Raw genomic sequence first — 57,671 nt, 5'->3', positions numbered from 1 at the left:
CCGCCCAGGCACCCTGGGTCCAGCACAGCAGTACCAGAACCCCACTTTTCAGCCAATTTCGCATCGGAACCTCCATGAGCGCCAGCATTCTCTCTGCCCGGAACCTTAGCAAAGCGGTACCCAGCGCGGAAGGCGAGCTGGCGATACTCGACGATGTGTCCCTGAGCCTGAGCAAGGGAGAAAGCCTGGCGATCATCGGGACTTCCGGATCCGGCAAGTCGACCCTGCTCGGTCTGCTGGCCGGACTGGATCTGCCCAGCTCGGGCGAAGTGCACTTGGCTGGCCATCCGCTCGGAGAACTGGACGAAGATCAGCGCGCCCGGGTGCGCGCCGAGCATGTCGGCTTCGTTTTTCAATCGTTCCAGCTGCTCGACAGCCTAAACGCCTTGGAGAACGTCATGCTGCCTCTCGAACTGCACGGCCGCCGCGATGCTCAAGCGAAAGCCACCGAGCTGCTCGGGCGCGTCGGCCTGGGTGCTCGTTTGCATCACTATCCCAGGCAGCTATCCGGCGGCGAACAACAGCGCGTAGCGGTGGCCCGCGCATTCGCCGCCGAGCCCGAGGTGCTGTTCGCCGACGAGCCAACCGGAAACCTCGATAGCCACACGGGTGCGAATATCACCGAATTGCTCTTCGAGCTGAACCGTGAACGCGGCACCACCCTGGTGCTGGTTACTCATGACGAACGCCTGGCGAAGCGCTGCCAGCATCTGCTACGGCTGGAAGGTGGGCGCCAGCTTCGCGACGAGCAGATTCGATGAAGCGCGTGCCTACCAGCCGACTGGCTGTGCTCGCACTGCGTCAGCTAATGCGGGATGCACGCGCCGGCGAGCTGCGTGTGCTTTTCCTCGCGCTGTTGATCGCCGTCGCGGCAAGCACCGCCATCGGCTACTTCGGTGCCCGTCTGAACGATGCCATGTTGCTGCGCGCCACCGAATTCCTCGGCGCCGACCTCGTGTTGCGCGGCAGCGCACCCGCCGAGCCCGAACAGGTCGAAGCGGGCAGTCGGCTTCAGCTCGACCATGCCCGGGTGGTGGAATTCTCCAGCGTCGTCGCCACCGATGACAATCTGCAGCTAACCAGCGTCAAGGCAGCCGACGACGCCTATCCGTTGCGCGGAGAATTGCGCAGCGCAGCCGCGCCCTATCAACCGGAACAACCCGGATCCGGCCCACAGCCCGGCGAAGCCTGGGCCGAAGCACGCCTGTTCGCCGCCCTCGACCTGCAGATCGGCGACCATATCGAAGTCGGCAACAAGCAGCTCAAACTGACGCGTGTGCTGACGTACGAACCCGATCGGGTCGGCGATTTCTACAGCCTGACGCCACATGTCCTGATGCATCTCGACGACCTCGCAGCCACCGGCGTCGTGCAGCCTGGCAGCCGCGTGCGCTATCGCGAGCTCTGGCGTGGCCCGGCGGAGCAGTTGCGCGCATACGAAGAAGCGGTCAAACCGGAATTGCAGGCGCATCAGCGTATCGAGACGGCCAAGGATGGCAATCGTCAGATTGGCGGCGCATTGGGGCGCGCCGAACGCTACCTGAACCTGGCGAGCCTGGCGGCCGTGTTACTGGCAGGTGTCGCCGTGGCGCTCTCGGCAGCGCGTTTCGCCGCACGCCGCTTCGATGCCAGCGCCCTGCTGCGCTGCCTGGGGCTGTCAAGACGCGAAGCGCTGGTGCTCTATACCTTGCAGCTCGGCTATCTAGGCGTGGCCGCCAGCGCGGTAGGCGCCTTGCTGGGCTGGGCCGCGCAGCATGGATTGTTTTTCCTGCTGCGCGAGCTGGTGGTCAGCGAAGTACCGCCCGCCACTCTTTGGCCCGCGTTGACAGGCATTGCGACAGGACTGGTCGCTCTGGCCGGGTTCGCCTTGCCGCCACTGGCGGCGTTGGGGCGCGTGCCGCCGTTACGGGTGCTGCGCCGCGACATCCTTCCCGTCCCGCCGAGCTCTTGGCTGGTGTACGGCGCAGCGGTGATCGCCCTTGGCCTGATCATGTGGCGCCTGAGCCTGGACTTGAAGATCACCCTTGCGCTACTGGGCGGCGGCCTGCTCGCCACCGTCCTGCTTGGCGGACTGCTGTTACTGGCATTGCAGGGATTACGTCGCGCATTGTCGGGCGCCTCGCTGACATGGCGTCTTGGCCTCGGACAGCTGCTCCGTCACCCGTTGGCGGCAGCCGGTCAAGCGTTGGCCTTTGGCCTGATACTGCTTGCCATGGCGTTGATCGCCCTGTTGCGCGGCGAACTGCTCGACACCTGGCAAAACCAGCTCCCGGACGACGCCCCCAACCATTTCGTGCTGAATATTCTGCCGACGGATCGGGATGCGTTCGCCGACCGTATCGAAGCGCTGTCGGATCACGCTGCGCCGCTGTATCCCGTGGTTCCGGGCCGGCTGGTGGCTATCAACGGGGAGCCGGTGCGCCAGTTGGTCAGCAAGGACAGCCAGGGTGAACGGGCGATTCGCCGGGACTTGAGCCTGACCTGGGCACGCAATCTGCCTTCCGACAACCAGCTGACCGCTGGCCACTGGTGGGATGGCGAGCGCGGCGATCTACCCGGCGTATCGGTGGAAGCCGAGTTGGCCGAAAGTCTTCAGGTCGGGCTGGGTGATCGGCTCAGCTTTACTGTCGGAGGGCTGACTCGCGACGTCATTGTGACAAGCCTGCGTGAGGTGAACTGGGACAGCTTCCAACCGAATTTCTACATGATCTTCGAACCCGACACGCTGCAGGACGTGCCGACCACCTACATGACCAGCTTCCACTTGCCCAGCGGAAAGGACCGCGAGCTGGTGCAACTGGCCCGGGACTTTCCCTCCGCCACGATACTGCAGGTCGAGGCCTTGCTCAGCCAGCTGCGCAGCATCCTTGCGCAGGTCTCGCTGGCGGTGGAATACGTGTTGATGTTCGTCCTGGCAGCAGGTTTGGCCGTTCTGCTCGCGGGGCTTCAGGCAACGCTCGACGAGCGCATCCGTCAGGGAGCCCTGCTGCGGGCATTGGGCGCCGAGCGCAGCCTGTTGCTCAAGGCCAGACGTGCCGAGTTCGGCGTGCTCGGCGCTGCCAGCGGGTTGCTCGCGGCCCTTGGCTGCGAGCTGGTCAGCGCACTGCTCTATCACTTCGTGTTCGATCTACGCTGGCATCCGCATCCCTGGCTGCTGTGGCTGCCACTGATTGGCGCTCTGCTGGTCGGGGCGGCCGGCGTGGTCGGCACCCGCCGCGCGCTCAATGCCAGTCCGCTCGATGTGCTCCGGGAAAACTGAGCCAGCGGAGAGCGATGAGTGCTTCTAGAATGTGCGACTTTCCTGCCTGACTCGGAGCCATCATGAGCCGCTATCGTCCTCCCCGCCCTGCCGGTACGCCTCTGATCACCCCCGAGGGCGAAGCGCGGCTGCGCGCCGAACTCCATGAGCTTTGGCACGTAAGGCGCCCGCAGGTCACCCAGTCGGTCAGCGAAGCGGCCGCGCAAGGTGATCGTTCGGAAAACGCCGAATACACCTATGGCAAGAAGATGTTGCGGGAGATAGACAGCCGGGTGCGTTTTCTCACCAAGCGTCTGGAGAAGCTCAAGGTCGTCAGCGAAAAACCGAGCGATCCGGGCAAGGTGTACTTCGGCGCCTGGGTAACGGTTGAAGACGAGGACGGCGAACAGGCCCGCTATCGCATCGTCGGCCCGGATGAGCTGGACCTCCGGCAGGGCTTGATCAGCATTGATTCGCCGCTGGCCAGAGCCCTGGTAGGCAAGCCGCTCGACGCCGAGGTGCAAGTTCAGACGCCCACCGGCGCCAAGCTTTGGTACATCGTCGCAATCAACTACCCATGACCAGCAAGTTCTAATATGACTAATTAGTCGGTATCTTACGTAAATTTCGCCGATTAAGCGGATATCGCTCGTTAATATAACTTTCTTACCCATCAAAGCGTTCCGCCTGGTAACAAGCAAGACGATACGGCGCTAGCAGCCAGTTGCTATCAACCGGTCTAGACAGTCGATACCAGAGCGGACGCCCGCCATCTGAGGCGGGATTGGCACGATTGCTGCGCTTGTTCGGCAGCAGTACGCGCAACGCGCGGTGAACGGCGAGGGATTGCCCAATGCCCAATTCACCCATTGATGAGTGCTTTCATGAATAACAAGAAGACCTTGATCGCTCTATGCCTCGGAACCGCCTTGGCCGCCACCAGCCAGGTACATGCCGGCCTGTTCGGCTCGAGCGGCTACACCCAAACGCGTTACCCGATTGTCCTTACCCACGGCATGCTCGGCTTCGACAGCTTGCTCGGCCTCGACTACTGGTACGGCATCCCACGCGCGCTGCAGCGTGACGGTGCGCAGGTCTACGTGACCGAAGTTAGCCAGCTCAACACTTCGGAGCTGCGAGGGGAAGAACTGCTGGACCAGGTCGAGGAAATCGTCGCTATCAGCGGAAAATCTAAGGTGAATCTGATCGGCCACAGCCACGGCGGCCCGACCGTGCGCTACGTCGCCGCCGTGCGTCCCGACCTGGTTGCCTCGGTCACCAGCGTTGGCGCCCCGCACAAAGGCTCGGACGTCGCGGATCTGCTTCGCAAGGTTCCCGAGGGATCCGGCGGCGAGGCCATCATTGCCGGTCTGGTCAATGGCATGGGCGCGTTGATTCATTTTCTTTCCGGCAGCCCGAGTACCGCACCTCAGAACTCGCTCGGGTCACTCGAGTCGCTCAACAGTGAAGGCGCCGCACGATTCAACGCCAGGTACCCACAGGGGCTTCCGACCTCTGCATGCGGCGAAGGCGCGCACAAGGTGGGCGGCGTCAGCTACTACTCCTGGAGCGGCACCAGCCCGCTCACCAACCCGCTGGACGTCAGTGACGCCATGCTGGGCGCTGGCTCGCTCGCCTTCGACGAAGCGAATGATGGGTTGGTCGGACGCTGCAGCTCGCACTTGGGCATGGTTATCCGCGACAACTACCGCATGAATCACCTGGACGAGGTCAATCAGGTTCTCGGGCTGACCAGCCTGTTCGAAACCGATCCGTTGACTGTCTACCGCCAGCATGCCAACCGCCTGAAGAACGCAGGCCTTTGAGACTCGCCGGGGCCGATTGGCCCCGGCCCCGAAGACGAGGCGTCTCGATGAAAGTAATCGCCCTCCTGCTCCTGCTGGCCATAACCGTGACCCTCGGCGTCGCGATCGATTGGCACGACCCGGTCGAGACACAGCCGGACCAGGCGCAGCGCGTTGCGCCCGTACGCGCCCCATCGCCGGTTCCAACCCAGACATCGGTCCGCTCACCGGTTCCGCGTCCTTCGCCGGTCGTAACGATCCGGCGCTTACCGCCTTCGTTCGCAGGCACCCAGGTCGATGGCCAACTGCGGACGGACGCCTCCGGCAGGTTGATCATCGAGAACGACGTCCGTCGCGTCTTCGACTATTTCCTGGCCTCGATTGGCGAAGAACCCCTAGAGGCCAGCGTCACTCGTCTGCGCCACTACATCGAAGCGCAGCTTCCCCAGCCGGGAGAAAGTCAAGCGCTGCAGCTATTGGCCCAATATTTGGATTACAAACGTCAGCTGCTGCTACTGGAACAGGATCATGCGCAGCAAGCCGATATGAACGCCATGCGCGAGCGGCTGCAAGCGGTTCGCCAGCTGCGCTCCCGAATATTCGACGATGAGGTCCATCAGGCGTTTTTTGCACTCGACGAAGCGGCCGACAGCTTCACGCTGGAAAGACTGGCGATTCGTCGCGACTCAACCCTTGATGCCGCCGCCAAGGGAGCCGCAATCGACAGGCTGCAAGGCAGCCTGCCGCCCGAACTGCAGGACGCGATGGTCATACAATTGCAGTCCGAACTACGCGAGCAGACACGCGTACTGCAAGCCAGCGGAGCCACGTCCGGGGAGCTGCATCGGCTGCGTCAGCAACTGGTTGGCAACGCCGCCACCGCACGCCTGGAACGGCTCGATCTCAAAAGGCAGGAATGGCAAAGGCGACTCTCCTCCTATCAACAAGAAAAGAGCCGCATCGAAAGCAGCCGAGGACTTGGCGAAGCGGATAAGCGCGCCGCGGTCGCCCGATTGGCCGCTGAACGATTCGACGAAAACGAGCGTCAACGCCTGGAGGCGGCCGAACAGCTACTCGTCATCAAGCAAAGCTAGATGCTCATTTGGCAGCGCTTTGCGGACCGCCTTCGAGCAGGTAACGCTCCCGCGTGTAGGTCAGGTAGTACTTGTTCACTGCATTGACATAGCTGACTACGCCCATGCCCATGGTTTCCATGGCAACGCGCTCGACCTGAAAAAACCACTGGTCAGGATTGAGCCCTCGGCGCCGCGCCTCGGCACGCATGCTCTGGACCCGCTGCGGCCCCATGTTGTACGCCGCCAGGACGAACGCCATGCGTTCGCGCTCGTTCAGCCTGGAGCTGGCGAAAAACTTTTGCCGGATGTTCGCCAGATATTTCGCACTGGCCTGCACATTGTTATCGAGCGTGCCGACATCTTTGACGCCCATGCTGCGGGCAGTAGCCGGCGTCACTTGCATGAGCCCGGTGGCACCGGAAGCGCCACGGGCCGCCGGGTTGAGCGTCGACTCCTTGAACGCCAGCGCGGCTAGGTTGAGCCAATCGATGTCCTGCTGCTGAGCATGCCGCTGCAGCGTCGGCCGTACCTTCTCCAAGCGCTGCCGGCCGACCCGATCAAGCGGATACTGCACCCGGTAAAGGCGCCGATAGACCCGAACGAACGCGGCGTCCTGGTTATCCGGCGCACTGTAGCCTCGGAGGAAGCGATCGACGCTGGCGCGCAACATGCTTGCGTCCGTTCGCAGAAACCAATGCATGTCGGCGCGCTTGCCCAGCGCGAGATCCCGTTCGATGCGTAATTTGGGCAGCACCTTCGCCCATCGTTCCGCAATGGGTAGCTCGACGACGGTGGCGGAATAGATACCGGCCTGCACCATTTCCAGCACGTCCTCGACCGCGAGCGTTGGATCGACCCACTCGACTGCAATCGGCGCACGCCCGGCTTGCATCAACCGTTGATTGAGCGCTTCCAGCTCCGGCCCGGCGGCGCTGCCAGCAGCCAACGCCAGACTGCGTCCCGATAGCTGTTCGAAGTTTTTGTAGCGAAGGCCGCCCTGGCGGCTGACCAAAACCATGGGGACGTTATCAACAACGGCCCGGCTTTGGCTCACCCGACGCGTTGATCCTGACTCCAAACGCTCTCCGGGCGCGACCAGATCACCCTCGCCTCTCTGCAGTGCGCCGAGCAGCTGGTCCTTGGCCTTAGGTATAACTTCCAGGGTGATCGCGGGCCCCTTCGAACCGCGATTAAGAAACTGCTCGAACGCACGCAGACGCACATACTCCACGCCGATGGCTTCACCCTTGACTTCGCCCGAGCTGTTGCGGCTCTGATTGACCAGCACGCGCAACACGCCACTGCGGCGAATCTCAGCCAGATCGCGTACCGTATCCACCGACTGCCACGCCTGAGGCCCCATCACGCGGGCAGCGGCCGGCCAAGGTGCAAACACCAGCAGGCACAACAGCAAGCGCATTAGTCGGTTCATTTACAGCGTATCGACTCGAACGGGACAGTCTGTAGAGCGGCCATCCTGCCGCAGGGCGGCGAAGATTCTCATAGCCGCGGTTCTGCTGCCAGCGGAGCTTGCCAATCAACATGAGATAGCAATGCTAAGTACTTGATATAAATATTTATATTATTTTTCTTATACACGAGGTAATTCGTGCAGCTAATTGACATCGGCGTCAACCTGACACACCCGACCTTCGCCCGAGACCCGCGCGCCGTTTTGGCTCGCGCCCATGCGGCGGGCGTCACGCAGTTGGTACTGACCGGCACCAGCCTGACCGAAAGCGAAGCAGCATTAACGCTTTGCCGTGAATTGGATGAAAGCCGACAACGGTTGTTCTGCACAGCGGGCGTCCATCCGCATGATGCCAGCCAGTGGACATCAGAAACTGCCATTCAATTGAAGGATTTGCTCGCCGAACCCGAGGTGCGGGCAGTAGGCGAATGTGGCCTGGATTTCAATCGGGACCTCTCCCCACGTGCGCAACAGGAGCGGGTGCTTGAAGAACACCTGCAACTGGCAGTGGAAACCGGCCTTCCGGTATTTCTGCACGAGCGCGACGCCGATCAGCGTCTGGCGGACATCCTCCGCCCTTTCCGCGATCGGCTCAGCGCCGCGGTCGTCCACTGCTTTACCGGAGAGAAGCGCGCCCTCTACGCCTATCTCGATCTCGACCTGCACATCGGCATCACCGGCTGGATCTGCGACGAGCGCCGCGGCACGCACCTGCATCCATTGGTTCGCGAGATTCCCGCCTCGCGACTGATGCTCGAAAGCGATGCACCCTACCTGTTACCGCGAACACTGCGCCCCAAACCCAAAGGCGGCCAGAACGAGCCCGCTTTTCTCCCGGAAGTCTTGCGCGAGGTGGCTCGCCATCGCGGCGTGGGCGATGACGAACTGGCTGCGACCTCCACCGCCTGCGCTCAACAGTTCTTCGGCATCGATCCGCTGATTCAACGGGAACAGTGCTAAAGCCTACCGTCGTTCTGCCGCTAAGAGGACGGGTCGCTTAAAGCGCACCGATGCCTCTCAGCCATTCATAAAGAAGCGCACTCATGGTTCTCTGGATTCGTGATCTTTCTCTGAAGTACAAGTTCTGGGCGCTGAACATGGTGACCTTCGTTACCACATTGCTGCTGGTGTTGTTCGCCCTACAACTGGAACAGCGGTTTCGCAGCCAGGATGCGCAAGCCACCGCCCAGGAGCTGGCCAGCGTGATGCAGCATTGGCCGGAAGGAAGTGCATTTCCCCGACATCCCTATCTGCTGACGGCTCCTGCCGGTCAGCGGCTGGTCATCGAAGGTCAAAACATCGCGCCGGGCCAGGGTTGGATCGCAATCGATCATGACCGTTTTTTCGCTACCACACCGGTTGTCGGCGCGCAGCGAATCACCCGTTCGAGCGGCGACAACATTGCCGTTCTGGCTCGTACGCCTAGCGTCTGGCAACTGCTGATGCAGCATTTTTTCAGCTACGCACTGGCCGTCGCGGTCCTGATGCTGGCGCTACTTGCGGCTTCGCAGGTGATGATCCGATTCCTGCTCAGCCATCTCAACACCCTGAAAGACGTCATGCTGCATGTGGAGCGCAGCGGTGATCTCACCGTACGCGTGCCGCTGGACAGCCGTGACGAAGTCGGACAAATGGCCGGAGCTTTCAATGCCATGCAGGCCGGCTACCAGCGCATCGTCGGCACCGTAACGCAAGCGGCGGCACGTCTGGACGAAGGCGCTGGCCGCCTGGCCTCCAGCATGAGCGAGGTACGCAGGGGCATGCTCGGGCAAAAGAGTGAAACCGATCAGGCCGCCACGGCGATCAACGAAATGAGCACGACCGTCTATCACATCGCCGATCATGCGCGGGAAACCCGCGATCAGTCACAGCATGCCGACCGCCTCGCCGGTGATGGCCACAGCGTTGTGGCTCGCGTTGAACGGTCCATTTCCAGCCTGTCGCAAGGGGTGCAGCAGACAGCCGAAACGATCGGCCAGCTTGCCGCAGACAGCCAGAAGATCAGCGGTGTCGTCAGCGTCATTCACAGCATTGCCGAGCAGACCAACCTGCTTGCGCTGAATGCCGCCATCGAGGCGGCCCGCGCTGGCGAGATGGGCCGCGGCTTCGCCGTGGTAGCGGACGAGGTACGCAATCTGGCCAAACGCGTTCAGCTGTCGACTGACGAGATCACCCAGATGATTTCCGGACTACAAGCCATGACGCGCGACGCGGTGGAGTTCATGCAGGAGAGCTCGCTGAAGGCCGACGACTGCGTGAGCGAAGCCCGCGAGGCGGGATTGGCATTGGAGGCGATCACCGCAGCGGTTGCGCAGATGCGCGAGAGCAACACCCAGATCGCGGACGCCGCCGAGCAGCAGAGCGGCGTAGCCGAAGAGCTGAATCGCTCGGTGACCGGCATCCGCGACGTTACCGAACAAACCGTTGAGCAGACCGCTGTGTCCGCCGCCACCAGCGCCGAGTTGGCGGCACTCTCCAAAGAGCTGAGCAAAGCGATTCAGCAATTCAAACTATGAGCCGCCACTGCCGGCGCGAGACCAGGTCTCGCGTCGGCAGACCAGCAGCTGAAGCTCTGAACCGCTTAGAGCCGAGGCCGATTCCGGTCAGATCTTAGGTCAGCCAAATACCGTTACCGTCTGGCGACTCAAAGCCACCAGCTCGCCCACAGGGCTCCAGAGCGCTGCTGCGCAATGGCCATAACCATCTTGAGCATGTTCGATCACCGCGCGGTACTGGCACCAGTCGTGAGTATCGAGCGACGGTGTGGGCTGGATGAATTCGATGGTCCAGGTCAACGAACTGCCAGGCGCGAATCCCTTCAGATGCGACAGTACGGCTGGCGGCCAGGCATCCACCAGTGCCAGCAGATGCGACACCGTCACTGGTTCGCGTTCGACCTCGCCGCGTAAGCGCACCCATCCGCCCATTTCGCGCGAAGTATTGCCCGAGAACGGCAACCCACCGACTCCCCAGCGCATCGCTAGATAGCGAGTGAACTCCGGCGCGACACCGGGGATATAAGGCAATTCCTGACATTCGTCCACGGGCGGCATCGGCGGAGCCGGCTCCGCAGGCACCCGGATCGCCGAAGCGCGGGCCGCACCGAAACTGCCCTGGACAATGGTTACTACCTGGCCATTCTGCACCGCACGCCCGAGCACCTGACTGACCGCCTTGCCCTCGCGCAATACCTCAGCCTCGAAGCTGACCGGAGTATCAACCATCAACGGGCCGACAAAGGTGATGGCCAGCGAGCGCACTGGACGGCCATCCGGCACCTGCGCCTGCATGGCTTCGTAGACCAGTGCTGCAACCACACCGCCGAACCCCGCACGCCCCTGGCCCCAGGTGGCAGGCACGACGATGTTCGAGGGATTGTCGCGCACGGCTCGCAATAGTTCGAAAAGGGTCATGCCCACCTCGGATTGTTTTTATCGGTCACTATCTTATCGCCGACGTGCGGCCAACGGCGTGCAACTGGGGTTTGGTGATAGGCCACCATCGCACCCAGCTATCGCTCGTCGGGTTCAGTTTTCCGCTTTCTGCCAGTACCGGAGCGCCAAGGCAGCTGGCGACGCAGTCTGGCTAGCGAAGCTTGCATTTCGCTTCTGCTCGCGGGCTGGCCAGCATAACGCGTCATCTCGTAGAGCCGTGCGAAATCCTGAATCAGTTCGGCGACAGTGGGTACCAATGCTGACGCGCGCTCGGCAAAATCGCGGGCGCCCTCGCCCACCTCCCGCTCGATACCGTGCCGAGCGAGGAGACGTTCGAACTTTTGGAACAGGCGCAGCTGTGGATCATGCTCGCGGCGCCAGGGCTTAAGCAGCAGCGACGCCAGGATCGCCATCAACAGCACAGCCGCAGCAACGGTCAGCAACCCGAGCTTACCGGCGTCAAGCTTGCCGAACAGTCCTTTCAGCATGTCCAGCTGACGCTCGCCACCGTAGCCCAGCACCCATCGTTGCCAACCGTAGTTGAGATTGTCCCAGCCGAAGCGCAGCTGATTCAGCCAGCCAATGTCACGGTAGCGCCGCAGCGCCAGCGGAGAATCATCCAACAACGTCTCCTCGTCGGACAGCGCGTCCTCAAGGCCCAGCTCGATGCGTTCCGGCGCGACCTGAAAGGTGGGATCGATCGAGATCCAGCCGCGCCCCGCACTCCAGTACTCGACCCAGGCGTGGGCGTCCAGCTGACGAACCGACAGGTAATTGCCCGTCGGATTGATCTCACCGCCCTGATAGCCCGCCACGACCCGGGCCGGAATGCTGGCGGCTCGCAAGACAAACGTCATCGCGCCGGCGTAGTGAATGCAGAAGCCGTTCAGCGTATCGAACAGAAAGCCATCGACAATATCGGCCCCCACCGCTGAAGGCTTCAGCGTGTATCGATACGGCTGTCGATTGAAATGCTGAAGGAGTGCCTGCACCAGCGCCGCCGGGTCCGAATGATCGCGGCGCAACTGTTCAGCCCAGGCGCGGCTGCGCGGATTGCCTTGTGCTGGCAACTGCAGTGCGCGCTCCAGCGTGGCATCGCTAGCCGCCGGTTCGCGCCGCGAGTCGGGCCACGAGGTAACCTGATAGAGCAACGCCTGGTCGATCGGACGCGAGCGCTGCAAATGGAAATCGGGCATCAGCCGCACGTCCCCCGCATCCACCTGTGCCACATCCAGCGCATACAGCCATGGACGGCCACTGGGCTGCATGACCACCGAGTAGCTCACCACGCTGGTTCCGGGGATCCAGTCCGGCGCCCCTGGAATCTGTGCAGCAAGCGATTGCGACCAGCGCCGACCATCGAAACGTTCGAACGTGACAGCCCGCCAGTAGAGCTGATCCCGCTCGGGGATAAGACCTTCGAAGCTCGCCCTGAAGGCCAGCCCGGCGGACCGGCTCAACTGCGCGATATCGCCCGGTGACATGCTGTCGGAAAGACCCGTCACTCCGCGATCCCGGGGCTGCGGCAATGACCAAAGCGGCCCCATCCTTGGAAATAGTACGAAGAGCACGAGCATCAGCGGCACGGCCTGCAACAGCAGTGAGCCCGCCAAACGCAACGTAGGCCAGGGGTGTGTATCGGTGCTGCTTTGCTGCAGGCCAATCATCGCGGCCAGCAAAACGGTGACCGGCAGTAAGCTGTAGAGACCGGCCGGCAGGCTGTCATTGAACAGATAGCTGGTGGTTACGGCAAAGAAACCGAGAAGGATCAGCACCCAAGCGTCGCGTCGGCTGCGCATCTCCACCAGTTTCAGAATGAACGCGGCGATCAGCAGCACGACGCCGGCATCGAGTCCGATCAGGCTGCCGCGCGAAAGGAACACGCCACCGCCGGCGCCAATCATCATCAACACCTTCACCCAACTTCGCGGATAGCGGGCGCGCATGCGGAAAATCTGCACGCGCCAAGTGGCGCAAGCCAGCCAGAGGCCGATGATCCATAGCGGTAGGTGATTCAGATGCGGCAGGATCACCAGTACCTGCGCGACCAGCAACCAGATCAGGCCGTTGCGCGGAATCGTCTGCTGGGTGCTCATCGGCCGCTCTCCCGCTCCCGGCCGAACACCGCCAACTCGCGCAGGCAGCGGTTGCGGTGATCGACCCCGGAATCCGGACCGATAGGTGTCGCGCCGACCTGCAGGGCGAAGGGCTGCTGACGCGCAGACAGTTCGACGACCCAATGGCATAGCACGGACAGTCGCGACTCGATGTCACCTTCGAGCGCATCCAGGTCGAGCAGCGGCTCCTGCCCAAGCAGCGCGGAAAAATCCTTGACCAGCAGCCCCTGCCCACGGGAATAGGCTTTCCAGTTGAGACGGCGCCGTGAATCACCCGGCTGCCAAGGTTTCAAACCCTGATAGTCGTCGATACCGGGCCCTGATGCGCAGGCGCCCTCGCGCTCCTCGTCAGTTGGCCCGCTGGCCGTCGGCAACTCGCCCTCCACAGGCCTTGGATACACCAGGGCGGCCAGTTCCAGATCCACCCAGCTCCAGGCCACCAGAATGCCCAGCGGAAAGCGGCTCTCGACACGTAAACGCCCCGGCCGTAACCAACCCCGATTTTCGGTCGGCAGACTCAGATCCACCTCGCAGGTTCCGCCTGCCGGCACGTCGACTACCTGAAAGCCGCTTTTTGGCCAGCCCAAGGCGACCGCCTGATAAAGGCGTCCACGACTTTCCAGTCGTACCTGTAGACGCGCCTGCTCTCCGAGGAAAACCGCATGCGAGCTGCCCGCCTGTAGCGTCAGGCCGGCGAGATTGCGCCAGGTATGAAGAATCGCGATCAGATATATCGAGCCGAGCAGGAACGTCAGCGCGTAGGCGAGGCTGTTCTGGTAGTTGATCGCCGCAACCAGCATCAATAACAAGGCCAGCAGAAAGGTCATGCCCACCGGCGTTGGCATAATGAATATCCGTCGCTGGTCGAGCCGCATGCTCGGGCCCGGCGGAATACGCTTCAACAGCCAGCGTTCACGTAATCGCGGCAGCAGTCGCACGCTGATCCCCTCGGCAGGTCTTGAATCAGAGCGCTGGCACTTCGCGTAACAGCCATTGCACCAGCGCGCCACCCCCATGACCGGTGGCATCGGCACGCTCGCGCAGACGATGGCCGACCACCGAAGGCAGCACCGCCTGTACGTCTTCGGGTATGGCGTAATCGCGGCCATCGAGAAACGCCCAGGCGCGCGCCGCGGCCAGCAGCGCGAGACTGCCTCGCGGCGACAGTCCCCAGGCGAACTGAGGCTGCGTGCGGGTCGCCTCGACCAATCGCAGCACATAGTCGACCAATGCGTCGCTTACCCGAACCTGCGCCACCGCATCCTGAATTTCCGCCAGCGTGGCGCGGTCGAGCAAAGGTTCCAGTCGCACAAGCAGATCGCGGCGAGGACCACCCATCAGCAGAGCCTTTTCGGCGGCTTTCGCCGGATAACCCAGCGACAACCGCATGAGGAAGCGATCGAGCTGCGATTCGGGTAGCGAAAACGTACCGCCAGAGCTGACCGGATTCTGCGTGGCGACAACGAAAAAGGGATCGGGCAGCGGCCGCGTAGCGCCCTCGATCGTCACCTGCCCTTCTTCCATGGCTTCGAGCAGGGCGCTCTGGCTTTTTGGAGTAGCGCGGTTGATTTCGTCCGCCAGAATCAGCTCGGCGAAGATGGGCCCTGGATGGAAAGCGAACTGACCGCTGTCCTTATCGAACACCGACGTGCCGAGGATATCGCCCGGTAGAAGATCCGATGTGAACTGGATCCGCTGGAACTCCAGCCCCATCACCTTGGCGAGGGCATGACTGAGAGTGGTCTTGCCCATGCCGGGCAGATCCTCGATCAGCAGGTGCCCTCTCGCCAGCAGACAGGCCATGGCTAATCGCACCTGTGATTGCTTGCCGAGCAGTACATCGTTTACCGCCCGCAGACAGACATCCAATCTAGCGCGCATACCACTCTCCTTCGGTTCGTCCCACGATGCTACTGACCCGGAGCGCGCAGGCAAAGCCGGCGGAAATCTTTGTTGACGAAGTTGTGACTCGGCGCGTGCTCGGTTTTACCCTCGGTGGCCTGGACGGTCGCGCATTTGCACCATTCAGCCAGCGTCCCCCACCGTACGCCTCGGTCAGCGACTGGCGGTGCGGCAGTACCAAAAGGATTGACGCAGTTTGGTCTATGAATTCATCGCCGGCCATCAAATGCCCGGACAACACGCACTCGCTACGGCCGGAGCATCTCGAAGCGCTCGCGCGTGTAGGTATAGCTGACACCTCCGAGCCGACCGACCAGATCGAGCTTAGCCGGGTCGATGCGACCACGCTCATCGAGCACGCCGTCATCGATATGCGCCAGCAGAACCTCAGCGAATATCAAATGACAGTTGGGTGACTCCGCCGGATACGGCAGGATCCGCGCGACCCGACACTCGAAGGCAATCGGTGCCTCGCGCACCCGGGATACGTTGACTAGCTTGGCTGATTCGCTGGCAATGCCACAATGCTCGAATTCGCTGATTCCATGGGGTAATGCGGCAGCGGATGCATTCATCGCTTCGGCCTGCTCGGCACCCACCAGTTGGACCACCAGCTCGCCGGTATCCTGCGCATTTCGCGCAGTATCCTTCGGCATACCCTCCTTCAGGCCAACGTTGATCAGCAGTGTTGGCGGCTCGCTGCTGATGACCTGAAAGAAACTGAAGGGGGCGAGGTTGCTGACGCCTTCCCTGGAGCGGGTCGACACCCAAGCAATCGGGCGTGGCGTAACAGTCGACGTGAGCCAGCGATAGCGCTCGGCCGGCGTCAGTGCGCAGAAGTCGAGTTGCATGAAGATTTCCTATTGAACCGATCGGCACGCTCGGCTCGAGCGAACAAGGCGGTGGCACCCGTCAAAGGCGCCACCTGGAGATGTGTCAGCGACCTGCGCGCGATTCGCGTAGGTAGAAGCGGGCCTTCTTGGCCTTTTCGACACAGCCCTGATAAGCCTCGAATTGCTGCTGGGTTTTAGCGCCCGTCAGCAAAGCCATTGCCTTGGAGTAACTCACGGTACCGGCGAAACCCTCCGCTTCGGCAAGGCTCTGCTCTTCCCACGCCGCATTGAGTTGAGACGCGCAGCTGTCGCGATAGGCGGTTTTTGCGGCGCAGCCGGTCAGGGCTAATGCCAGCACGGATAAACAGATCAGACTTTTCATCGATACATCCCTCATTTTCGAGTCCTGCTCATTTTTGCTTGCCTGCCGCACGTTCGCGCAGGAATTCGACTACGGCGTCCTGCTCTCCAGCGAACTCGATACGGGACGCTTTGCTCTCTCGCTGATAGGCGTACATCGGATCGTAATACTGCTTCAACAACGTCTCGATCCATCCGCGGTGCAGCTCGACTGCGCCAGTACTGGCCTGCTCGGCAAGCGCTTGATCCATGATCGCGGCCAGACGTGCAAAGCATTCGCCACCGAGCCGCTTGCTGATATTGACCAGACTTTGCTGCAAACGCTCGGCGAATGCTATGAATCCGTCCTCGCCCTGCTCGGCAATGAACTCGGCACAGAGATCGATCACATAGTCCTTGAGGATTCGATCGACCCGGCCTTCGAAGCTGTCCTCCAGCCATACCAACGGATAGCGCTGCATACCTTGGAACAGCGGCAGCGGGATCGAGCAACGCCCGACCAACCGCGCTTCGTCCTCAAGCACGAACTGCCGCGCGCCGGCGTGCTGCATCTTCAGCAAACGAATCGCCAGTGCATTCTCGAAATCGATCTGCACCGGTTGCGGTGTGGCACGTTTACCGAAACTTGAGCCCCGATGATTGGCGATGCCTTCAAGGTCAACACCGTCATCCAGACGCGCCAGCACTTCGGTTTTGCCGGTGCCGGTCATGCCGCCGACAAGCACGAAATCATCATGGGCAGCCGCATGTTCGATGGCTTCCAGCAGGAAATGACGCATTGCTTTGTACCCGCCGGTCACGCGCGGATAGTTGATCCCCGCCTCAGTCTTCAGCCATTGCTGGACCAACTGCGAACGCAGCCCACCGCGAAAGCAATAAATATAACCCTGCGGGTTGTGCCGGGCGAAGTCAGTCCAGGCCTGGATTCGCTCAGCCTTGATCTGCCCACTAACCAATCGATGGCCAAGCTCGATTGCCGCCTGCTGACCGTGCTGCTTGTAACAGGTGCCGACCTTCTGCCGCTCCAGATCGTTCATAAGCGGCAGATTGACCACGCCAGGGAACGCACCCTTGGCGAACTCCACCGGCGCACGGGCATCCATCATCGGCACATCGTTGAGGAACAGCTCGCGGTAATTGTCGGTATCGCCGCGCATCAACGAACCTCGACAGCAAAGGCACCGGCTTCGACCAGCTCGCCGATCGGCTCAAGCGCCAGACCGAGCTCAGTCGCCACCGCGAGAAATTCCGCCTCACCTTCGGGTGCCACCGCCACCAGCAACCCGCCACTGGTTTGCGGGTCGCACAGCAATTGTTTGTGCACCTCATCCAGCGCGGCGATACGTTCGCCATAGCTGTCGAAGTTGCGCCCGGTGCCGCCGGGCACGCAGCCCTGATCCAGGTAATACTCGACGCCCTCGAGGCGCGGGACCCGGGCGTAGTCGATGCGCGCTGTCACACCGCTACCATCCGCCATTTCCACCAGATGCCCGAGCAGGCCGAAGCCGGTGACATCGGTCATGGCGCGGACGCCAGCAAGCTTGCCGAAACGGCTGCCGGGCGTGTTCAGCGTGCACATCCAGTCACGCGCTCGGCCGACATCTTCGGGCCGCAGCTTGGCCTTTTTCTCTGCAGTGGTGAGAATCCCGATGCCCAGCGGCTTGGTCAGGTAGAGCTTGCAGCCCACCGAGGCCGTGTCGTTTCGTTTCATCTGCGTTTTATTTACCAGGCCGGTCACAGCCAGGCCGAAGATAGGTTCAGGGGCATCGATCGAGTGCCCCCCAGCCAGCGGAATGCCCGCCGCATCACAGACAGCGCGCCCGCCGGCAATCACTTCACGAGCCACTTCCGGCGGCAGCAGATTGACCGGCCAGCCGAGAATCGCAATAGCCATCAGCGGATCGCCGCCCATGGCGTAGATATCGCTGATGGCATTGGTGGCGGCGATGCGTCCGAAGTCGAAAGGATCATCGACGATGGGCATGAAGAAATCGGTGGTCGAGACCACGCCGCGCTCTTCGTCGATACCGTAGACGGCGGCATCATCACGCGAGGCGTTGCCGACCCACAGCCGCGGATCGAGATTCTGCGCGCCACTGCCGGCGAGGATCACGTCCAGCACCTTGGGCGAAATCTTGCAACCGCAGCCGGCACCGTGGCTGTATTGAGTGAGGCGGATGGGTTCGCTCATCGGGATAGGGCTCGTGACACTGACAAATCGGGCGCCGATTGTAGCAAGAAGGCCGGTGCCTGGCGGCCCCTGCATTGCGCTGGCCATTCACAAGTCAACACCGTCGCAAGAGAACCCCATGGAGCCTGGTTGGGCTCGAACATATACATCAGCAGGGCTTGAAGCCGCGCCCTCTAGGCTTGAAGCTATCGCCCCTGCCAAAGGGAGAATCGCATGGGCAACAAGGTTGCACTGGTTTTGGGCTCGGGTGGTGCACGCGGTTATGCGCACATCGGGGTTATCGAAGAACTCACGGCCCGCGGCTACGAGATCAATTGCATCGCGGGCTGTTCGATGGGCGCAGTGGTCGGCGGAATTTACGCTGCGGGCAAGCTGGGCGAGTACCGGGACTGGATCGAGAGCCTGGATTACTTCGACATGCTGCGCCTGGTCGACCCGAGCTTCAGTCTCGGGGCGATACGCGGCGAGAAGATCTTCGGCCGTATCCGTGACATGCTCGGGTCGATCAACATCGAGGACTTGCCGATCCCCTTTACCGCCGTCGCGGCCGACCTCACCAATCAGCAGGAAATATGGTTTCAGGAAGGTAATCTGGAACTGGCGATGCGTGCGTCCGCGGCCATTCCGAGCCTATTCACGCCGGTCATGCAGGGCAACCGGATGCTGGTTGACGGCGGGATTCTCAACCCCCTGCCGATCGTCCCGGTGGTCTCCAGCCACAGCGACATCATTATCGCGGTAAACCTCAACGCTAATAACCATCGGCAATACCCCTTGCCGGAAGTGATTCGCCCTGGCCGCTTCGATGCCATGGTCAGCTCGATCAGCTCGCACATTCCGTTCTGGCGCAGTAAAGGACTGGAAGAACACATCGCTGAACTTCAAGGTCCTGACGAGGTTGGAGCGGGTCAGCCACCGGCGGCCCCTGCAGGGCAAAGTGCACCGAAATCGGCAGAGGGGTCGATGGTGGTGGATGTCGGCGGTCCAGCCTCCCTACTGGAGCTGATCAACCAGAGCTTCGAGGTAATGCAATCCTCACTGACGCAATACAAGATCGCCGGTTACCCACCGAACGTGCTGGTCAACATTCCCAAACGCGCCTGCCGGTTCTACGAGTTCTACAAGGCGCCCGAATTGATCAAGCTGGGCCAGATCATCGCCCGCGATACGCTCGACAAGTACGAGGAAGAACAGCTCTAGTCGTAGCCACCCCATATCACCGAGAAGCTGTTCGATCGAGGCCGACCGGCAGTTCTTTCGGCGCGGCGACTTCAGGCACTTCCTTGATCAGCCAGTCACCCAGCAGGCTGTAGGCGACTGCCAGGAGCGTCGGTCCGAGAAACAGCCCCATAAAGCCGAACGCCAACACGCCGCCGAACACGCCTAGCAATACGACCACCAATGGCAGGTTGCCACCGCGGCTGATCAGATAGGGTTTCAAAACGTTGTCCACGCCGCTGATGATGAACATGCCCCAGACGCCAAGAAACACTGCCATTCCATACTGACCCTGCCAGGCAAGCCAGGCCACCGCTGGCCCCCAGACCAGCGGCGGGACCATCAGAAAGCTGAACGCGAACGTCAGCACGCCGAGGATGAGCGCACCCGGTATTCCGGCGATGCTGAACCCCACATACGCCAGAATCCCTTGCGCAGCGGCCGTACCGATTACACCGTTCACGACACGCTGTACGGTACCGGCTACCAGCTCCAGGTAGTGATCCGCGCGCTCGCCAATCAGTCGATGCAGCAAACTGTGAACGAAGGCCGCCAGCTTCGGGCCGTCACGATAGAAGAAGAACACCAGCACCAGACTGAGGGCCAATTCCAACATCCCTCCCCCGAATCGCGCGCTGCGCACCAGCAACCAGTTACCGACTTGGCCGACATAAGGGCGAATGGTTGCGAAGAAGGCCGTGCCCTGCTCGTCAATGGTCCCCCAGAGCGTCAACAGCCGGTCACCTACCAACGGCACCTCGCCCAGCCATGCCGGTGGTTCCGGCAGCCCCTGCATCTGCAAGCTGTGCACCAGTAAGTTGACCTCGCGGATCTGATCGGCAATGTTGAACCCCAGCCACACCAGCGGCACCGCTACCGATACCATCCAGCCGAACGTCAGCAGGGTAGCGGCAAGCGTGGAATTACCCTTCAACCAGCGTGTCAGCACGCGCATGACCGGCCAACTGGCAAACGCCAGTACCGCCGCCCAGAACAACGCGGAGGCAAACGGCGCCAGTACCCACAAACAGGCACCGAGCAGCACCAGGAGCAGAATCTGCACCAGTAAACGATCGTTGTTAAGCATCAGGGTACCTATGGGAAACGCGGTGCGCTTCAGGGGAGCGTATCAGGGGAGCGCAATTGCATTCTGAAACCTGTTCTCAACGCAACAGTTTGATACGCAGACCGTCCTCGTCAGTTCTCTCGACATCCAGGCGTCGCGCCTTGATCCGCTCCTGCGTCAGCGCTTCTTGCCAGCCCTCGGCACCCTTACCAGCCAGCGCCACCCGCATGGTGCTGTCGAGCCGCAGAACATTCGCCAGCAGCGCGCCCCATTCGGCGGTGGGCTCTTGCGGCAACCTAGGCAACCAGAGTTCGCCAGTGCTCTTCAACTGACGTAACAGCGTGGCCGGATTCGGCAAAATGACACCCAGCGCCTCGTCGGGCGTGAACTGCTCCACCTGCAGATAAGGGCGGCCATTGCCTCGCGTGACGCCGTAGAGCGCCATAAGACGATCGGAATCACCTGGCAGACGCGCCAGCAGGTAGGCCTGCCTGGCATCAGGACCGTAGAGCGTCGAGCGTTGGAATATATCGTTGGCCCAGAGGCTGCTCGATCCGCACTCGCGGCCCTCGCACCAGAACAGCAGTTCAGCACCGTCCTCTAGCAGCCGATTGCGCGCCCGCTCGAATGCTTCGATACCGGTATGGACCTCGGGTAATTGATAGGTGACGGTTGTCAGCTGGCCGCTTGCACTGATCTGGTCGCTCATTCGCAGTCGACCGCTGATGCGTCGAATCGAGTCCAGTGGATAGGTTCGCTCCAGTACTTGCTGCTCCTTGAACGCCACTATTTGTGCCTGCGGGTATCGCCCAATCGAATCGAAGTCCCGGCTACCCGGCAGATCGGCAGCGCTCGCCGCGTGAGCGAGCACGGCCAGCATGGCTATCCATACACCTTGCACACTCAACGGATCGCCCTCGGCCGAACAGTCTTACCGTTAGGCGTGGCGGCGGTATGGCGGTGGATCATTGAGGTATTTCCTGTTGAGGCGGTAGCCCAGCCTCACCAGTTGGCAAAAGCAAGTCAAGCGAGGCTTTGCGACAGATTCTTGCGCAACCGCGCTGCCGGCCGGGTTCAAGCCGCGAAGAACGGGTTGAAAACAGCCGCCACCGCTTCCGCCCCCGCTTGGTCATCCAGGTGCAAATGATGCCCTCCGGGCAACCGATGCCGCATGAACGGCAAAGTCTCGGTCAGTTCGAGCATGGCCGGCTGGGTCATCAAACCCTGCTCCGCCAGTATCAAACTCGCAGGGCAAGCCACCCGATCCACAAATGCAAGCGCATGCGCACGAGTCAGGCGCATCGCGGACGGCAGCATCAAGCGGGCATCGGTGCGCCAGGTGTAACCACCAGGCACCGGCATCAATCCTCGTTGAGCTAGCCGTTCGGCCGCTTCGTGACTGACCGCGCCTACGCCTTTCATGCGCGCCACGACGGCCTGTTGAAACTCGGCATAGACCGGCTTGCGCTTGTCGTCGACAGCGAGCAGCGCCTGCAACGACTCGCCAAGCTTTTGCGGCGCGGTGTCGGCTTCACCGGTATAGGGAATCACCCCATCGATCAACGCCAGACGCTCAATGCGATCGGGCATGGCGCCGGCGAGCAGAACCGACACGATGGCGCCCATCGAATGGCCCAGCAGAGAAAAACGCTTCCAGCCGAACTGCTCCGCCACTTGCAGCACATCGTGGGCGTAATCCCAGATGTTGTAGGCCGCGCCAATCGGACGGTGATCGGAATGACCGTGCCCAGGTAGGTCGAGCGCGACGATACGCACGCCCTCCAGCAGCGGTGCCAGCCGGGAGAAGCTGGCGGCGTTGTCCAGCCAGCCGTGCAACGCGATGACCGGCCAACCATCCTCTGGGCCGTAAAGGTGCGCCGCAACTTCGATATGCGGCAGGCTCAAGCGGATCTCTTCGAATACAACACTCATGCGGCACCTCGTCGGTCCAGCTCGCTCCAGCGACTGAATAATTGTCTGAGCAGCATCGCCGTGTCACCTGGACGCTCGAGCGGAAACATATGCCCACCCGGCAAGGTATGCGCTTCACCGTGCGCAACCAGTCGAAACAGATACAGGTGATGAGGCAGCGCGACCCTGCTCTGACGGCCACGTACCACGGCGAGCGGAATCTTCAGGGCATGGGGCCAGCCAGGCGTGACATGCGGCACGCTGCGGTAGATCCGGATTTCGGTTTCCGGATCGAAGCGCAAGCGCAGCCCTTGGGCGGTTGGCTCCAGCCCATGCTCAAGGTAGGCATTCAGGCAATCGGGATCGAATGCGCGGAACAGCGCCTTGCTGGCAAAGTACTGCCGCGCTTCATCCGTGCAACTGAACGCCTCGCGACGGCCAAGGGTACGACCAGCGGGCGTAAGCCGATCGATGAAGCCGAAACGCTTTGCCGCCCAAATCAGTGTCTGGTCGAACCAAGTGGTCATAGGCGAATCGAGCATTACCACGCCGCGATAAAGCTCCGGCCGTTGCAAGGCTGCGTGATAGTGCAGCATTCCGCCCAGCGAGTGCCCGACGCCCCAGACAGGCTCCTCAATGGCCGCGAGCTGCTCAAGGAGCTCGCGCACCAGATTCTGCCAGTTGTCGTCCACGGGGAAACGCGGATCGTGGCCGTGCTGGTCGAGGTGGGTGACGACGTAGTCTGGCGTCAGCGCGTCGAATAGCTTGCGATAGGTCGCCGAAGGAAAGCCGTTGGCGTGGGCGAAAAAGATGCGTTGCGTCATGGGTTCGATGCGGGAGAGAAAGGCAACCATTGTCTGGCCCTCTCCACCCCGCGACAATCGGCCTGAGCGCCGGAACCCAAGGCAGTCCTGCCAAACAAGGCGCCTACGACGCCTCTGTACGCCGCGGACTGTTTTCTCCCAGGGGCATCACGGCGACGGTCAAGCGGGAAATGCAGCTGGGCTTGCCGTCATCGCCACTCAGCCGGATGTCCCAGACGTGGCTGGAGCGCCCCAGGTGTACCGGACGACAGACCGCAGTAACGCGACCGCTGCGCAACGCTCGAATGTGGTTGGCGTTCACTTCGAGGCCAACGCAATAGAATCGGCTCGGGTCGATGCACTGGTAACTGGCCACCGATCCTACGGTTTCGGCGAGCACCACCGAAGCGCCACCATGCAACAAGCCATAAGGCTGGTGAGTGCGAGAATCGACCACCATGCTTGCAGTAAGGGAATCGTCACCGACGGCTTCGAAGCGAATATCGAGTAGTTCGGCGATGGTGTTCTGGTTGTTTGCGTTGAGTTGTTCGAGTTCGGGAAACCGGTGCCAGATGCTCAAGTGTCGCTCTCCATGTAGGTGACTTTCTAGTAAACAGCACGCTGCGCTGCACTCTGGTTTTTTTGAACGATGTGCCGGTCAGCCCGGATGCCGCAACCCGACGAGGCGCATCAGCCCCGCCGCCAGATGCTCCCCGTCCAGCTCGGCCAGGCTTGCAGTCGCCATCGGCAGCGGCGTGTCGCGATGACCACTAATCAGCCAGCCGCCCAATACGCCGACGAAGGGCTGGTGGGTCACAAGCAGCAGATGCTGCTCGGCGCGACGGTCGAGATACAGCATCGCATCGTTTGGATCCGACTCGGGAGTCAGCCAGGGTACCGTCTCGACCGGACCGGTGAAATCAAGCGTTTGCCGGACGATCTCTGCGGTCTGCTGGGCCCGTTGATAGGGGCTGACGAGAATGACCTGCAGCGGCTGATCCAGCAGGTAGACGGCAGCACTCTTCACTTCGAGCCGGCCGGCCGCTGTCAGGTTGCGCTCCGCATCGGTCCGAGCTCTCGGCTCSGCCTCCCCGTGACGCAGCAGCCATACTTTCATGCCTCCGGCTCCTGCGCTGACGGTGTCGGCGTCACCGGTGGTGTCACTTCAATATCGGCCGGACGCGGCTGAGGCCAGTCGGACATCGGCCACGGCTTGCGATCCGTGTTGAAGGTGCCGAAACGGCCTATCTGCGCCACGTACTGACTGAGGCTGTCGCCCAGCCCTAGCAGGCTCTCGTTCGCATTGCCATTCACCGCACGCAGGACCAGCTGCGCGGCCACGACAACCAGCAGCACCAGTTCAGCCACCTGCCAGACAAAAAAGAAAACCAGCATCCAGATGGCGCGCAGAATCAGCGATTCGCGATCCGTACTGCGTTGTGATGTGCTCATCGTTATCTCCGCTATCGTTTCAGAAGCCGTCGGTGGAAATGAAATCCACATCGGTCTTCGGCTCGCCGCGCATCAACAGCGCGATGACCTGTTCGAGCGTACGCCCCTCGAACAGAATGGCATGTAACCCAGCGACCAGTGGCATGTAGACCTGAAGGTCTTCGGCCTTGGTCTTCAGCACCCTGATGGTATTGACGCCCTCAGCCACCTCTCCCAAACGGGATACGGCTTGATCGAGGCTCAGTCCCTCGCCAAGCGCATAGCCCACCTGAAAGTTGCGGCTCTTCGAAGAGGTACAAGTGACGATTAGATCCCCGACGCCCGCCAGTCCCAGGAAAGTCATGGGGTTGGCTCCCAATCTGACGGCGAATCGGGTCATCTCGGCAAGCGCGCGCGTAATCAGCATGCTGCGGGTGTTCTCACCCATGCCCATGGCAGCGGCCATCCCAGCCATGATCGCGTAGACGTTCTTCAGCGCACCGCCAAGCTCCACCCCGAAACGATCGGAACTGGCGTAGACGCGGAAGGTTCGCCCATGTAGCGCTTGCTGCACGCAGCGGCAGAGCGTCTCGTCGTCACTGGCGACCACGGTTGCGGTCAAAGCATGCTCGGCCACTTCACGTGCCAGATTCGGGCCTGAAATCACGCCGATTCGTGCCTGCGGTGCTATCTCCTGCAGGATTTGACTCATCAGCATGAAGCCCTGCGCCTCAATGCCTTTGGTCGTACTGACCAACATCTTGCCCGACAGTTGTCCTGCGAACGGCGATAGCGCCTGGCGCAGCGCACTGGAGGGCAGCGCCACGAAGACCAGCTCGCAGTCGGCCAGCGTCTGCCCCAGGTCGGTAACCGGACTGACCTCTGGAAGCACCTTCACGCCTTTCAGATAGCGCGGATTCTGACGCTGGGTGCGGATGCTCTCGGCCTGCTCGGCATCACGCATCCACAGCCGGACGCCGTGGCCATTTTCGGCAAGCAGATTCGCGATGGCGGTACCGAAGCTACCGCCGCCAAGCACCGCTATGGGTTGCTGTTCAGTCATGAGGTATCCGTTTTGAGCCACCTGGGTGGCAATGATCGGCATTATACGTAGCGCTCCGCGCGCAGCCAGTACAAAGCCAGTCGCCAATGGAATCATCAGGTTACAGTTTCAAACGAGGCCTGCAGCCAAAAAAGACCCCTCGGCTAGCTCTGCCTTGCGGTCATCGTCGCGATACATTCCCCTATGGTCTATAAGGGACAGGTTGTCGTATGGTCGTTGTCACAGCCCAGGAGTGTTAAAGTATCGGCCCGTTTCTACCATGGTCTTCTCGTAGTCGGTCGAAACGAGCGGTATCCATGTCCTTGCGCTGTGACTTTCGGCGCAAGGTGGCAGTCTATGACTAGTCTTTATGATCGGACTCTTGATTTTTGGGTCGGATAAAAGCAGCAAGCCCTCCATAAAGGGACCATTGAGGAATACGCATGACCAAACAACAGGCCTTTACTCGGGAAGATCTGCTTCGCTGCAGCCGCGGCGAACTTTTCGGGCCCGGTAATGCGCAACTGCCCGCGCCGAACATGCTGATGGTCGATCGCATCGTTCACATCAGCGAAGTGGGCGGTAAGTACGGCAAAGGCGAGCTAGTCGCCGAGCTGGATATCAATCCTGATCTCTGGTTTTTTGCCTGCCATTTCGAAGGTGACCCGGTCATGCCCGGCTGCCTGGGCCTTGACGCCATGTGGCAGCTGGTCGGTTTCTATCTTGGTTGGCAAGGCAACCCTGGCCGTGGTCGCGCGCTGGGTTCTGGCGAAGTAAAGTTCTTCGGCCAAGTCCTGCCGACCGCCAAGAAGGTCACCTATAACATTCATATCAAACGCACCATCAATCGCTCCCTGATCCTCGGCATCGCCGATGGTACCGTCAGCGTAGATGGTCGCGAGATCTACAGTGCCGAAGGTTTGCGTGTCGGCCTGTTTACATCTACCGATAGCTTTTGAAGGACTTCCGCATGCGTCGCGTCGTGATCACCGGCCTGGGTATCGTTTCCTGCCTCGGCAATGACAAAGACACCGTTTCCGCCAACCTGCGCACCAGCCGCCCTGGTATTCGTTTCAACCAGGACTATGCGGACATGGGTCTGCGCAGCCAGGTTTCGGGTTCGGTCAATTTGAACCTCGAAGAGCTGATCGATCGCAAAGTCCTTCGATTCATGGGCGATGCGGCGGCTTATGCCTATCTGGCCATGCAGCAGGCGTTGGAAGATTCCGGTCTCAGCGCCGATGAGATTTCCAATCCGCGTATCGGTCTGATCGCCGGCTCCGGTGGCGCTTCGACCATCAATCAGATGGAAGCCATCGACATCCTGCGTGATAAAGGTGTCAAGCGCATCGGCCCATATCGAGTGCCGCGCACCATGAGTAGCACGGTTTCCGCCTGTCTGGCCACACCGTTCCGCATCAAGGGCATCAACTATTCCATCGCCTCGGCCTGCGCCACCAGTGCGCATTGCATCGGCCATGCGATGGAGCAGATTCAAATGGGTAAGCAGGACGTCGTCTTTGCCGGTGGCGGTGAAGAAGAACATTGGAGCCAGAGCTGCCTGTTCGATGCCATGGGCGCGCTCTCCAGCCAATACAACGCAACGCCGGAGAAGGCTTCGCGCGCCTACGACTCCAAGCGTGACGGTTTCGTCATCGCGGGCGGTGGCGGCATGGTCGTGGTTGAAGAGCTGGAGCATGCGCTCAAGCGCGGCGCCAAAATCTATGCGGAAATCGTCGGCTACGGCGCTACTTCCGACGGCTACGACATGGTCGCACCGAGTGGTGAGGGCGCGCTGCGCTGCATGCAGCAGGCGATGGCGACGGTCGATGGCGACATTGACTACCTCAACACCCACGGCACCTCCACACCGGTGGGCGACGTCGCCGAGAGCAAGGCCGTGCGCAACATGTTCGGCGACAAGATACCGGCCATCAGTTCGACCAAGAGCCTGTCCGGCCACTCGCTGGGCGCCGCGGGCGTTCACGAGGCGATCTACTGCATGCTGATGATGCAGGACAACTTCATTGCAGGCTCAGCCAACATTGAAGAGCTGGACCCGGAAGTCGCTGACCTGCCGATCGTTCGCGAAACCCGCGAAGATGCCAAGATCGACACCGTAATGAGTAACAGCTTCGGTTTCGGTGGCACCAACGCCACGCTGGTCCTCAAGCGCTGGAAAGGCTGATCGACAAGCGGGTAGAACAACGGCGCCTCAGGGCGCCGTTGTTGTTTTTGCTAACTTGATGAAGTCAAACTTCGATTCGATCGCCTTATCAGTCGCGCCGCCCCTGCCAAGCGAGGCACGACACAATCAGGCGTTCACGGCCTCGCTCGACACATCGCCACGTGCGATGCACGACGCGGCAGTGAACAGCGCATCGGTAGACGAGTTCAGTGCGGTTTCAGCCGAGTCCTGAACCACTCCGATAATGAATCCCACCGCCACTACTTGCATCGCCAGATCGTTAGAAATACCGAACAGACTACACGCCAAGGGGATCAGCAACAGCGAGCCACCCGCTACGCCAGATGCACCGCACGCGCAGATGGCGGCCAGCAGACTGAGCAAAAAGGCCGTGGGTATATCCACGGCGATACCCAACGTATGGGCTGCTGCCAATGTCAGCACCGTGATGGTAATCGCTGCCCCACCCATATTGATGGTTGCGCCCAGCGGGATGGATACCGAGTAGGTGTCCTTGTGCAATCCCAGCCGTTCGCACAGTTGCATGTTGACCGGAATATTTGCTGCCGAGCTGCGCGTGAAGAAGGCTGTAATTCCGCTTTCCCGAAGGCATTTCAAAACGAGTGGGTAGGGATTTCTGCGAATCTGCCAGAACGTAATCAACGGATTAACGACCAATGCCATGAACAGCATGCTGCCCACCAGCACCATCAACAGCTGAAAATAACCCGCCAGTGCCGAAAAACCGGACTTTGCAAGCGTGCCGGCCACCAAGCCAAAAATTCCCAGCGGCGCGAAGCGAATTACCACCCTGACGATCAGCGTCACGCCTTCCGACACATCGGCTATCAGGTTGCGCGTGCTCTCTCGAGCATGGCGGAACGCAATGCCCAGACCTATGGCCCACGCCAGAATACCGATGAAGTTACCTTCGGCAAGCGCATGCACCGGATTATCGACCACGTTGAATAGCAAGGTTCGCAGTACGCTGCCAACACCTGACGGGGGCACCACGTCATTGACCTGATTGATCAACGTAAGGCTTGTGGGGAAAAGCGTACTGGCGATGACCGCCACCGCGGCTGAGCTCAGGGTGCCCAACGCGTAGAGAAACAGTATCGGCCGGATATGTGTCTGCTGCCCTCGTTTATGGTTGGCTAGCGACGCCGTTACAAGCACCAGTACGAGCACCGGCGCGACTGCTTTCAATCCGGACACAAACAGATCGCCCAGCAAGCTGACCGATTCAGCACCCTCAGGCCATAGCCAGGCCAGCAAACAACCAGCGAACAGCCCGACCACGATCTGAGGCACAAGACCGACTCGGTTATATACCGTGAGCAAGTGAGTTGAAAGGTTGGGCATGGTGGAGTCTCGACGTAGACGGATGAATCAGGCAAGGCCGATCCCCCATGAGAGCGACACGATGCCTTGTTAAAAAACGCCGAATGTTACGCATCTCCGCCAGCCGTGCACAGCATAGGAGTAAAGCAGAAGTTATGAGACGAATGAAAAGCGAAACTAGCGATGCCCTCGCAATGGGCATCGCTAAACTGGCAGATCAGAGGCGGAACCGCGCTACCAGCTCATTGAGGTTGATGGCCAACGACGCCAGTTCCTGGCTCGCCGCGCTGGTCTGATTGGCACCCGCAGAAGACTGAAGCGACAGATCACGGATATTTATTAGATTGCGATCCACCTCCCGCGCAACTTGCGCCTGCTCTTCCGATGCGCTGGCGATCACCAGGTTACGCTCGCTGATCTGACTGATCGCACGGGCAATCCCATCCAGCGCCTCGCCGGCAGTGCGTGCCACCTCGAGCGTAGCGCGAGCACGCTCATTGCTGGTCTGCATGGCGAGAACGGCCTTATCGGTACCCTGATGTACGTCGCCTATCATCTGCTCGATTTCCTGAGTGGATTGCTGGGTTCGATGCGCCAGCGCTCTGACCTCATCAGCGACGACCGCGAAGCCACGCCCCGCTTCCCCTGCCCGTGCAGCCTCGATTGCGGCGTTGAGCGCAAGCAAGTTGGTCTGATCGGCGATCGAGCGAATCACGTCCAGCACCTTGCTGATGTCACGTACTTGACCCGCCAGCTGTTCCACTTGTGATGCGGTGGAGGTCACATCTCCCGTCAGGAGACCAATCGACTCGACTGTTTTTATGACCTGCTGCCGGCCATGCTGCGCTGTCGCATCGGACTCTCGCGACGCTTCAGATGTCGCTACCGCATTGCGTGCGACTTCATCTACCGCCGCCGTCAGCTCGTTCACGGCGGTCGCGGCTTGTTCGATTTCATGATTTTGTTGATGCAAACCACGCGACGAATCATCCGTCACCGCATTCAGCTCTTCAGCCGCCGAGGCCAATTGGCTGGACGAGTCGGCTATGCCCTGGATGGTGCTACGCAAGCTCTGCTGCATTGCTCTCAGGGCAGTCAGCAGCCGCGCGGGCTCATCGTTCCCTTCGATCGTGAACTCGCGAGTCAGATCGCCAGCGGCTACACCCTCGGCAATGTCAACCGCCTGGTTCAATGGCCGAACGATACTGCGCGTGAATATCAGCGCCAAGACTATGGTGGCGATGGCCGCTAATACGATAGTGACGATGACCCACATGAACGCAGACTGGTATACCTCCAGCGAACGACTGGCAGCCTTGCCTGCTTCATCGCTGTTGATGCGCTGCAGATCAAGCAGGGCCTTTGTCATTTCGTCCGCATGGGTGCTGATAGGGCCGTTCATCACCTGAATTGCCCGCTCACGCGCGCCTTGAGTAACAAACTCGACGATCTTGCGCTGCTCGGTAAAATACTGGCCCTGCGAGCCCGCAAACCGTGCGTAAGCGGCCTTTTCATCGTCGGTGACAATACGATCCGCGTAGGCCGAGTTTAGTGAGTCGATATTCTCAATCAGCTTGGCTAGCGATTGCTTGGTTGAAACAAGCGCCTCACCTTCCACGAGCATTGCCCGCATGGTCAGGGCGCGGATGCGCAGCATCGCTGCGTTAAGGTCACCCAGGCTGACGATGCTGGGTAGCCAGTTCTGATCTACCTCGTTCGATTCCTCACGCATATCCGCCATCTGGCTTAACGAGAACAGACCGAGCACCAGCACAATGACGCCGATCAGGCCAAAGCCTACGGCGGAACGAATCGACACACTCACATCACGAATCGACATGGGAATTCTTGCTCCATGGTTGCGCTGCAAAATCACAGCAAGCGTTCTGGTATCGGAGCAAGACCGGTATTCTTGAATTTTGGCGCCAGATAAAAGTCGCTTATTGCAGCTTGAACGACGAATGGCTCTGCTTTATCAGCCAGACGGTAGTCAATCTTCAGTTGTCTACCGTGGCGGATGCTTACGGGGAAGAATATCGAGAAAATTATCCCGAGCGACTTTGCGCGCCACGGGTTCGGTCAAGGCATTCAGAAATGGGTCAAATGCCTGCATGCCTTCGCCTAGACCATCGAATCGACCTACAACATCAGACCCAATCATAAAACGCGTTGGGTTTGTTTCGATAAGCGCTACCCATTCAGGATCAGGCGTCCCCGAAGCATCCAAGAGGTAAGGGCGAAGCATGGTCCAAGATAGATCGATATAGAGGTTGGGATAGTCCTCAAGCAAACGCGTTACAGTCGGTAGCAGGAAGTCGAGCTTTTTCTGATGGCGATGCAGTTCCATACTCGTGCCCGCGTGCGCCCAGATAAAACGCGTATGCGGGTGATTACGGAGCGGCTCTTCAAGTTCCGCCAGATAAAGTGGGTTGCGCTCGCGCTTGGAGGTAACGTTCGAGTGCAGCATGACAGGAAGATCGAACTCAGCTGCAAGATGATAAACCCGCGTCAGTGCTTCATTATTGGCGCGCGGTGTATCACCCTGAGTCAAAGCGGTCACGTCATCATGGCGGGTGAAAATCTCACCAAGCCCTTGCCACAATCCAGGATCAAGATCGAGCATTCGCCGAATGTGCGCATCTGCATTCTTGTCGTTTGGGTTGAATCCCGACAGAAACGGATGGAAGCGTTTGCGCTGATCCTTGTCCAGCTTTTTTAGCGCGGCGGCTACCACCACGTCGGTCGCGCTATACCAATAAACAGGTGCGTCGTCGCCTGCATAATAACGAGGGCGTTTGGGCTCGTTCTCATGCCATTTTTTTGCAACTGGTATACCGCTGATCATTACATGGTCGATATCGCCGTTGTCCATTGCCTCGAGCAAAGGTTTCATGCCGTCGCTTTCCTGAAAGAAGTCAACGAAATGCAGGTGTGCGTCACTGTAGTGGTACGTGCGCGCTTGAACCGGTGCAATCGATGCGACCAGACACAGGGCGGTGAAACAGCATCGTAAATTGAACAACCGAGACCTCCTGACAGCCAAGCGGATAGACCGCCTCGCTGCACGACGGTTCATTAGTCAAAGCCACTTCGCTCAATGCTGGCGCACCGATGTGGTTGTTGCGTACACACTGCCTAGTCAGCCAGACACAAGCCGCCTACAAGTGAGCCTGGGAAATTCACTGCGGACATTACGATGTCTGGAGTGGGCAATAAAAAAGGCCCGTCTATGACGGGCCTCTAACTTCCAAGTTCTACTTAGGCTGAAAGCTCAACCAGCAGCTTGTTCAGACGTTGCACATAGGCGGCTGGATCCTTGAGGCTATCCCCGGCGGCCAGCGCCGCTTGATCGAAGAGGATGTGCGACAGGTCGGTGAAGCGGTCCTCATCCGGCTCGGCGTCCAGCTTCTCGATCAATGGATGTTGCGGGTTGATCTCGAAGATCGGTTTGGATTCCGGCACCTTCTGACCGCTCGCCTCGAGAATCTGGCGCATCTGCAAGCCCAGATCCTGCTCACCGATGGCGAGAATCGCCGGCGAGTCGGTCAACCGGTGCGATACCCGTACTTCAGCCACGGCGTCTCCCAGCGAAGCTTTGAGGCGCTCGACCAGGCCTTCCTTGGTCTTGGCGATCTCTTCCTGGGCCTTCTTGTCTTCTTCCGTATCCAGCTTGCCGAGATCCAGATCCCCCCGCGCGACGTCCACGAACTGCTTGCCGTCGAACTCGGTGAGGTAGCTCATCAGCCACTCGTCGATGCGATCGGTCAGCAGCAGGACTTCGATACCCTTCTTGCGGAAGACTTCCAGGTGCGGGCTGCTCTTGACCTGCGCATAGGACTCACCGGTGAGGTAGTAGATCTTGTCCTGTCCTTCCTTGACGCGGCCCAGGTAGTCGGCCAGCGATACACTCTGCTCGCCCGAGGTGTCGCTGGTCGAGGCGAAGCGCAGGAGGCCGGCGATCTTCTCCTTGTTGGCGAAGTCTTCCGCCGGGCCTTCCTTGAGCACCTGGCCGAACTGCTTCCAGAAATTCTCGTATTCCTCCGGCTTGTCTTTGGCCAGCTTGTCCAGCATGTCCAGAACACGCTTGGTCAGTGCCGATTTCATCGAATCGATCACCGGATCCTTCTGCAGGATTTCACGCGAGACGTTGAGCGACAGATCGTTGGAATCGATCACGCCCTTGATGAAGCGCAGGTACAACGGCAGGAACTCGTCAGCCTGGTCCATGATGAACACGCGCTGGACATAGAGCTTAAGGCCCTTGGGCGCTTCACGCTGGTAGAGATCGAACGGCGCGCGGCCCGGCACGAATAGCAACGAGGTGTATTCGAGCTTGCCTTCGACCTTGTTGTGGCTCCAGGCCAACGGATTCTCGAAATCGTGGCCGACGTGCTTGTAAAACTCTTGGTACTCCTCATCCTTGATCTCGGTACGCGGACGGGTCCAGAGCGCGCTGGCGCGGTTGACGGTTTCCCACTCGGGTTCAGCCGGTTTGTCTTTCTCCTCGCCATGAAACTCTTTCGGCAGCTCGATCGGCAGCGCGATGTGATCCGAGTATTTCTTGATGATGTTGCGCAGGCGCCAGCCATCGGCGAATTCTTCTTCGCCGGATTTCAGGTGCAGGACGATACGGGTGCCGCGCTCCGCCTTCTCGACGTTTGCGACTTCGAACTCACCCTCGCCTTTCGACGACCAATACACGCCCTCTTCGGCCGGGGTGCCGGCGCGGCGGCTAAACACTTCGACCTGGTCGGCAACGATGAATGCGGAGTAGAAACCCACGCCGAACTGCCCGATCAGGTGCGAGTCCTTCTTTTGGTCGCCAGACAAATGCTTCATGAAGTCAGCGGTACCCGACTTGGCGATGGTGCCCAGATGGGTGATCACGTCCTCACGGCTCATGCCGATGCCACTATCCTCGAGGGTCACGGTCTTCGCATCCTTGTCGAAGCTGACGCGGATCTTCAGGTCGGCACCGCCTTCTAGCAGCTCAGGCTTGGCCAGCGCTTCGAAGCGCAACTTGTCAGCCGCGTCGGATGCGTTGGAAATCAGTTCACGAAGAAAGATTTCCTTGTTCGAATACAGGGAATGGATCATCAGGTGAAGCAGTTGCTTCACTTCGGTCTGGAAGCCCAGGGTTTCTTTGTTTTGAGTCTCCACACTCATCGTCTTGCAAACTCCACATCGTCAATGGCACGGACCGCGACTGCGGTGATGTCAAGCAGATGGGGGCTTGATACAGGATTTCAAGTGTGCCGACCCACCAGCGTTGCAAGCCGCCGGACAAGCCGCTCGGCTTCTCGACGCTATGGTTCGAGCAGTTCGAGCAAAACGATATCGCTCGGGGCGAGATTGTAAGTGGCCTCTCCCGGGCCTTTCAGCATGCGTCGAATCCCCACGTTACCGTCGCGATCAATGCCAACGAAGCGCCCCTCCGCTAGCCCGCCACGCTCCGTATGCGCTCGCACCAACAGATGCTCGTAGCGCGCTGGATTGCGCAGCAACAGTGCCAGGGAAAACCGTTGTCGACGGTCGATACGAGGTGATGGCGTACTGTCCGGGAGGGAGCCTGACTGGACGGCCACCAGCTTGGGCTGCGTTTCGATCTCTTCAGGTAATGGCGGGTAGCTGTCGTCGTCTACCGCCCAGCCTTTGTTGTCCTTGTGGATAGCCATCTCGAACCGGCCTGATGTTCCCTTCACAGCCGCTTGCACCGAAAGCACCATCGCCGAAGCGGGGAAATTGACGGGAGCCAGCGATTCGATGTTTACCGCTCGCGTCTTGAAGCGTCGCTGCAGATGATCCCTGGCCAGATGAACGAGCGTGTCCGCCGAGTCATGAGTCATATCCACCTGACCTGCGCGATAACGCAGGTCATCGGTGAATAGTTCGACATGGCCGCTGAGGCTTGTGTGATATTGCGCTGGCAAAACCAGATGGAAGTCGCCGGCCAACTTGTTAGGCGGCACCGGATGCAGATCCAGATGCAAGGTGTAGCCGCTACTGACTCTGCGCGCTTCGGGCAGCTCCTGCTCGGGGCGCATCCAGTTTATCTCGACCGCCGGTACCGGACTGACATCCTGCGGCAGCACGTCGACCTGTAATGTGCCGGGAGGGGTCGCGCCGAGGCGAATTCGTACCTCTTGCCTGGCGAACAGATCATCGCCCTCACGTAGCGTCAACACGCCGTTCATGTAACTGCCGACCCGTGGGCTGAACGGGCGACCGTCGAGCTGCCCGCGAAGCCGGATAGCCAGATGGTGACTCTGCATCTGCTCATCCGGCTCGAGCCACTGCAAGCTGGTAATCGCCGCCAGCCGTTCCGGCTCGTGATTGGCAAGCATCGTGAATCCGACGATCAAGGGAATGAACCCCAACCCCGACAGGCCAATGGCCTTACGGGCGGCATTCCAGTGCCGAAGGACAAAGAGCAAGGTAACCGGAGGAAGCAGGCTTCCGACGCCCCACAACAAGCCCGTACCGAAGGCCAGAACGATCAACCAGACGAGACCCGCCACTATCAGCAGCAGCCCGCCCAGTATCAGCAACGCATCCATTCGACATCCTTGAAGCAACTACATTGAGGAGTGGTAGCCGCCGGACGTATCAGGGCTCGTTGACCTTGAAGTGGCAACGGGCAGTGGCGATGGGTTCGGCCTGATTCGTTTGCCAAGCCGTAACAGCAACGTTTGCTACACGGCGCCCCTGGCGCCAAACCTGGCAGGCGGCAAAGGTGTCACGATAGTGACCCGCCCGAAGATAATCTATCGAGAAGTCGATGATTTTAGGTAAATGTGGCGCGCCCATGAACATCAAAAGATGGAGCATCGCCGCGTGTTCCATGAAGCCGGCAATCACCCCGCCATGGATAGCCGGAAGTGTGGGGTTTCCGATGTTGTCCTGGTTCTTCGGCAGCCGGAACACCATCTCGTCACCGAGTCGTAAACACTCGATGCCGATGAGTCTGGCATACGGCACCATCTGCAGAAGCGCATCGTAGTTGTTGCTGGCATGGGCCTCGCAGACCAGTGCATCAAGGTCCAGGCCGCTCATCGGCGCGCCTCCGGTGCAGACGTCAGCGCGTTTTTGCCCATGCGCATGAACGCGCCCACCACATGCGCGATCGGCTCTTTGATATCACGCTGATAAGCCACGCCACGGGTGAAAATCACCGTCGGTGTAACGCGATAGCATTCGGCAAAACCGAATACGTCAAGATTCGGCTCCGCCGGATGCATGTAATCGATGCGTAGATCGAGCGTCGGGCAAATTTCCATTTCGGGCAATGCGCAGGCCGTCGAGATACCGCAGGTCGTGTCCATGAGTGTGGTGATCGCGCCACCGTGGACAAGCCCGCTTTCGGGATTGCTGACAATCTTCTCGCTATAGGGGAGCCGCAGTGTAAGCCCCTTGGCATCGGCGTGTTCGACGCTCATGCCGAGGACCTGACAGTGACGCAACAAGGAAAGGAAGCGCTGGGTGCGCTCCAGTATCAGACTATCGCTCATGCGAATTCTCGAATGCGGATCAAGCCGAGCACTTTAACTTGCTCGCTGACGGTGCCCTATTCCTTGGGGGGTTCGATAGGCAAGGTTGGCGTAAACACCATCACTTCGAGCACATCGGAGTGAAATTCACGGCGATACAGAATTACCACCACGCCCGCCGTCACACCCATGAAGAACCAGGGATGAATAAACCAGGCCAGTGTAGCCATGCCGAAATAGTAGGCGCGCAGCCCGAAGTTGAACTGGTTGGCAGCCATCGAAACAACCCGCGCGGCGCGTTCGGCGAATGACTTTCGCTCCTGGTCGCTGACGTTGCGCTCACCCGCCATGGGTGCCGAGGCGACCAGTACAGCCGCAAAATTGTACTGCCGCATGCACCAGCTGAAGGTGAAGAACGCGTAAACGAAGACGACGCCCAGGGCGAGCAGCTTGATTTCTGAAAGGCCGCGACTCACCGGCTGCGCGAACGGCAGATCGGCCAACAGCGAGACCGCTCGCTCAGAGGCGCCGAGCGCCGTGAGAATGCCGGCCAGGATAATCAAGGTGCTGGAAGCGAAAAAGCCGGCATTGCGCTCTAGATTGCCGATCACGTTGGCGTCGGCGATCCGGTTGTCACGCAATAGCATGCGCCGCATCCAGTCTTGCCGGTACAGGTGCAGTACGCTGGCCAGGCAAGCGGTATCCCTGGCGCGCCAACTGGCGTACCGAGTGTATCCGGCCCAGCACACGACAAACCAGATGACAGCTATCAGGTGCGGTAGAAGATGATTCGGAATCGACATAACAGCTCCCTGAAAACTCGCACCTGATTATAGCCAGCCAACGCTGAGCTTGGCCTTTCGAGTAGTTTGCGGCTTCAAGGCGGCTCGAATCATTGGCCCGCTCGAGCGGGACCGAGCAGTCGGTCGATGATCACTGCAATTACCAAAGTGACCAATACGGGCACCAACCAGCCCATGCTTTGCGCAGCCAGCGGAAAGGTCGTGAAGACCTCCGGAACCAGATCTATGAAACCCGCAGCCAAAAGACCATCCGCTACGCCGAATACAAGCGTCACAGCCATCACCGGTGCAAACACCCGACTCGGCGAGACCCAGCAGTGGTCGAGCAAACTCAGTGCAACCAACATGATCGCCAGCGGATATAGCCCGACCAGCACTGGCACCGAAACACTGATCAGTTGGGTAAGCCCCTGATTGGCCACCATTACGCTGAACAGGGTGAACACGATCACCACCGTGCGATAACTGACCGGCAGAAGGCCGCTGAAGAACTCGCCGCAGGCCGCGGTCAGCCCGACCGCGGTCGTCAGACAGGCCAGGGCTATCACCACGGCCAGCAACAGACTGCCCGTGGTACCGAACGTATGCTGCACATAGGTCGTCAAGATCTGCACACCGTTCTGGGCATCGCCAGCAATGCCCTGGCTGGTCGCCCCGAGATAGAACAGGGCCAGGTAAACGAGTGAAAGCCCCACGGCCGCAATGGTCCCGGCAATCATCGAATAACGCGTTACTAGCGCCGGTTCCGACACCCCGCGGTCACGAATGGCCGTGGCAATGACGATACCGAACACCAAAGCGCCCAGCGTATCCATCGTCAGATAGCCTTCGAGAAACCCTTTGAGTAAAGGGCCGTTACGGTAGCTTTCGGCAGTCGCACCAATCTCTCCAGCCGGCGCGAACATCGCTGCCCCACCTAGCACCAACAAGGCCGCAAGAAGCACCGGTGTAATGAATTTGCCCACCCGGTCAACCAACTGACCAGGATTCAGCACGAGAAATAGCGTCGCAGTGAAGAACAACAACGTATACGCAAACAGCGGCGTAGCCGAGTTTCCAGTGAAGGGTGCCACGCCCATCTCGAACGAGACCACCGCAGTACGCGGTGTCGCAAACAGCGGCCCGATGGCGAGGTAAACCGCCACAGCCAGCAGCGTTCCAGCGCCTCGACCGAGGGGTGCAGTTAGCCTGTCCATCCCTCCACCCACCCGGGCCAAGGCCACCACCGTGAGCAGCGGCAAGCCAACACCGGTCAGCAGAAAGCCTGCCGCTGCGGGCCAGATAGCGTGACCTGCGGCAAGCCCAGCGCTGGGTGGAAAAATAATGTTGCCCGCGCCCAGAAATAGCGCGAATGTCATGAATCCGAGAGCCAGCAGATCCAGGCCTTTCAAACGAGTCATCGGTTAGTCACCACTGCAGGAGGTCTGGTACGGCTAACGCGCCCAGGTGTGTATGCTCCGACATCGGACACTATCCGTGTCGAGCCGTCCGAGAAAAAAAGCACGCACCTTAATGGAAATCCCCTTCCAGAGCGAGGATTCCAGCCGGTTTGGCAAGTCGGTTTAAAGGTTCATCTTTCGGCGCGACAACAATAAACGTTAGACGAGCTCTGGCTTTTCCAGAAACAAAAATGCCAGTCAGATAGGCTGACTGGCATTCTGGTGTCGCGGGTTGGAATCAGCCTTGCTTGGCTTCCCAGCCGGTCAGCTCCGCAAGCGCCTTGCCGATATCGGCAAGCGAGCGCACGGTCTTCACACCGGCATCCTGCAGCGCGGCGAACTTCTCGTCTGCGGTGCCCTTGCCGCCGGAGATGATCGCACCGGCATGCCCCATGCGCTTGCCAGCAGGCGCAGTCACACCCGCGATGTAGGAAACCACCGGCTTGGTCACGTTGGCCTTGATATAGGCCGCGGCTTCTTCCTCGGCGGAGCCACCGATCTCACCGATCATGACGATCGCTTCGGTCTGTGGATCTTCCTGGAACAGCTTGAGGATGTCGATGAAGGTCGAGCCGGGAATCGGGTCGCCGCCGATGCCGACGCAGGTGGACTGACCGAAACCGGCGTCAGTAGTCTGCTTGACCGCTTCATAAGTCAGCGTACCGGAACGCGATACGATACCGACCTTGCCTGGCAAATGAATATGGCCAGGCTGGATGCCGATCTTGCACTCGCCGGGAGTGATCACGCCGGGGCAGTTCGGGCCGATCAGCCGTACACCCAGCTCGTCGCACTTGATCTTTACTTCGAGCATATCGAGTGTCGGGATACCCTCGGTAATGCAGACGATCAGTTTGATACCACCGAAGGCGGCCTCAAGGATCGAATCCTTGCAGAACGGCGCCGGGACGTAGATGACCGATGCATCAGCGCCGGTCGCTTCTACGGCTTCCTTGACGGTGTTGAACACCGGCAGGCCGAGGTGAGTAGTGCCGCCCTTGCCCGGCGTCACGCCGCCGACCATCTTGGTGCCGTACTCGATCGCCTGTTCGGAGTGGAAGGTACCCTGCGAGCCGGTAAAGCCCTGGCAGATGACCTTGGTGTCTTTATTGATCAGGACGCTCATTACTTGCCCTCCGCGGCTTTGACGACTTGAATGGCCGCATCGGTCAGGCTGGTCGCACCGATGATGTTCAGACCACTTTCACTCAGCTTCTTGGCGCCGAGTTCGGCATTGTTGCCTTCCAGGCGAACCACGACCGGGACCTTCACGCCGACTTCCTTGACCGCACCAATGATGCCTTCGGCAATCATGTCGCAACGCACGATGCCACCGAAGATGTTGACCAGAACGGCGGCAACGTTTTCATCGGAAAGGATGATCTTGAAGGCTTCGGTCACACGCTCCTCGGTCGCACCACCGCCGACGTCGAGGAAGTTGGCGGGTTTGCCGCCATGCAGGTTGACGATATCCATGGTGCCCATGGCCAGGCCGGCACCATTGACCATGCAGCCGATGTTGCCATCGAGCGCCACGTAGTTCAGTTCCCACTTGGCCGCGTGCGCTTCGCGCGGGTCGTCCTGGGAAGGATCCTGCATGCCGCGCAGCTTCGGCTGACGATAGATGGCGTTGCTATCGATGTTCAGCTTCGCATCGAGGCAGTGCAGGTTGCCGTCTTTCTTGATTACCAGCGGATTGACTTCCAGCAGTGCCAGATCGTAATCGACAAACAGCTTGCCCAAATTTACGAAAATATGGGTGAACTGCTTAACCTGGTCGCCTTTCAGCCCCAGCTGGAAAGCCAGCTCACGGCCTTGGAACGGCTGAGCACCAACCAGCGGATCGATCGTGGCCTTGAGAATTTTTTCAGGCGTGTCGTGAGCGACCTTCTCGATGTCCACGCCACCTTCGGTGGACGCCATGAATACGACCCGGCGAGTGGCGCGATCGACTACGGCGCCCAGATAGAGCTCCTTGTCGATGTCGGTGCAAGCTTCGACCAGAATCTTGCTGACCGGCTGACCGTTGGCGTCGGTCTGGTAGGTCACCAGACGCTTGTCCAGCCACTGCTCGGCGAATGCACGGGCTTCATCCTTGCTACGAACCAGCTTGACACCACCCGCTTTGCCGCGCCCGCCAGCGTGCACTTGAGCTTTGACCACCCACTCGGTGCCACCAATGTGGTCGCAAGCCTCAGCTGCTTCCTTGGGGCTATCGACTGCGTAGCCTTTGGAAACTGGCAATCCGTATTCGGCAAACAGTTGCTTACCTTGATATTCGTGAAGATTCATCTTAGCTACCGTTCGGTTTGATGTGCATCAGACGTTGCATGTATGCCGCGTCGCCTCAAGTCGCTGAAAACTATCGCGAAACACCTTTCAGAGACCTGTCATACCTTGCGTTGAAGGTATCGACGGCTCACGAGAGATCCAAAAGAACCGACGCGAGCCGCCTTCTACCGCAGCGCTATCAGCGCTTCTTGCGGTTGGCAATGTGAATGGCATGGCCATTCACCGCCAATGCTGCTTCATGCAGCGCTTCGGACATGGTCGGATGCGAGAAGACCATCATGCCGAGGTCTTCGGCACTGGTACCGAACTCCATGCCGATCGCGCCTTGCTGAACCAGTTCAGCTGCAGCCGGCCCCATCACGTGAACGCCCAACACACGGTCGGTCTTGGCATCGGCAATCACCTTGACCAGGCCGGCGGTGTCGTTAGCAGCCATCGCACGGCCACTGGCGGCGAACGGGAAAGTACCGACGTTAATTTCAACGCCTTCGCCTTTCAGTGCCTGCTCGGTCTTGCCGACCCACGCGATTTCCGGATGGGTATAGATGACCGACGGAACCAGGTCGTAGTTCATTTGCGATTTATGGCCAGCGATACGCTCGGCGACCATCACGCCCTCTTCAGAAGCCTTGTGGGCCAGCATGGCGCCGCGCACCACGTCACCGATGGCGTAAACGCCCGGAACGCTGGTGGCGCAGTAGTCGTCGACGAAGATGAAACCACGCTCATCCATGTCGACGCCGGCGTCGGCAGCCAGCAGGTCGGTGGTTACCGGACGACGGCCAACCGCAACGATCAACTTGTCGAAGGTCTGCTGCTGCTCGCCTTCGGCGTTGGTGAAGTTGACGGTAACCTGGTCGCCCTTGACTTCGGAACCGGTCACGCGCGCGCCCAGCAGGATCTTCAGACCCTGCTTGCTGAGCACTTTGAACGCTTCCTTGGAGATCTGCTCGTCAGCGGCCGGAAGGAACTTGTCCATCGCTTCCAGCACGGTGACTTCGGCACCCAGGCGCGCCCACACCGAACCCAGCTCCAGACCGATCACACCGGCACCGATAACGCCCAGCTTGCCCGGAACGGTCTGGAAATCCAGCGCACCGGTGGAGTCGACAATGATGTTCTGGTCGACTGGGGCAGGCGGAATGTCTACCGGCTTGGAACCGGACGCTAGGATCACGTTCTCTGCGCCCAGCACCTGAGTGTTGCCGTCAAGACCAGTGACTTCGACCTGCTTGCCGCTGAGCAGCTTACCGTGGCCTTCGAACACGGTCACACCGTTGGCCTTCATCAGGCCAGCAACGCCACCGGTGAGGTTCTTAACGATCTGGTCCTTGCGGGCTACCATCGTCGGAATGTCCATGGCCACTTCGCCAGTGCTGATGCCATGAACCTTGAAGCTCTCGTGGGCCTCATGGAACTTATAGGAGCTGTCCAGCAGCGCCTTGGACGGAATGCAACCGACGTTCAGACAAGTGCCACCCAAGGCGGTCTTGCCTTCCTTGCCCTGATATTTTTCGATGCAGGCAGTCTTCAAGCCCAGTTGCGCTGCGCGAATGGCTGCTACATAGCCGCCGGGGCCGGCACCGATGACGACGACGTCAAATTTCTGGCTCATTGCAAATCCTCTTGAGTACATGCAGCAAAAGTCAAAGGGCTGCAATCGACAAGCCCGGCATGCGCCTAGCCTGTCTACTGCAGCCCGTGACGCTTGTTAGATATCCAGCAGCAGACGGGCCGGATCTTCCAGCAGGTTCTTGATGGTCACCAGGAAGCTGACCGCCTCCTTGCCGTCGATCAGACGGTGATCATAGGACAGAGCCAGGTACATCATCGGCCGGATGACCACCTGGCCGTTGACAGCCATCGGGCGTTGCAAAATGTTGTGCATGCCCAGAATAGCGGCTTGCGGCGGGTTGACGATCGGGGTCGACATCATCGAACCGAACGTACCGCCATTGGTGATGGTGAAAGTGCCACCGGTCATTTCGTCAATCGACAGTTTGCCGTCGCGAGCCTTCTTGCCGAAGGTGGCGATGCCGCTTTCGACTTCTGCCAGATTCATCAGCTCGGCATTGCGCAGGACCGGCACGACCAGACCGCGGTCGCTGGACACGGCGACGCCGATGTCCTGGTAGCCGTGGTAGACGATATCGGTGCCGTCGATCGAGGCATTGACCGCCGGGAAGCGCTTCAGCGCTTCGACGGAGGCCTTGACGAAGAAGGACATGAAGCCCAGGCGCACGCCATTGTGGGTCTTTTCGAACAGGTCCTTGTACTTCGAACGCAGGGCCATGACTTCAGTCATGTCGACTTCGTTGAAGGTGGTCAGCATCGCCATGTTCGACTGTGCTTCGACCAGACGCTCGGCAACCTTGGCGCGCAGGCGTGTCATCGGCACACGTTTCTCAGTGCGATCGCCGGCAGCAGCAACAGGTGCAGCGGCTGCGCTAGCAGCTGGCTTGGCCGCAGCGGGCGCGGATTTCTTGGCTTCGATGGCGGCAACCAGGTCTTCCTTAGTTACGCGACCGTCTTTGCCAGTACCCTTGACGCTGTTGGGGTCGATACCATTCTCTTCGGCGAGCTTGCGCGCAGCCGGAGCGAGGATGGCATCTTCGCCACCAGCAGCGGGCGCAGGCGCGGCAGTCGATGCAGGCGCTGCGGTTTCAGTCGGGGCTGCAGCAGGCGCAGTGGCACTGGCGGTACCGCCGGCTTCTAGCTTGCCAAGCAGCTCGCCGCTGAGCACGGTATCGCCTTCGTTCTTGACGATTTCGGTCAATACGCCATCCGCTTCGGCCAGTACTTCCATCACGACCTTGTCGGTCTCGATGTCGACGATCAACTCGTCACGCTTGACCGCTTCGCCCGGCTGCTTGTGCCAGGTGGCAACGGTGCCGTCAGCAACCGATTCCGGAAATTGGGGGGCTTTGATCTCGATAGCCATTAGCTGGGTCCTATTTGATTCGATTTCTACATCGAGGCCGCGTTATCGCGGCCTCTTGCAAGAATGATTTAAACGGTGAACGCGTCCTGCAGCAGCTTTTCCTGCTGCTCGGCGTGCATGGAGGCATAGCCAACCGCAGGCGCAGCAGAAGCGTCACGACCCGCGTACTGCAAGAACAACTCTTTCTTGTGCGCGACAGCAACACGACGCATATGGTGCTGGCTACAGTACCAAGCGCCTTGGTTCATCGGCTCTTCCTGACACCAGACGATGCTCTTGAGGTTCTGATACGGCGCGAGCACCTCGGCCAGATCATCTTCCGGAAACGGATAGAGCTGTTCGAGACGGATGATCGCGATATCTTCGCGGCCCTCGTTGCGGCGTTTATCCAGCAGATCGTAGTAGACCTTGCCGCTACACATGATCACGCGTTCGACCTTGCTCGGCTCGATCTGATCGATTTCCGGAATCACTGTCAGGAACGAGCCCTGAGTCAGCTCCTCCAGCGTCGACGTGGCCAGCTTGTGACGCAGCAACGACTTCGGCGTCAGGGCCACCAGCGGCTTGCGCAGCGGGCGGATCGCCTGGCGACGCAGCATGTGGTAGACCTGAGCTGGTGTAGTCGGCACGCACACCTGAATGTTGTGCTCGGCGCACAGCTGCAAATAGCGCTCCAGGCGCGCGGATGAATGCTCCGGTCCCTGCCCTTCATAGCCGTGCGGCAGCAGCATGGTCAGACCACAAAGGCGGCCCCACTTATGTTCGCCGCTGGTGATGAACTGGTCGATTACGACCTGCGCACCGTTGGCGAAGTCACCGAACTGAGCCTCCCAGACCACCAACGCATTGGGCATGGTGGTGGCATAGCCGTACTCGAATGCAAGTACGGCCTCTTCCGAAAGGAAGGAATCGTACAGATCGAAGCGCGGCTGCCCTTCGTATAGGTGCTGCAACGGGATGTAGGTGCTGCCGTCCTTCTGGTTGTGCAGCGCGGCATGGCGGTGCGAGAAAGTGCCGCGACCCACATCCTGACCACTGATACGCACCGGATGACCTTCAAACAACAGGGTCGCGTAAGCCAATGTCTCGGCATAGCCCCAGTTGATTGCCAGCGCACCAGCACCCATTTTCTGCCGGTCTTCAAGGATCTTCGACACCTGGCGTTGAACCACGAAGCCTTCCGGGATGGCCAGCATCTTGCTGGAGAGTTCCTGCAAGGCTTTCAGCTCGAAACGCGTATCGTGGCGGGCTGTCCAGGTGTGCCCCAAATATGGCCGCCAATCGACGAACAGTTCTTTATTGGGCTCTTTGACCAGACTCTTGACGACGTGGAGGCCGTTATCCAGTGCGGTGCGATACTCGTCGACCTTCTCCTGAACCTGCGCTTCCTCCAGCACTTTCGACTGGGTCAGCGAGTCGGCGTACAGCTCACGAGTGGTACGCTGTTTAGCGATCTTCTGGTACATGAGCGGCTGAGTACCGCTCGGCTCATCGGCCTCGTTGTGGCCGCGACGCCGATAGCAGATCAGATCGATAACGATGTCGCGCTTGAACTGCATGCGGTAATCGACAGCCAACTGCGTGACGAACAGAACCGCCTCGGGATCGTCCGCGTTAACGTGGAAGATCGGCGCCTGGATCATCTTCGCAACGTCGGTCGCGTACTCGGTGGAGCGCGCATCTTCCTGCTTGTTAGTCGTGAAGCCGACCTGATTGTTGATCACGATGCGGATGGTGCCGCCAGTCCGATAGGCTCGGGTCTGGGACATCTGGAAGGTTTCCATGACCACGCCCTGCCCCGCGACGGCGGCGTCGCCGTGGATGGTAACCGGAAGAACCTTGTCACCAGCCGAATCGGAGCGACGGTCCTGGCGCGCACGAACGGAGCCTTCGACTACCGGTGAAACGATTTCCAGGTGGGACGGGTTGAACGCCATTGCCAGATGGATCTCACCACCAGACGTCATGACATTCGAGGAGAAGCCTTGGTGATACTTGACGTCACCGGAGCTGAGCCCCTCGACCTTTTTGCCTTCGAACTCGTCGAAAAGGTCGCGCGGGTTCTTACCGAAGGTGTTGACCAGCACATTGAGGCGGCCGCGGTGGGCCATGCCGATCACAATTTCCTTGGTGCCGTACGAGCCGGACCGTTGGATGATTTCATCCAGCAGCGGAATCAGACTCTCGCCACCCTCCAGGCCGAAGCGTTTGGTACCCGGATACTTAGTGCCCAGATACTTTTCGAGCCCCTCGGCAGCGGTCAGACGCTCAAGCAGATGACTCTTGATTTCCGGCGAGAACGCTGGCCTTCCACGGACGCTTTCCAGGCGCTGGATGAACCAGTTGCGCTGATCCGAATCGACGATATGGGTGAATTCTGCGCCAATAGTGCGGCAATAAGTCTCTTGCAGCGCCTGGTGAATTTCGCGCAAGGTTGCCTGATCCTTGCCCATGGCAAGGTCGCCGGTACGGAAAACCGTATCCAGATCTGCATTGGTCAAACCATAGTTATTAACGGCTAGATCAGCCGGAACCGGGCGCTGCTGCAAGCCCAGCGGATCGAGCTGAGCGGCCTGATGGCCACGCATCCTATACGCCTGGATCAGACGCAGGACTTCGACCTGCTTCTTCTCGTGCTCACTGCTGACGCTACCGGCCGAAACCGGCTGAGCGCGACGCTGGTTCTTGGCCAGCAGAACGAAGTGATCGCGGATTGTCGAATGCGAAACATCGGCCGCAGCGCCGCCATTGACAGGCAGCTTCTGGAAGTAGGTGCGCCACTCTTCTGGCACAGCGTTGGGATCGTGCAGGTAGAGCTCGTAGAGCTCTTCCACATAGGCAGCGTTACCACCGGATAGATGGGCACTGTCCCACATGCGCTGCATTACGCTTTCTTGCATGTCTGGTCACCTTCGATAAGGAGACACCACCAGCGTGGAGACCGCAGCATGACTTCCCAAGTTCTGAAGCAGCGACCCAGGTAAAGCCACTACGGACCGCGCAGATAGTTTCCGAGAACCACCCCGGATGCTCCTGCTGGTCATCAAATTTTCAGAGCGAAACTCCGGCTTTGTGAGCTGGAATTCCTACTAAGACTACGGCGCCGAGTTCAACTCTGGCGCCGTAGGTGTCGCGGTGAAACATCAAGCAGCTGCAGCTATCAAGAACCACAGGCCACTAGGGCACATTAGGTTGCACTCTGCAGCAGCATGTTCCGCACGTGACCAATTGCCTTGGTCGGGTTCAACCCTTTCGGGCAGACACTCACGCAGTTCATGATGCCGCGGCAGCGGAACACGCTGAACGGATCGTCCAGAGCAGAAAGACGGCTCTCGGTCTCTGTGTCGCGGCTGTCGGCCAGAAAGCGATAGGCCTGAAGCAGCGCAGCGGGGCCAAGGAACTTGTCCGGATTCCACCAGAAGGAGGGGCAGCTGGTCGAGCAGCAAGCGCACAGGATGCACTCGTACAGACCGTCAAGCTTCTCCCGATCTTCCGGGCTCTGCAGACGTTCGATAGCCGGAGCTGGCGTATCGTTCATCAGATAAGGACGAACCTTCTCGTACTGCTTATAGAAGATGCCCATATCGACGGCCAAGTCACGAATAACTGGCAAACCAGGTAGCGGACGAACCACCAGCTTGTTTCCCTTGACCACCGCCGACAGCGGAGTGATGCAGGCCAGACCATTTTTGCCGTTCATATTCATGCCATCGGAGCCACAGACTCCTTCGCGGCAGGAACGACGATAAGAGAAACCTTCGTCCTGTTCCTTGACGAGCGCCAATACGTCCAGAACCATCAGATCCTTACCATCGGTATTGATCTGGAAATCCTGCATATACGGCTTTTCGTCTTTATCCGGGTTGTAGCGATAAACGCTCACTTGCAACATATCGGCGACCTCAGTAAGTCCGGACCTTGGGTTCGAAAGTCGGAACTGTCTTCGGGGAGAAGTTCACGGCACGCTTGGCTACACGCTTTTCACCTGGGAAATACAGGGTGTGGCACAGCCAGTTTTCATCATCACGCTCTTCAAAGTCTTCACGGGCATGCGCGCCGCGAGACTCTTTGCGGTTTTCTGCGGCGATTGCGGTCGCCTCAGCTACTTCAAGCAGATTCTGCAGCTCCAGCGCTTCGATACGCGCGGTATTGAAAGCCTGGCTCTTGTCAGAAATCTTGACGGTAGCGATGCGCTGACGCAGATCGGCAAGCTGAGCGATACCCTTCTGCATGTATTCGCCAGTACGGAACACACCGAAGTAGTTCTGCATGCAGCTCTGCAGTTCTTTGCGCAGCGAAGCGACATCTTCGCCAGTAGTCCGCTCGTTCAAACTGGACAAGCGGTTCAGGGCGACGTCCAGGTCGGTTTCGGTCGCACCTCGATGCTCGACACCTTCCTTCAGCGCCTTCTCCAGATGCAGGCCGGCCGCACGACCGAATACGACCAGATCCAGCAGCGAGTTGCCGCCGAGACGGTTGGCGCCATGCACGGATACGCAAGCCACTTCGCCTACTGCGAACAACCCGTCGATGATCTTGTCGTTGCCATTGGCATCCTGGGTTATTGCCTGGCCATGAATGTTAGTGGCGACGCCACCCATCATGTAGTGGCAGGTCGGAACCACAGGCACTGGGGCCGTGACCGGATCGACGTGCGCAAAGGTCTTCGACAACTCGCAAATACCTGGTAGACGGCTGTGTAGCACTTCCTCACCGAGGTGATCGAGCTTCAACATTACATGGTCGCCATCCGGACCACAGCCATTGCCAGCTAAGATTTCCTTGACCATGGAACGAGCAACCACGTCACGACCAGCCAAGTCTTTCGCATTCGGCGCATAACGCTCCATGAAGCGCTCGCCATGCTTGTTGATCAGGTAACCACCCTCACCGCGACAACCTTCCGTCACCAGTACGCCGGCACCGGCGATTCCAGTCGGGTGGAACTGCCACATCTCGATGTCTTGAACCGGCACGCCAGCACGTAGCGCCATGCCGATACCGTCACCGGTATTGATTAGGGCGTTGGTAGTCGAAGCGTAAATACGGCCTGCGCCACCGGTGGCCAGAACCACCGCCTTCGAACGGATATAAACCGTTTCGCCGTTTTCGATGCAGATCGCGATGATGCCGACAATAGCACCATCCTGATTCTTCACCAGATCCACGCCATACCATTCGTTGAGAAAGGATGTACCTGCCTTCAGGTTGGCCTGGTAAAGAGTATGCAGCAGTGCATGACCGGTACGGTCAGCGGCAGCGCAGGTACGCGCAGCCTGACCGCCCTTGCCGTAGTCCTTCGACTGGCCACCGAACGGACGCTGATAGATACGCCCCTGCTCGGTACGGGAGAACGGCAAGCCCATGTGCTCCAACTCGAATACGGCCTCAGGGCCGACGGAACACATATATTCGATAGCATCCTGGTCACCGATGTAATCGGAGCCCTTGACGGTATCGTACATGTGCCAGCGCCAATCGTCGTTCGGGTCGGCCGAGGCGATAGCACAGGTAATGCCACCTTGCGCCGATACGGTATGCGAGCGAGTCGGGAAAACCTTGGTCACCACCGCAGTTTTATGGCCACCCTGGGCCAACTGCAGCGCGGCGCGCATGCCCGCGCCACCGCCACCAATAATGATGGCGTCATAAGAAAGAGTACGAATGCTAGCCATGGATCAGATACCCCAAAGAATCTGCACACCCCAGACGAAGAACGTGAACATGGCGATGCCACACACTGCCTGGAAGAGGAAACGCACACCGGTAGCCCACTTACCGATTGCCATGTTGGTCAGGTAGTCAGTGGAAATAGTCCACATACCAACCCATGCATGCACGCTCAGGGCGACAAGCGCCAGTAGGCTGAAGATGCGCATCCAGGTGGCCGAGAAGAGCTCTTGCCACTGGCCATATTCCAGCCCTGGATTAACCACTAGGTATCCGATCAGAAACAGGAAATAAGCCGCGAGCACCACTGCAGAAACACGCTGAGCCATCCAGTCATACAGACCCGAACGTGAAAAGTTCGTGACGTTGGTTACCATATCCACACTCCCGCCAGAACGATCAGCACGGCCGAAACGACCAGAACGATTTTCGAGCCCAGCTTGCCGCCTTCAAGCGTCTCGCCGTGCCCGGTGTCCATGACCAGATGACGTACACCGGCCACTAGGTGATACAGCAATGCAGACAGCAACACCCAAACCACCAGCTTGGCGAGCGGACTTCCTAGGTACGCTTTCACCTCTTCAAAGCCTTCGGCAGAAGAAAGCGAGGCATCCAGCGCAAGCAGCAGAATGGCCACACCCACAAACAGAATCACACCAGAAATGCGATGAAGGATTGAGGTGTAAGCAGTGATCGGGAGTTTTATTGTCCTAAGATCTAGGTTTACAGGTCGTTGGCTTTTCACGGCTTTTTTCACACTTGAGAGCCCCTAACATACAGGGCAAAGTTGTTGGGAAGAGTACGCAGCGGTACCCGCCACCCACGAGTGACAACCCACAGGAAACTGCCTGTTAGGCCCCTGCCGGTCGGTCGCCGAGTATAAACAGTTAGGTCGCTAATGACAATGTGGTGAAGTGCCACTAAAGGCGGATGGCGCCGCCGATAATAAATGCCGTAAATAGGCCTTTCTGTGTTGCGAATTCACCCGGAAAAGCCCTCTGTTGCAGGCCACTCGCGCAAATTGACTTTGAGATTTATCTCACTATAGTGATGCGGGCCCTGCGTGGGGGGCCATGATGATTCCAAGCATAAAACAGGAGGCCATACATGGCTGACAACAAAGCGCAGTTGATCATCGAAGGCGCAGACGCCATCGAACTGCCCGTTTTAACCGGCACCGTAGGGCCTGACGTAATCGATGTACGAGGCTTGACCTCCACGGGTCGTTTCACCTTCGATCCCGGCTTCATGTCCACCGCCTCTTGCGAGTCCAAAATCACTTACATTGATGGTGAGCAGGGAATCCTGCTGCATCGCGGCTACCCGATTGAACAACTGGCTGAGAACTCCGATTATCTTGAGACTTGCTACCTCCTGCTGAATGGCGAATTGCCTACCGCTGAGGAAAAGGCAAAGTTCATCAGCACCATCAAGAACCACACGATGGTTCACGAGCAGCTCAAGTCCTTCCTGAACGGCTTCCGCCGCGATGCGCACCCAATGGCCATTATGTGTGGCGTAGTTGGCGCGCTCTCAGCGTTCTATCACGATTCACTGGACATCAACGACCCTCACCACCGCGAAATTTCCGCCGTGCGTCTGGTCGCCAAAATGCCGACCCTGGCAGCCATGGTTTACAAGTACTCCATGGGTCAGCCGATGATGTATCCGCGCAACGACCTAAACTACGCTGAAAACTTCCTGCACATGATGTTCAACACACCTTGTGAAGTGAAGCCGATCAGTCCGGTTCTGGCCAAGGCAATGGACCGCATCTTCATTCTGCATGCGGATCACGAACAAAACGCGTCCACTTCCACCGTTCGCCTGGCAGGCTCCACTGGCGCCAATCCATTCGCCTGTATCGCGGCCGGTATCGCTGCGCTTTGGGGCCCGGCACACGGTGGCGCTAACGAAGCCGTTCTCACCATGCTCGACGAAATCGGCGATGTGTCGAATATCGAGACGTTCCTGGCCAAGGCCAAGGATAAGAACGACCCGTTCAAGTTGATGGGCTTTGGCCACCGCGTGTACAAGAACTTCGACCCTCGCGCCAAGGTCATGAAGCAGACCTGTGACGAAGTACTGGGCGAACTGGGCATCAACGATCCGCAGCTCGAGCTGGCGATGAAGCTGGAAGAGATCGCACTGAACGACCCCTACTTCGCCGAGCGCAACCTGTACCCGAACGTTGACTTCTATTCAGGCATCATCCTCAAGGCGATCGGTATTCCGACCAGCATGTTCACTGTGATTTTCGCCCTGGCGCGCACTGTCGGCTGGATCTCGCACTGGAAAGAAATGATCGAGATGGGCCAGAAGATTGGTCGCCCGCGCCAGCTGTACACCGGCTATAAGCAACGCGATCTGCCGCGCTGATTCGTTAGCCGGAAACGAACAAGGCTGCCCGAGAGGCAGCCTTTTTTGTGCGCACGGCTAATGAGCCGGCGCAAACCGACTCTACGAACTCATAGGCTAATTGAAACCCGCCTTGAGCGGAGCGGCACCGCAAACCAACACCGAACGCCCTACGACGCTCGTCCCAGGTTTTACCGCGCCCTCCAGCTACGCAAAATCGACAGGCGTTACGCGCCCTACTCCCCGTTTTGAATGGCCGGCCTTGGCGCGAAGCTTCTCCAAGCGAACATCACTCCATTCGCCAGCCGCAGCCCGCATCAGATCACCCGGACCCTGCAAGCTCCGCTACGGCGCAGAAATGCCTCATGTGCCACAGAGAGAGCCACCGGGTTGCACCCGGCCTACGGCTGTGCCTTGTCTATACACTCCAAACATCACGCTGTTGCCTGCTCCAACCAGCCGAGCAATCGAATCGCATCCTCTCGGCTGTCACCACAAACCAAGTGATCTGCCTGGAAAGCAGCACAGACAGCAGGCCGCGATGGCTCGCCAAACAGCCCACAAAAATTCCTATCGGACAAATGCATACAACGTTCTCCGGCGAGCTTGCCGAAAGGCATGCCGGGAATCGGTGAACTGATCGAAGGAGCAATACAACATGCACCGCAACCGGGACGGCAATTCATTTCCAATCATCCGAAATGAAAAACGGGCGGCGATAATAATGGCTGACCGAACAAAAGGCACTAGCGCTACGAGGCGAACATCGGGGTACTTGCAGGGCCAGGCCACGAACCAATAGGATCCGCCATCGCCCGGAGTATCACCTCATGCCCATCTGGCTTCAGACTGCTGCCCTGCTCTGCCTATCCAACCTGTTCATGACCTTCGCTTGGTACGGCCATCTCAAGACGCTCAATGGCAAGCCCTGGCTGATAGCCGCTTTGATCAGCTGGTGCATCGCCTTGTTCGAGTACCTGATCATGGTGCCAGCCAACCGCATCGGTTACACCGAATTGTCGATCGGGCAGCTGAAGATCATGCAGGAGGTAATTACCCTCGCCATCTTCGTGCCGTTCAGCGTGCTGTATATGCAGCAGCCATTGAAACTCGACTATCTATGGGCCGGGCTGTGCCTGATGGGTGCGGTCTATTTCATCTTCCGATCGTGAGCGTCGCCCGCTCAGAACGCAGAGAGAACAGCCTCATTCGAATCGCAGCGACCATGATGACGCCACCACATCGCTTCGGCATACTGGCCGCCCTTTTCCGCACCTTCAGAGGTTTCCGAATGTTCAAGGTCAACGAGTACTTCGACGGCACCGTCAAATCCATTGCCTTCGATATGGCAGCCGGACCGGCCACCATTGGCGTCATGGCCCCTGGAGATTACGAGTTCGGTACCAATCAGCTGGAAGTCATGCACGTAGTTGCTGGCAGCCTGGACGTGAAATTGCCGGGAAGCGAGAACTATCAAACCTTCGGTGCAGGCAGCCAATTCACCGTACCGGCCAATAGCAAGTTTCAGCTGAAGGTGACGGAGGCGACTGCCTACCTCTGCGAGTACCGCTAAGCGGTCTCGATACCAGGCGTTCCGGACCGTCGTTGCGGTGGTTTGAATAAGCACCAGCCACCCTACGTGACCCGTAGGGTGGGTTTCAGCCCACCAAAACTGCCCGCCAATCTGCTTGGGCGAAGCTCTGCCAGGGTGGAGCCGAGAAGCGCTTCCCACCGAGGCGCGCTTGCCGTTTCCGATCGTTGGTATCGCGATAATGCCGCCTCAACCCAACGGTTTATAGGCTTGATTGACGTGCTTCGACTGATTCAAGCGAGTCAGCTCATCGACCAGCCGCTCCCGTTCGCTACGCCCAGATAGCTGAAGCTCGTCATACAAATGCGACAGCTCCTCGAGCTGCTCGCGCAGGCTAGCATCAAAAGCATCTTCGTCACGCAATGCGGCGACCAGCGTGCGGCACTCATCATCCAGCGCCGTTATGGATTCCCAGTCGCCTGCTACCAAGGCATCGCGCAGCTTGCCGGTCAGCGTAGCGAATGCTTGTTTGCGTGGCTGCATGAAGGTCCTTGAAGGAAATCGAATGATTGGGCTAAAGCCGAACAAAAACCGGTATCGAAGAGAACACTTACGCCTTCGGCGCAATCTGATCCCAGGCCAGTTTGATCTCACCCAGCAGTTTGCCCACTTCGTTCAGCTTGTCGATATCGTTATGCCGACTCGCCTCGAATAGACGCATCGTCATGTATTCATAGAGGCGGTCGAGATTCTCCGCCAGTTCGCCACCGATACTCTTGTCGAGCCCGTCACGCAAGCCGCCAATGATGTTGATGGCCTTGCCAATAAGCACACCCTTTTCAGCAAACGCATCACGCTCCATGGCACCTTTCGCCTGAGCGATGCGGTCCAGGCCGCCCTGCATAAGCATCTGGATCAAGCGGTGCGGATCGGCCTCGTTGACCTGAACCTTAACGCCAACCTGCTGATACTGCTTCATTGCTGTCATTGCGTTCATTTGGATGAGCCCCTTGCCACATCAATTTGCATGTACAGCTTATCGGTCGGGGCGGCTCAAGCTTGATAGCAGTGTGGGAAAATTGATTGAAAAAAGAAAACCGCCTCGTGGGCGGGTTCTGATTGATAACGAATTTCACCAACCTGGCGGGCTCAACAGACCGTTTTCCGCACGCCACCTCGGAGCGAGGCTTAGCGCTTCAAGTGCCTTTACCTACATTCGCCGCGGGTCGCGCCTCCTACAGAAAGCGATGCGGCGGTGCTTGCTACTGTTGTGGGAGGCCCGCCTTGGGGCGAAGCTTTTAGCCGGTCGTGATGAGGCGTGCGGCGCTTTGTTGCTGGGCTGAAGCCCACCCTACCAAAGCCCTCCAGCTAGCCCGTAGAGGCCGGGCGACGCTCCGCTTCAGCCCACTGAAATCGCAGGCCAGCGTAAAATTAACTCTTGGCGTTATTCGCAGCCCAAGGCAGGTTTTCCAGCGATGCGATAAGGCTACTGGACGTATTGGACAACTGCCCCACCAACAAGTCCATCGCATTGAACTGCTTGTAAAGACGCTCCTGCAGCGAAGTTATGCGGCGGTCCAAATCTTCCTTCTGAACATCGATCTTCGAGATGGTCTCGGTCATCGCCTTGTTGCGCTGTTCAAGAATGCCACCGGTTTCGGTATACGGCTTCAGCTTGGCATCGAGGCGCGACGCAAGACCTGTGTCGCCAGCAAATAGCCCTGCCAATTCCTCGAAGCCGCTCTCCATCGCCGTATCGAGCTTATCGCTGTCAACTTTCAGGGTGCCGTCTTTCTGCGTGGTAACCCCTATATCCGTTAGCGCCCGGATAGCGCCTGAACCTTGAACGTTCACCAGCTCGTTTCGGATGGTACCGAGCAGTGTACGTGCGGTTGCGTCCCCGACCAGAGCCCCGGTTACCGGCGCCTTGCCATCGCCTACAGAAGTGACGTTGGTCTGAGCATTAATGACGCCAATGAGCTTGTTATAAGCGTCGACGAATGATTGAACCTGTTTCTTGACTCCCGCCTCGTCCAGCGTGACGCCAACCGTAATCGGCTTACCTGTTTCCGTCAGGCCTTTTAGGTCGAGCGTGACACCCTCAATGGCGGTATCGATCTTATTGGTAGCGCTGCTGATGTTCAGGCCATCGATGGTCAGTTCGGCGTTGGCAGCCTTGGAAACGACCCCCGCCGAACCATCGGCGCCTGGTGCAGCCGGCCCACCCGCGAAGGCGAGCTTGGACAGATCGCCCGTCGAACCGCTACTTACCGCGACGGTAATGTCCTCATTAACGCCGGTTTTCGAACTACTGAGCACTAGCCGCGAACCCGACGTATCGGTGACGATGGTTGCACTCAATCCCTTATCAGCGCCGGCCTTGTTAATCGCATCGCGGATACCCGCCAGCGTGTTATTGCTTTCATCCACAGTGATCGCCGGCAATGACTCATCGCCCACACTGACCGTCAACGTCCCACTGCCGAGCGTGACGGGAGCGGCGGTGTCATCCTTGATTGCCTGAAGCGCCACCTTGCTGCCCGCAGCAAGCTGAGTGACGTTTATTTGATAGCTGCCCGCACCGGCAGTTACGCCAGCGGTCACCGAGAGAAGATCAGCGTTGGATGTAGTAGCGGCGCGGGCCTTGAACAGCTCAGGCTTATTCAGATTTTCTAGAGCCGTCTGGAAATCACTGATGGCACTTTTCAATGCACCAACAGCAGTAATTTGGGTGGTGGTTTTCTTTTCGAGATTCGCGAGCTGCGTCTCTTTAGGTGCACGCTCAGCCGCGACCATGCTGGACACGATACTGTCGATGTCAATACCGGAACCAATACCTGTTACGCCAGCCATAGCCTTACCTCGTCAAGAAATTGTTAGCCGAGAAGCTCGATACAAAAATCGTACCGTCAAGCTTTGGCTTCGAATAGCAAACTACGCATCTCATCCAATCGCTCGGTGAGGCGAAGGATTTCCTCAGACGGTATCTGCCGAACGATCTTGCCTGACTCGCCATCAATCACGCGAACAACCACGTCACCAGTTGAATCGTCGACGCTGAAGCTCAAGTCTCGTTGGATATTCTGCATCTGCGACCGAAGCTTTTCGACCAGGTCTGCGGTGCTTTCCTGCTCTTGCGCTTTTGCCGGAGCCGTTGATGGCTGAAGCCTATCGGACGTAGAAAACCCAGCCTCCTTGAGGAGGCTGGGTGGCGATCCAGCTGTCATCTGCGTTTGCGGTGCGGCTCCGCCAGATAGTTTGCCGACGTCCATTGATTCACCTCTCATGAATCAATGAGAGTAGAGCACGGCCCTACCCTCATCATTAACGCCTTCTGCTTATTACTGCAGCAGACTCAGAACAGCCTGCGGCAGCTGCTTGGCCTGGGCGAGGATCGCAGTACCAGCCTGTTGCAGGATTTGGTTCTTGCTCAGGTTCGCGGTTTCGGCGGCGAAATCAGTGTCCTGAATGCGTCCGCGTGCAGCCGAAGCGTTTTCGCCGATGTTCTGCAAGTTGGCGATAGTGTTATCGAAGCGATTCTGTACAGCACCAAGGTCAGCGCGCTGAGAGTCAATCTGCTTGATTGCGCCGTCGATAATCTGAATCGCCGCCTGGGCACCAGCACCGTCTTCGTCGGCAACGTTTATTGATGCGACCGTTTTGTCTTCCGTTTCGGCGGCCGCGCCAACTACCGTTTTATCCGTGTCAGCAGTATAAGTT

Annotated in this window: 55 protein-coding genes (2 of these 55 cut by a window edge); 13 read left to right on the top strand and 42 right to left on the bottom strand. The window is 59.3% G+C overall.

The window, feature by feature from the left end:
• A protein-coding gene (locus CH92_RS08840; RefSeq protein ID WP_025241416.1) for an arylesterase crosses the window boundary here: on the bottom strand, positions 1 to 64 show its 5' end (the start). Its footprint begins 542 nt before the window's first position; 64 of the gene's 606 nt are visible here — the first part of the coding sequence; the start codon lies at positions 62 to 64; the stop codon falls past the left edge of the window.
• A gap of 10 nt (positions 65 to 74) precedes the next feature.
• Between CH92_RS08840 and CH92_RS08835 the strand changes: the two genes are divergently transcribed.
• From CH92_RS08835 to CH92_RS08815, 5 genes are all read left to right on the top strand, one after another.
• On the top strand, positions 75 to 761 hold the full coding sequence (locus CH92_RS08835; protein WP_025241415.1) for an ABC transporter ATP-binding protein: 687 nt from the start codon (positions 75 to 77) through the stop codon (positions 759 to 761).
• Positions 758 to 3,259, top strand: coding sequence for an ABC transporter permease (locus CH92_RS08830; protein WP_025241414.1), 2,502 nt, complete (start codon positions 758 to 760; stop codon positions 3,257 to 3,259). The genes CH92_RS08835 and CH92_RS08830 overlap by 4 nt, the downstream gene beginning before the upstream one ends.
• Before the next feature lie 62 nt (positions 3,260 to 3,321).
• Entirely contained in the window at positions 3,322 to 3,819 is a 498-nt protein-coding gene (gene greB / locus CH92_RS08825) for a transcription elongation factor GreB (protein ID WP_025241413.1), read from the top strand.
• Between the two features lie 303 nt (positions 3,820 to 4,122).
• On the top strand, positions 4,123 to 5,064 hold the full coding sequence (locus CH92_RS08820) for a triacylglycerol lipase (protein ID WP_025241411.1): 942 nt from the start codon (positions 4,123 to 4,125) through the stop codon (positions 5,062 to 5,064).
• Between the two features lie 47 nt (positions 5,065 to 5,111).
• On the top strand, positions 5,112 to 6,137 hold the full coding sequence (locus CH92_RS08815; RefSeq protein WP_025241410.1) for a lipase secretion chaperone: 1,026 nt from the start codon (positions 5,112 to 5,114) through the stop codon (positions 6,135 to 6,137).
• Positions 6,138 to 6,141: 4 nt separating this feature from the next.
• Here the strand turns inward: CH92_RS08815 and CH92_RS08810 are convergent, their stop codons facing one another.
• Entirely contained in the window at positions 6,142 to 7,551 is a 1,410-nt protein-coding gene (locus CH92_RS08810; RefSeq protein ID WP_025241409.1) for a transglycosylase SLT domain-containing protein, read from the bottom strand.
• 177 nt (positions 7,552 to 7,728) lie between these two features.
• On the opposite strand from CH92_RS08810, the gene CH92_RS08805 reads away from it, so the two are divergent.
• Both CH92_RS08805 and CH92_RS08800 read left to right on the top strand, forming a co-directional pair.
• Positions 7,729 to 8,550 carry a TatD family hydrolase gene (locus CH92_RS08805; protein ID WP_025241408.1) on the top strand — a complete coding sequence of 274 codons (822 nt, stop codon included), beginning with the start codon at positions 7,729 to 7,731 and terminating at the stop codon, positions 8,548 to 8,550.
• Between the two features lie 83 nt (positions 8,551 to 8,633).
• Positions 8,634 to 10,106 (top strand): methyl-accepting chemotaxis protein, encoded by a 1,473-nt coding sequence (locus tag CH92_RS08800; protein WP_025241407.1) that lies wholly within the window; start codon positions 8,634 to 8,636, stop codon positions 10,104 to 10,106.
• A gap of 99 nt (positions 10,107 to 10,205) precedes the next feature.
• Here CH92_RS08800 and CH92_RS08795 read toward each other — a convergent pair whose 3' ends face one another.
• The 8 genes from CH92_RS08795 to selD form a co-directional block, all read right to left on the bottom strand.
• The gene (locus CH92_RS08795) at positions 10,206 to 11,003 is read right to left on the bottom strand and encodes an acyl-CoA thioesterase (RefSeq protein ID WP_025241406.1); all 798 of its coding nucleotides are present in this window, start codon (positions 11,001 to 11,003) and stop codon (positions 10,206 to 10,208) included.
• 98 nt (positions 11,004 to 11,101) lie between these two features.
• Positions 11,102 to 13,120: a transglutaminase TgpA family protein gene (locus CH92_RS08790; protein WP_025241405.1), complete on the bottom strand. Its 2,019-nt coding sequence runs from the start codon at positions 13,118 to 13,120 to the stop codon at positions 11,102 to 11,104.
• A complete protein-coding gene (locus tag CH92_RS08785) occupies positions 13,117 to 14,079 on the bottom strand; it encodes a DUF58 domain-containing protein (RefSeq protein ID WP_025241404.1) in 963 nt (320 codons plus the stop codon). The genes CH92_RS08790 and CH92_RS08785 overlap by 4 nt, the downstream gene beginning before the upstream one ends.
• 25 nt (positions 14,080 to 14,104) lie before the next feature.
• Positions 14,105 to 15,022 (bottom strand): AAA family ATPase, encoded by a 918-nt coding sequence (locus tag CH92_RS08780; RefSeq protein ID WP_025241403.1) that lies wholly within the window; start codon positions 15,020 to 15,022, stop codon positions 14,105 to 14,107.
• Between the two features lie 269 nt (positions 15,023 to 15,291).
• Positions 15,292 to 15,894 carry a flavin reductase family protein gene (locus CH92_RS08775; RefSeq protein ID WP_025241402.1) on the bottom strand — a complete coding sequence of 201 codons (603 nt, stop codon included), beginning with the start codon at positions 15,892 to 15,894 and terminating at the stop codon, positions 15,292 to 15,294.
• Positions 15,895 to 15,979: 85 nt separating this feature from the next.
• A complete protein-coding gene (locus tag CH92_RS08770) occupies positions 15,980 to 16,258 on the bottom strand; it encodes a hypothetical protein (protein WP_021207846.1) in 279 nt (92 codons plus the stop codon).
• A gap of 28 nt (positions 16,259 to 16,286) precedes the next feature.
• A complete protein-coding gene (gene mnmH, locus CH92_RS08765) occupies positions 16,287 to 17,393 on the bottom strand; it encodes a tRNA 2-selenouridine(34) synthase MnmH (RefSeq protein ID WP_025241401.1) in 1,107 nt (368 codons plus the stop codon).
• Positions 17,393 to 18,427: a selenide, water dikinase SelD gene (gene selD / locus CH92_RS08760; RefSeq protein WP_025241400.1), complete on the bottom strand. Its 1,035-nt coding sequence runs from the start codon at positions 18,425 to 18,427 to the stop codon at positions 17,393 to 17,395. Before selD ends, mnmH begins: the two co-directional genes overlap by 1 nt.
• Positions 18,428 to 18,640: 213 nt before the next feature.
• Between selD and CH92_RS08755 the strand changes: the two genes are divergently transcribed.
• Positions 18,641 to 19,627, top strand: coding sequence for a patatin-like phospholipase family protein (locus tag CH92_RS08755; RefSeq protein ID WP_025241399.1), 987 nt, complete (start codon positions 18,641 to 18,643; stop codon positions 19,625 to 19,627).
• Positions 19,628 to 19,643: 16 nt separating this feature from the next.
• Here CH92_RS08755 and CH92_RS08750 read toward each other — a convergent pair whose 3' ends face one another.
• The 8 genes from CH92_RS08750 to CH92_RS08715 form a co-directional block, all read right to left on the bottom strand.
• Positions 19,644 to 20,732 carry an AI-2E family transporter gene (locus CH92_RS08750; RefSeq protein ID WP_025241398.1) on the bottom strand — a complete coding sequence of 363 codons (1,089 nt, stop codon included), beginning with the start codon at positions 20,730 to 20,732 and terminating at the stop codon, positions 19,644 to 19,646.
• 76 nt (positions 20,733 to 20,808) lie between these two features.
• Positions 20,809 to 21,612, bottom strand: a complete 804-nt coding sequence (locus CH92_RS08745) for a DUF4892 domain-containing protein (RefSeq protein WP_025241397.1) — start codon at positions 21,610 to 21,612, stop codon at positions 20,809 to 20,811.
• A gap of 173 nt (positions 21,613 to 21,785) precedes the next feature.
• Positions 21,786 to 22,643, bottom strand: a complete 858-nt coding sequence (locus tag CH92_RS08740) for an alpha/beta hydrolase (RefSeq protein WP_025241396.1) — start codon at positions 22,641 to 22,643, stop codon at positions 21,786 to 21,788.
• Positions 22,640 to 23,446 carry an alpha/beta fold hydrolase gene (locus tag CH92_RS08735; RefSeq protein ID WP_025241395.1) on the bottom strand — a complete coding sequence of 269 codons (807 nt, stop codon included), beginning with the start codon at positions 23,444 to 23,446 and terminating at the stop codon, positions 22,640 to 22,642. The genes CH92_RS08740 and CH92_RS08735 overlap by 4 nt, the downstream gene beginning before the upstream one ends.
• A 103-nt stretch (positions 23,447 to 23,549) precedes the next feature.
• On the bottom strand, positions 23,550 to 24,005 hold the full coding sequence (locus tag CH92_RS08730) for a hotdog fold thioesterase (protein ID WP_025241394.1): 456 nt from the start codon (positions 24,003 to 24,005) through the stop codon (positions 23,550 to 23,552).
• A 78-nt stretch (positions 24,006 to 24,083) separates the two neighbouring features.
• Complete coding sequence (sixA, locus tag CH92_RS08725; RefSeq protein ID WP_025241393.1) at positions 24,084 to 24,542, bottom strand: phosphohistidine phosphatase SixA; 459 nt, start codon at positions 24,540 to 24,542, stop codon at positions 24,084 to 24,086.
• Positions 24,539 to 24,877 carry a DUF4389 domain-containing protein gene (locus CH92_RS08720; protein WP_025241392.1) on the bottom strand — a complete coding sequence of 113 codons (339 nt, stop codon included), beginning with the start codon at positions 24,875 to 24,877 and terminating at the stop codon, positions 24,539 to 24,541. The genes sixA and CH92_RS08720 overlap by 4 nt, the downstream gene beginning before the upstream one ends.
• A gap of 19 nt (positions 24,878 to 24,896) precedes the next feature.
• On the bottom strand, positions 24,897 to 25,919 hold the full coding sequence (locus CH92_RS08715; protein WP_025241391.1) for an NAD(P)H-dependent glycerol-3-phosphate dehydrogenase: 1,023 nt from the start codon (positions 25,917 to 25,919) through the stop codon (positions 24,897 to 24,899).
• A 422-nt stretch (positions 25,920 to 26,341) separates the two neighbouring features.
• Here CH92_RS08715 and fabA point away from each other — a divergent pair, with 422 nt between their 5' ends.
• Entirely contained in the window at positions 26,342 to 26,857 is a 516-nt protein-coding gene (fabA, locus tag CH92_RS08710) for a 3-hydroxyacyl-[acyl-carrier-protein] dehydratase FabA (RefSeq protein WP_021207858.1), read from the top strand.
• Positions 26,858 to 26,868: 11 nt separating this feature from the next.
• Positions 26,869 to 28,086 (top strand): beta-ketoacyl-ACP synthase I, encoded by a 1,218-nt coding sequence (gene fabB / locus CH92_RS08705; protein ID WP_025241390.1) that lies wholly within the window; start codon positions 26,869 to 26,871, stop codon positions 28,084 to 28,086.
• Between the two features lie 126 nt (positions 28,087 to 28,212).
• Here fabB and sstT read toward each other — a convergent pair whose 3' ends face one another.
• The 18 genes from sstT to sdhC form a co-directional block, all read right to left on the bottom strand.
• Positions 28,213 to 29,451 (bottom strand): serine/threonine transporter SstT, encoded by a 1,239-nt coding sequence (gene sstT / locus CH92_RS08700; protein WP_025241389.1) that lies wholly within the window; start codon positions 29,449 to 29,451, stop codon positions 28,213 to 28,215.
• 196 nt (positions 29,452 to 29,647) lie between these two features.
• On the bottom strand, positions 29,648 to 31,270 hold the full coding sequence (locus CH92_RS08695; RefSeq protein ID WP_025241388.1) for a methyl-accepting chemotaxis protein: 1,623 nt from the start codon (positions 31,268 to 31,270) through the stop codon (positions 29,648 to 29,650).
• 165 nt (positions 31,271 to 31,435) lie between these two features.
• On the bottom strand, positions 31,436 to 32,416 hold the full coding sequence (locus CH92_RS08690) for an amidohydrolase family protein (RefSeq protein ID WP_423833172.1): 981 nt from the start codon (positions 32,414 to 32,416) through the stop codon (positions 31,436 to 31,438).
• Between the two features lie 272 nt (positions 32,417 to 32,688).
• Positions 32,689 to 34,596 carry a molecular chaperone HtpG gene (gene htpG / locus CH92_RS08685; RefSeq protein ID WP_025241386.1) on the bottom strand — a complete coding sequence of 636 codons (1,908 nt, stop codon included), beginning with the start codon at positions 34,594 to 34,596 and terminating at the stop codon, positions 32,689 to 32,691.
• Positions 34,597 to 34,736: 140 nt separating this feature from the next.
• On the bottom strand, positions 34,737 to 35,987 hold the full coding sequence (locus tag CH92_RS08680) for a hypothetical protein (protein WP_025241385.1): 1,251 nt from the start codon (positions 35,985 to 35,987) through the stop codon (positions 34,737 to 34,739).
• Between the two features lie 49 nt (positions 35,988 to 36,036).
• Positions 36,037 to 36,483, bottom strand: a complete 447-nt coding sequence (locus CH92_RS08675) for a PaaI family thioesterase (RefSeq protein ID WP_025241384.1) — start codon at positions 36,481 to 36,483, stop codon at positions 36,037 to 36,039.
• Positions 36,480 to 36,938 (bottom strand): PaaI family thioesterase, encoded by a 459-nt coding sequence (locus CH92_RS08670; protein WP_025241383.1) that lies wholly within the window; start codon positions 36,936 to 36,938, stop codon positions 36,480 to 36,482. Before CH92_RS08670 ends, CH92_RS08675 begins: the two co-directional genes overlap by 4 nt.
• Positions 36,939 to 36,994: 56 nt before the next feature.
• Positions 36,995 to 37,720: a DUF599 domain-containing protein gene (locus tag CH92_RS08665; RefSeq protein WP_025241382.1), complete on the bottom strand. Its 726-nt coding sequence runs from the start codon at positions 37,718 to 37,720 to the stop codon at positions 36,995 to 36,997.
• Positions 37,721 to 37,809: 89 nt separating this feature from the next.
• A complete protein-coding gene (gene brnQ, locus CH92_RS08660; protein WP_025241381.1) occupies positions 37,810 to 39,120 on the bottom strand; it encodes a branched-chain amino acid transport system II carrier protein in 1,311 nt (436 codons plus the stop codon).
• A gap of 277 nt (positions 39,121 to 39,397) precedes the next feature.
• Positions 39,398 to 40,285: a succinate--CoA ligase subunit alpha gene (sucD, locus tag CH92_RS08655; protein WP_025241380.1), complete on the bottom strand. Its 888-nt coding sequence runs from the start codon at positions 40,283 to 40,285 to the stop codon at positions 39,398 to 39,400.
• The gene (gene sucC / locus CH92_RS08650) at positions 40,285 to 41,451 is read right to left on the bottom strand and encodes an ADP-forming succinate--CoA ligase subunit beta (RefSeq protein WP_025241379.1); all 1,167 of its coding nucleotides are present in this window, start codon (positions 41,449 to 41,451) and stop codon (positions 40,285 to 40,287) included. Before sucC ends, sucD begins: the two co-directional genes overlap by 1 nt.
• Positions 41,452 to 41,629: 178 nt before the next feature.
• Entirely contained in the window at positions 41,630 to 43,066 is a 1,437-nt protein-coding gene (lpdA, locus tag CH92_RS08645; RefSeq protein ID WP_025241378.1) for a dihydrolipoyl dehydrogenase, read from the bottom strand.
• A gap of 96 nt (positions 43,067 to 43,162) precedes the next feature.
• Positions 43,163 to 44,392 (bottom strand): 2-oxoglutarate dehydrogenase complex dihydrolipoyllysine-residue succinyltransferase, encoded by a 1,230-nt coding sequence (odhB, locus tag CH92_RS08640; RefSeq protein WP_025241377.1) that lies wholly within the window; start codon positions 44,390 to 44,392, stop codon positions 43,163 to 43,165.
• A 68-nt stretch (positions 44,393 to 44,460) separates the two neighbouring features.
• Entirely contained in the window at positions 44,461 to 47,292 is a 2,832-nt protein-coding gene (locus tag CH92_RS08635; protein WP_025241376.1) for a 2-oxoglutarate dehydrogenase E1 component, read from the bottom strand.
• 287 nt (positions 47,293 to 47,579) lie between these two features.
• A complete protein-coding gene (locus CH92_RS08630; protein WP_025241375.1) occupies positions 47,580 to 48,284 on the bottom strand; it encodes a succinate dehydrogenase iron-sulfur subunit in 705 nt (234 codons plus the stop codon).
• Between the two features lie 10 nt (positions 48,285 to 48,294).
• On the bottom strand, positions 48,295 to 50,067 hold the full coding sequence (gene sdhA, locus CH92_RS08625; RefSeq protein ID WP_025241374.1) for a succinate dehydrogenase flavoprotein subunit: 1,773 nt from the start codon (positions 50,065 to 50,067) through the stop codon (positions 48,295 to 48,297).
• A 3-nt stretch (positions 50,068 to 50,070) separates the two neighbouring features.
• Positions 50,071 to 50,439, bottom strand: coding sequence for a succinate dehydrogenase, hydrophobic membrane anchor protein (gene sdhD / locus CH92_RS08620; RefSeq protein ID WP_025241373.1), 369 nt, complete (start codon positions 50,437 to 50,439; stop codon positions 50,071 to 50,073).
• A complete protein-coding gene (gene sdhC / locus CH92_RS08615) occupies positions 50,433 to 50,819 on the bottom strand; it encodes a succinate dehydrogenase, cytochrome b556 subunit (RefSeq protein ID WP_200869647.1) in 387 nt (128 codons plus the stop codon). Before sdhC ends, sdhD begins: the two co-directional genes overlap by 7 nt.
• Before the next feature lie 350 nt (positions 50,820 to 51,169).
• Here sdhC and gltA point away from each other — a divergent pair, with 350 nt between their 5' ends.
• The gene (gltA, locus tag CH92_RS08610) at positions 51,170 to 52,441 is read left to right on the top strand and encodes a citrate synthase (RefSeq protein WP_025241371.1); all 1,272 of its coding nucleotides are present in this window, start codon (positions 51,170 to 51,172) and stop codon (positions 52,439 to 52,441) included.
• A gap of 413 nt (positions 52,442 to 52,854) precedes the next feature.
• Here the strand turns inward: gltA and CH92_RS22275 are convergent, their stop codons facing one another.
• Positions 52,855 to 53,106: a YkgJ family cysteine cluster protein gene (locus CH92_RS22275; protein ID WP_080689983.1), complete on the bottom strand. Its 252-nt coding sequence runs from the start codon at positions 53,104 to 53,106 to the stop codon at positions 52,855 to 52,857.
• A gap of 144 nt (positions 53,107 to 53,250) precedes the next feature.
• Between CH92_RS22275 and CH92_RS08605 the strand changes: the two genes are divergently transcribed.
• Complete coding sequence (locus tag CH92_RS08605) at positions 53,251 to 53,592, top strand: DMT family protein (protein WP_025241370.1); 342 nt, start codon at positions 53,251 to 53,253, stop codon at positions 53,590 to 53,592.
• Positions 53,593 to 53,711: 119 nt separating this feature from the next.
• Complete coding sequence (locus CH92_RS08600; RefSeq protein WP_025241369.1) at positions 53,712 to 53,993, top strand: pyrimidine/purine nucleoside phosphorylase; 282 nt, start codon at positions 53,712 to 53,714, stop codon at positions 53,991 to 53,993.
• Between the two features lie 207 nt (positions 53,994 to 54,200).
• On the opposite strand, the gene CH92_RS08595 is transcribed toward CH92_RS08600, so the two are convergent.
• The 5 genes from CH92_RS08595 to CH92_RS08575 form a co-directional block, all read right to left on the bottom strand.
• Positions 54,201 to 54,494: a flagellar protein FliT gene (locus CH92_RS08595; RefSeq protein WP_025241368.1), complete on the bottom strand. Its 294-nt coding sequence runs from the start codon at positions 54,492 to 54,494 to the stop codon at positions 54,201 to 54,203.
• Positions 54,495 to 54,561: 67 nt separating this feature from the next.
• Positions 54,562 to 54,948 (bottom strand): flagellar export chaperone FliS, encoded by a 387-nt coding sequence (gene fliS / locus CH92_RS08590; RefSeq protein ID WP_025241367.1) that lies wholly within the window; start codon positions 54,946 to 54,948, stop codon positions 54,562 to 54,564.
• Positions 54,949 to 55,382: 434 nt separating this feature from the next.
• Positions 55,383 to 56,804 carry a flagellar filament capping protein FliD gene (gene fliD / locus CH92_RS08585; protein ID WP_025241366.1) on the bottom strand — a complete coding sequence of 474 codons (1,422 nt, stop codon included), beginning with the start codon at positions 56,802 to 56,804 and terminating at the stop codon, positions 55,383 to 55,385.
• Between the two features lie 56 nt (positions 56,805 to 56,860).
• Entirely contained in the window at positions 56,861 to 57,223 is a 363-nt protein-coding gene (locus CH92_RS08580; protein ID WP_167332185.1) for a flagellar protein FlaG, read from the bottom strand.
• Between the two features lie 69 nt (positions 57,224 to 57,292).
• Positions 57,293 to 57,671, bottom strand: partial view of a flagellin gene (locus CH92_RS08575; protein ID WP_025241364.1) — the 3' portion only. It continues 782 nt past the right edge of the window; 379 of the gene's 1,161 nt are visible here — the last part of the coding sequence; the start codon falls outside the window, past its right edge; its stop codon occupies positions 57,293 to 57,295.

The sequence above is a fragment of the Stutzerimonas stutzeri genome (assembly GCF_000590475.1).
Lineage (GTDB): Bacteria > Pseudomonadota > Gammaproteobacteria > Pseudomonadales > Pseudomonadaceae > Stutzerimonas > Stutzerimonas stutzeri_D.
Note: the sequence above shows the minus strand (reverse complement) of the source record. Positions and strands in the feature narration are given on the sequence as shown.

Bases quoted from the DNA above. Each gene is read 5' to 3' on its own strand.
- CH92_RS08835 (WP_025241415.1), top strand. From the start codon at position 75: ATGAGCGCCAGCATTCTCTCTGCCCGGAACCTTAGCAAAGCGGTACCC.
- CH92_RS08830 (WP_025241414.1), top strand. From the start codon at position 758: ATGAAGCGCGTGCCTACCAGCCGACTGGCTGTGCTCGCACTGCGTCAG.
- greB (WP_025241413.1), top strand. From the start codon at position 3,322: ATGAGCCGCTATCGTCCTCCCCGCCCTGCCGGTACGCCTCTGATCACC.
- CH92_RS08820 (WP_025241411.1), top strand. From the start codon at position 4,123: ATGAATAACAAGAAGACCTTGATCGCTCTATGCCTCGGAACCGCCTTG.
- CH92_RS08815 (WP_025241410.1), top strand. From the start codon at position 5,112: ATGAAAGTAATCGCCCTCCTGCTCCTGCTGGCCATAACCGTGACCCTC.
- CH92_RS08810 (WP_025241409.1), bottom strand. From the start codon at position 7,551: ATGAACCGACTAATGCGCTTGCTGTTGTGCCTGCTGGTGTTTGCACCT.
- CH92_RS08800 (WP_025241407.1), top strand. From the start codon at position 8,634: ATGGTTCTCTGGATTCGTGATCTTTCTCTGAAGTACAAGTTCTGGGCG.
- CH92_RS08795 (WP_025241406.1), bottom strand. From the start codon at position 11,003: ATGACCCTTTTCGAACTATTGCGAGCCGTGCGCGACAATCCCTCGAAC.
- CH92_RS08790 (WP_025241405.1), bottom strand. From the start codon at position 13,120: ATGAGCACCCAGCAGACGATTCCGCGCAACGGCCTGATCTGGTTGCTG.
- CH92_RS08780 (WP_025241403.1), bottom strand. From the start codon at position 15,022: ATGCGCGCTAGATTGGATGTCTGTCTGCGGGCGGTAAACGATGTACTG.
- CH92_RS08775 (WP_025241402.1), bottom strand. From the start codon at position 15,894: ATGCAACTCGACTTCTGCGCACTGACGCCGGCCGAGCGCTATCGCTGG.
- CH92_RS08770 (WP_021207846.1), bottom strand. From the start codon at position 16,258: ATGAAAAGTCTGATCTGTTTATCCGTGCTGGCATTAGCCCTGACCGGC.
- mnmH (WP_025241401.1), bottom strand. From the start codon at position 17,393: ATGCGCGGCGATACCGACAATTACCGCGAGCTGTTCCTCAACGATGTG.
- selD (WP_025241400.1), bottom strand. From the start codon at position 18,427: ATGAGCGAACCCATCCGCCTCACTCAATACAGCCACGGTGCCGGCTGC.
- CH92_RS08755 (WP_025241399.1), top strand. From the start codon at position 18,641: ATGGGCAACAAGGTTGCACTGGTTTTGGGCTCGGGTGGTGCACGCGGT.
- CH92_RS08750 (WP_025241398.1), bottom strand. From the start codon at position 20,732: ATGCTTAACAACGATCGTTTACTGGTGCAGATTCTGCTCCTGGTGCTG.
- CH92_RS08740 (WP_025241396.1), bottom strand. From the start codon at position 22,643: ATGAGTGTTGTATTCGAAGAGATCCGCTTGAGCCTGCCGCATATCGAA.
- CH92_RS08735 (WP_025241395.1), bottom strand. From the start codon at position 23,446: ATGACGCAACGCATCTTTTTCGCCCACGCCAACGGCTTTCCTTCGGCG.
- CH92_RS08720 (WP_025241392.1), bottom strand. From the start codon at position 24,877: ATGAGCACATCACAACGCAGTACGGATCGCGAATCGCTGATTCTGCGC.
- CH92_RS08715 (WP_025241391.1), bottom strand. From the start codon at position 25,919: ATGACTGAACAGCAACCCATAGCGGTGCTTGGCGGCGGTAGCTTCGGT.
- fabA (WP_021207858.1), top strand. From the start codon at position 26,342: ATGACCAAACAACAGGCCTTTACTCGGGAAGATCTGCTTCGCTGCAGC.
- fabB (WP_025241390.1), top strand. From the start codon at position 26,869: ATGCGTCGCGTCGTGATCACCGGCCTGGGTATCGTTTCCTGCCTCGGC.
- sstT (WP_025241389.1), bottom strand. From the start codon at position 29,451: ATGCCCAACCTTTCAACTCACTTGCTCACGGTATATAACCGAGTCGGT.
- CH92_RS08695 (WP_025241388.1), bottom strand. From the start codon at position 31,270: ATGTCGATTCGTGATGTGAGTGTGTCGATTCGTTCCGCCGTAGGCTTT.
- htpG (WP_025241386.1), bottom strand. From the start codon at position 34,596: ATGAGTGTGGAGACTCAAAACAAAGAAACCCTGGGCTTCCAGACCGAA.
- CH92_RS08680 (WP_025241385.1), bottom strand. From the start codon at position 35,987: ATGGATGCGTTGCTGATACTGGGCGGGCTGCTGCTGATAGTGGCGGGT.
- CH92_RS08675 (WP_025241384.1), bottom strand. From the start codon at position 36,483: ATGAGCGGCCTGGACCTTGATGCACTGGTCTGCGAGGCCCATGCCAGC.
- CH92_RS08670 (WP_025241383.1), bottom strand. From the start codon at position 36,938: ATGAGCGATAGTCTGATACTGGAGCGCACCCAGCGCTTCCTTTCCTTG.
- CH92_RS08665 (WP_025241382.1), bottom strand. From the start codon at position 37,720: ATGTCGATTCCGAATCATCTTCTACCGCACCTGATAGCTGTCATCTGG.
- brnQ (WP_025241381.1), bottom strand. From the start codon at position 39,120: ATGACTCGTTTGAAAGGCCTGGATCTGCTGGCTCTCGGATTCATGACA.
- sucD (WP_025241380.1), bottom strand. From the start codon at position 40,285: ATGAGCGTCCTGATCAATAAAGACACCAAGGTCATCTGCCAGGGCTTT.
- sucC (WP_025241379.1), bottom strand. From the start codon at position 41,451: ATGAATCTTCACGAATATCAAGGTAAGCAACTGTTTGCCGAATACGGA.
- lpdA (WP_025241378.1), bottom strand. From the start codon at position 43,066: ATGAGCCAGAAATTTGACGTCGTCGTCATCGGTGCCGGCCCCGGCGGC.
- odhB (WP_025241377.1), bottom strand. From the start codon at position 44,392: ATGGCTATCGAGATCAAAGCCCCCCAATTTCCGGAATCGGTTGCTGAC.
- CH92_RS08635 (WP_025241376.1), bottom strand. From the start codon at position 47,292: ATGCAAGAAAGCGTAATGCAGCGCATGTGGGACAGTGCCCATCTATCC.
- CH92_RS08630 (WP_025241375.1), bottom strand. From the start codon at position 48,284: ATGTTGCAAGTGAGCGTTTATCGCTACAACCCGGATAAAGACGAAAAG.
- sdhA (WP_025241374.1), bottom strand. From the start codon at position 50,067: ATGGCTAGCATTCGTACTCTTTCTTATGACGCCATCATTATTGGTGGC.
- sdhD (WP_025241373.1), bottom strand. From the start codon at position 50,439: ATGGTAACCAACGTCACGAACTTTTCACGTTCGGGTCTGTATGACTGG.
- gltA (WP_025241371.1), top strand. From the start codon at position 51,170: ATGGCTGACAACAAAGCGCAGTTGATCATCGAAGGCGCAGACGCCATC.
- CH92_RS22275 (WP_080689983.1), bottom strand. From the start codon at position 53,106: ATGAATTGCCGTCCCGGTTGCGGTGCATGTTGTATTGCTCCTTCGATC.
- CH92_RS08605 (WP_025241370.1), top strand. From the start codon at position 53,251: ATGCCCATCTGGCTTCAGACTGCTGCCCTGCTCTGCCTATCCAACCTG.
- CH92_RS08600 (WP_025241369.1), top strand. From the start codon at position 53,712: ATGTTCAAGGTCAACGAGTACTTCGACGGCACCGTCAAATCCATTGCC.
- CH92_RS08595 (WP_025241368.1), bottom strand. From the start codon at position 54,494: ATGCAGCCACGCAAACAAGCATTCGCTACGCTGACCGGCAAGCTGCGC.
- fliS (WP_025241367.1), bottom strand. From the start codon at position 54,948: ATGAACGCAATGACAGCAATGAAGCAGTATCAGCAGGTTGGCGTTAAG.
- fliD (WP_025241366.1), bottom strand. From the start codon at position 56,804: ATGGCTGGCGTAACAGGTATTGGTTCCGGTATTGACATCGACAGTATC.
- CH92_RS08580 (WP_167332185.1), bottom strand. From the start codon at position 57,223: ATGGACGTCGGCAAACTATCTGGCGGAGCCGCACCGCAAACGCAGATG.